Raw genomic sequence first — 57,671 nt, 5'->3', positions numbered from 1 at the left:
GTCATCTGCCTGCCCGTCCCCGCGTACGCCGTGGACCGTGTGGAGCGGGACGCCATCTCCTTCGCGCTGTCGAGGGGCGTGGTGGTCGTGGCGGCCGTGGGGGACGCCGGCCGGTCGCCGTACGCCAGGGAGAACGGCACGTCCTATTGGGCGTTCCCCGCGGGCTACCCCGGGGTGGTGGGCGTCGCCGCCGCCGACCGCAAGGGCGCCAAGACCGCGGGCAGCAGCGACAACCTCTCGGTCCTGGTCGCCGCGCCCGGAGACCGCGTGCCCGTCACGCTCGCGGGGGGCCGCCGGGGAGCCGTGTCGGGGACCGGTGTGGCCAGCGCGCTCGTCGCGGGCGCTATCGCACTAATAAAGGCGAAATATCCGAATTTGCCGCCGGAGTTGGTGTCGCGTGCTTTGACGGCGACCTCGCGGCCTCGTCCGTCCGCGGGTTATGACGACAAAGTCGGATTCGGCGTCATCGACGCGGCGGCGGCCCTGCGGAAAGCCGCGGAACTGACCGAATATGGCCGCACGTCCTCGATGCGGGACGACTCTGTGCAGGACGACGCGCATTTCGGCAGGGGACCGGTCGCGGAAGGGCCGGCACGTCCGGGGCCCGATCCGGTTAGGCTCTGGATCTACGGCATCGCCGTCGCTCTCGGAATCGGTGGTTTCTGCACCGCGGCCGTCGCGTTGCGCCGCCGCTGACCCGGAAGCCGCCGTCCGCCGAATGCCGCCGGTGATCACATGTTGGCCGCCGTTCTGCAGCATTTCGGACGCGGTCTTCCCGATGTTCGTGTTTCCGGTGACAGAGCCCGGTCAAATTTCGCTAAGGTCGCGGCTCATGGGGTACGAGCTGCGCGTAGAGCGGGATGCACCGCTCGCCTACGCCGAACTCGCGAGCGTCTCGGCACGGGCCGGATTCGAGCTGCGCGGGTCGCAGGAGGCGGGCGAGGTCGTCGCGCGCCACGGCGACTCGGTGCATCAGATCGCGACCTGGTCGGGGCGGCTCTCCGGCCAGCCCGGGTCCGACTGGCAGGTCGCCCAGCTGGCACTTCTCACCGATCTCATGGGGGCCCGGCTCGTGGGTGAGGACGGCGAGGCGTACGGCATCAGGAACGGCGTCGTCGAGCAGATCAACGGATCGTCCACGTACGAGTTCGGCAAGCTCGAAGAGATCCTCGCGGCCGGGCCGACCGAGTGGAGCGCTTGAGGGACGGCCGCGGCCAGCCGCCGCCGTACGCGGAGCGGGTGCTCGACGTGGTCGAGCGGATCCCGCGCGGCAAGGTGATGTCGTACGGGGACGTCGCCGAGTATCTCGGCGAGGGCGGTCCCCGGCAGGTCGGCCGCGTGATGTCGCTGTGGGGCGGAGCCGTGCCCTGGTGGCGCGTGATCCACGCCGACGGCACCCCGGCGGCCGGCCTCGAAGCCGAATGCCTCGCCCGGTGGCGGGAGGAGGGCACGCCGCACCGCGGCACGCGCGCGGACATGCGTGCGGCCCGCTGGGACGGTCGGGAGCGACCGTGACGGTGATCATCGTAACGCCCCTCCGGCGCCGGCTCCAGAGCTGACTTCGGGCCTGACGATCCGCGCCCCGGGCGGTCGGATCGGTGTCACTCCCCTCCCCGTAGTGCCACTCGTCACCCGGTGCCACAGGGGTGTCACCCGCTGATTCACAGGAAATCCACAGGCTTTCGCGAGTCAGGTCTGGCAGTGTTCTGAGGGCATTACCATTTTCTGAAACCAGGTCTGGCGAAGGGTGGTGCCTCCCGAATGACACCCGCACCCACGAGCGACGCCGTCGCTGAACGACTGCGGGCTGTCCAGGAGCTATACGACCGGGGCGAGCCGATAGACGCGCTGGTCGCGCTCGTGCGCGCGGAGGGGCTCAGCCCCGCGCAGCGCCGGGAGGTCGACCGCGAGGCGATCGTCGGTCCCCTGGGTCTGCGCCTCGACGCCGCCGCCAAACGCGGGCCCGCCCGCCGCCGTCAGACCATCGACGCGCTGCGCCCCTACCTCGCGGAGGTCGACCCGAAGGTCAAGCGGGACCTGCCGGTCGGGCGCCGGGTCGCCTGCCACCTGATCGAGACGCAGGACCCGGGCGAGCTCGCCGAGGGCGACGCGCTGGCCAAGCTCGCCGCCGCCGCGGCCGAGCCCTCCCGCCGGGTGCGGCGGGGCCTGCGGTGGTACGCCGACCTGCCGGTGGAGGTCGCCGACCCCTCGCTGCTGCGCCTGCGGGCGGCCGACCTCGTGCCGGTCACCCAGATCGACGACATCACCTGGGTGGGCAACCGCCTGAGGGTGACCGGGCACGCCTACATCGCGGGCCTGTCGGTCCGCAGCGGGCGGTTCAACCGCGCCACCGTCGTGCTGCGCGGCCCCCGCTGGCTGCCCCGGATCACGATGAAGACCCGCAGGACCTACCGCCCCGAGGCGACCCACGCGGCCCGCGAGCCCGGATGCAACTACGACTGGGCGGGCTTCACCGCCGAGGTGCATCCGTTCGCGCTGCGCTGGCGTGCCGGGGTGCGGGCCCTGGTGCGCGGCGCCAAGCGGGTGCTGCGCCGCCGCCACATCGTGCAGGACACCACCACCTGGCGGGCCGAGATCGTGATCTGGAGCCGCGCCGCCCGTGCCAAGGGCGTGCTGCGCGGCCCGGTGATCGGCCGCACCGAGCGCCCGGCCGGGCTCCAGGTGCGCCCGCGCTGGTGGGTGCGGCCCGTGTGGACCTCCGACAAGGCGCTGCAGGTGGTCTACCAGCCGACCCGCGCCCAGCTCACCGGCGTGCGGCTGAACGGCGACAACATCGAGCTCACCGGCTTCCTGCCGGGCCGGCCCGTCACCAAGGGCAAGGCCCGCGTCGGCGGTCACCGCATGTCTGCCGACTTCACCCCGGTCGAGGGCGGCAGCCGGTTCTCGCTGTCGCTCGCGGTCGGCACCCTGCTCAACGCCGAGTCCCGTCGGCTGTGGGTCGAGCCCAAGGGAGACCCGGCCGCCGCCGTCATGCTGGAGGGCGCGGAGGAGACCCGCCTGCTGCTCGGCGAGCGCGAGATCACGGTGCAGGGCGACCGGCGCGACCGGGTCGTCATCTCGGGTCACAAGATCCTGCCCGTGATCACCTCGGCCGAGTGGCACGACGAGTCGATCACGCTCACCGGCCGCTACCCCGACCCCGACCAGGGCCCGCGCGACCTCGTGCTGCGACACCGGGGCGGGCTCACGATCCGCGTGCCTCTGGAGCGCGACGGCGAGCGCTTCACCGTACGGCTGTCGCCCGGCGCGATGCCGCGCTTCGGGTCGGCCGTGCCGCTGGCCGAGGGCACCTGGAACATCTCGGTGGCCCCGCCCGGCCGGTACGGCCCCGCGATGGTGCCCGTCCGGTTCGACCACGCCGGTCTCGACGCGCTGGACGAGAGCCCCCGGCTCATCGGCGGCCGGGTCTACCGGTTCGTCGCCACCCGTTATGACGTGCCGGTGCTGGTGGCGGCCGAGGACCGGCCCGGCGACGAGCGGAGCGCGGCGGGTGTGTGGGCGCTGAGCCGCACGTTCTACCCCGCCGAGCGCGCCCGGCCGCTGCGTGAGGCCACCGTCTACGTCTCCTTCGATGGCCGTGCCTACTCCGACAATCCGCGCGCCATCTACGAGGAGCGGGTGCGGCGCGGCGACGAGGGCGAGCACATCTGGGTCGTCAGGGACGGCGCGTTCGTGCCGCCGGGCTCGCGCGAGCTGGGGCTCGGCGACGGCGTGACGCCCACGGTCGTCCGCGAGGGCAGCCGGGAGCACTACGAGGCGCTGGCCCGCGCCCGCTACATCGTGTCCAACGGCTTCATGCCGCAGTGGTTCCGCACCCGCGACGACCAGGTGTGCGTGCAGACCTGGCACGGCACGCCGGTCAAGCACATCGGCCGCGACCAGGCCCACATGAAGCGCGAGCCCCGGCCCCCGGTCTGGCACCGCCAGGCGGTGGAGGTCCGCGGCTGGGACCTGCTGCTGTCGCAGAGCCCGTGGGCGTCGTCCGTCCTGCGCAAGGCGTTCGGCTACGAGGGCGAGATCCTCGAGTCGGGCTACCCGCGCAACGACGTGCTCGTCTCCGGCGACCGCGACGCGATGGCGGCCGAGATCCGGCGGCGGATCGGCATCCCCGAGGGCAAGCGGGTCGTCCTGTACGCGCCGACCTACCGCGACTACGACCGCAGGAACGCCACGGTCAAGCTCGACCTGGCGGACGCGAAGCGGGCGCTCGGCGCCGATCACGTCGTGCTGGTCCGCGGCCACATGATGCAGGCCTTCCCGCACGTGAACGCGCACGACGGCTTCGCGATCGACGTGACGACCTATCCCGACACCGCCGATCTGCTGCTGATCGCCGACGTGCTCGTCACCGACTACTCCTCGGTGATGTTCGACTTCGTGGCGACCGGGCGGCCGGTCGTGCTGTTCACGCCGGACCTGGCCAAGTATCGCTCGTCCCGCGGGCTGTACCTCGACCTGGAGTCCCAGCGTCCGGGGCTGCGGCTGGAGACCTCGCCCGAGGTCGTGGAGGCCCTGCGCAACATCGACGCGGTGACCGCCAAGCTGGCCGACCGCTACGCGGCCTTCGCGCGGACCTACGCGCCGCACGACAACGGCAAGGCCACCGCCCGGGTCATCGACCACGTGTTCTCCTCCTGACCGGCACCGGGAACGCCGAGGATCGCGAGGCACCGGTGCCGGACGGAGGAGATCCCCAGGGGACAGGCGTGGCCGGCGAGGGACGGCCGTCCGCGTAGGCGGCCTGGCGGGATCCCGTCGGCATGTGACGCCAATGCCCCTGGGCGGGCATGCGGCCGGCTGGTTGGCTGTCCGGCGCGGGCACGCCGCTCGCGCTCACGACAGCCATCCGAGAGAGCCGCACGACCATGAATCTCGTCCTGCCGATCCTGATCGGCCTCGCCTACGCCGTGCTGATGTCGCTGATCCCCGAACCGGCCCGCCGCCGCTTCAACGCGATCATGGTGGGTGGGGCGGGGGCCGCCTACCTCAGCGGCGGGGGCCTCGGCGGCTGGGAGTTCCCCTTCACCGCCCTCGTCGCCTACTGCGCCTACCGCGGCCTGGAGTCGTGGACGTTCATCGGGATCGCCTGGCTGCTGCACACCGCCTGGGACGTCCTCCACCACCTCAAGGGCAGCCCGATCATCCCCTTCGCCCACGACTCGTCCTTCGGCTGCGCCGTCTGCGACCCCGTCATCGCCCTGTGGTGTTTCTGGGGCGGTCCCTCGCTCATCGGCCTCGTACGGGCCCGGATCACCCGGCCGCGCATGCCGGTTTCTCCGTGATGAGTGGTGCCTCCTCCGCTCCACCCCGGTAGCGTCCTGAACGTTCATGAAAGGACGCCATGTCGACTTCGTCATCATTCATCGGGGGGACCCGCGCACCGGCCTGGCGCCGCATCACCGCCTGGCTGATCGACTGGTTGTTCATCCTCATCCTTCCGCTGCTCCTGGTCCCCGTCGGCGTGGTCGTCTACTCGGCGGGACTGCGGCTGCCCGTCGGCCTGTGGAACCTCGTCTCGTTCCTCCTCCTGATCGCGCCGGTGACCCTGTGGTGCGCCTGGCGCGAGTCCGGCCGCTTCCAGGCCACGCCGGGGAAGCGGGTCAGGGGCCTGATCGTCGTGGACGCCCGCTCGGGGGGACCGATCGGTTTCGGGCGCGCGCTGCTGCGCAACACCGCCAAGATCGCTCTGCCGTGGGAACTGGGGCACACCGTCGCGTACGGCTTCGCCACCGCGGCCCCGAACCCGCCCGGGTCTCTGCTGGTGCTGACGATCATCGTCTACGTCATCATGTTCGCCTGGCTGGGCGCCCTTTTCCTGCCCTCGGGCAGGACGCCCTATGACCTGCTCTCCGGCACCCGGGTCGTCCGGCCGCAGGCGCCGTGATCGGTCTGCCCGCTCAGACCTGGTTCGCCGGAAGCGCGACGACCTGACGGAGGTCGACGTGCCGTGCCCGGCTGACCGTGTAGGCGATCCGGGAGCTCGGGGCGCAGCTCGCCGGGATGTACGAAGTCATCACCTCCCTGACCGCCGAGGACGTCGCCGACCGCGGCGGCGACTTCCTCCAGCCGGTCGGCGCGGCGGGCGAGCAACGCGACCTTCGCGCCGGAGGCGGCCAGCAGCCGTGCCGTCGCCTCTCCGATGCCGCTGGCGGCCCCCGTGACGACGGCGACGCGTCCGGCCAGGTTCTCGTAGCTCACGGTGACTCCTTCGTTCGAGGTTGACGAGAGCCACCCTGCCGGGGCGGGCCGGGCATACCCAGCACACGCTTTTTCCTGGTAAAGCCGGTACTAGGCTTGGACGTCATGGATGGCGATCTGGGACGGTTCCTGCGCTCTCGCCGGGCCCGGATCCGGCCCGAGGACGTCGGCCTCCCGGCGCACGGGCGGCGGCGGGTCAGCGGGCTGCGGCGCGAGGAGGTCGCGCTGCTCGCGGGCATGAGCGCGGAGTACTACATCCGCCTGGAGCAGCAGCGCGTCCGCAACGTCTCCGACGAGGTGCTCGACGCGGTCGCGCGGGTGCTGCGCCTGGACGGCACCGAACGTGCGCATCTGCGCCGCCTCCTCCGCCCGCCGGACGACCGGCGCGCTCCTCTCGGCCACGTCCGGCCCGGGGTACGGATGCTCCTCGACGCGGCAGACTCCGTGCCGGCGTTCGTCCTCGGGCCCCGGATGGACGTGCTCGCCTGGAACGCACTCGCCGACGCGGTCACCGGTTTCTCGGACATGCCCGAGGGCGAGCGCAACATGGCCCGCCAGACGTTCCTGACGCCGCGTGCGCGCACCCCCTATCGCGACTGGCCGGCCGTGGCCGCCGAGGCCATCTCCTATCTGCGGCTGTACGCCGGGAGGCACCCCGACGACCCGCTGCTGGGCCCGCTTGTCGCCGATCTGTCCGCCGACCCGGACTTCGCCCGCCTGTGGGAGGAGCACCGGGTCGCCGAGAAGACCTTCGGCGTCAAGCTGCTGCGCCACCCGGAGCTGGGCGATCTCGACTTCGCGTACGAGACCCTGGCCCTGCCGGGGGACCCCGACCTGCTGGTCGTCATGTACACCGCCGATCCGGCCTCTCCGATCGGTCGCGTGCTGGCCCGGCTCTGGCGGGCCCAGCGCGGCGATCTGGATAAACCGGACGCACGGGTGCCGACGGCCGGCTGATCCGCCCTACTGGGACACCGAGTGGGCATTCGGGCACGATCTGTCTCAGTGATCTGGTGGAATGCTGTGTTGTGAGTGGTCAGAACTACCGGCTGGTGCGTCGCGGGGGAGTGGGACGCCGCGCCGCTCCCGTGCTGGACGAACATCAGCGCGCCGTCGTCGAGCACGAGAGCGGTCCCCTGCTCGTGCTCGCCGGGCCGGGCACCGGCAAGACCACCACGATCGTGGAGACCGTCGTCGACCGGGTCGAGCGCCGCGGCGTGGACCCCGAGCGGGTGCTCGTCCTCACCTTCAGCCGCAAGGCGGCCGGCGAGCTGCGCGAGCGGATCACCGCCCGGATGCGCAGGACTACCAGGACCCCGCTGGCCCTCACCTTCCACAGCTACGCGTACGCGCTGCTGCGCCGCGAGGCGGTGCTGGCCGGTGAGCCGCCACCGCGCCTGCTCACCGGCCCCGAGCAGCTGCTGGAGATCCGCCGGCTGCTGCACGGCGAGCTGGAGGACGGCGCGCGGCACTGGCCCCCGGACATGCGGGAGCTGCTCAAGACCCGGGGGTTCGCCGAGGAGCTGCGCGACTTCCTGTCCCGCGCGGCCGAGCGCGGTCTGTACGGCGACGCGCTGGTGCGGTTAGGCCGCGAGCACGGCAGGCCCGACTGGGAGGCCGCCGGGCTGTTCTCCTACCGCTATCAGGACCGGTTCGACCTCGATCCGGTGCCCGCGCTGGACTACTCCGAGCTGATCCGCGAGGCGGCCGGTCTGCTGGCCGACGGCGAGGTGCGGCGGCGCGAGCGGGACGCGTACGACCTGGTGCTCGTCGACGAATACCAGGACACCGACCCGGCGCAGGAGTTCCTGCTCAGGCAGCTCGCGGGAGACGGCCGCGACCTGATCGCCGTGGGCGACCCCGACCAGTCGATCTACGGCTTCCGCGGCGCCGACGTGCAGGGCATCCTCCGGTTCCCCGAGCGGTTCCCGACGCGCGACGGGCGGGACGCCCCGGTGGTCGCGCTGCGGGTGTGCCGCCGCAGCGGCCCCGCCCTGCTGGAGGCCTCCCGCCGCGTCGCCGGCCGCCTCCCGGCCGTGCCGGGCCATGAGAACAGGACCGGCGGCCACCGCGACCTGATCCCGCTGGAGGACGCCGAGCCGGGCGAGGTGAAGGTCCTGCTGGCCGACAGCGCCAGCCAGGAGGCCGCGGTGGTGGCCGACACGCTGCGCCGGGCGCACCTGCTCGACGGGGTGCCGTGGTCGCGCATGGCGGTGCTGGTGCGCAGCGCCGTGCGCCACGTGCCGCTGCTGCGGCGGGCGCTGGTCACCGCGGGGGTGCCCGTCGTGGTCGCGGGCGACGAGCTCCCGCTGGTGCAGGAGCCCGGCGTCCGGCCGCTGATCACACTGCTGCGGATCGCCGCCGCGCCGTCCACGCTGGACGTGGCGACCGCCGAGGAACTGCTGACCGGTCCGCTCGGCGGCACCGACATGATCGGCGTGCGCCGGCTGCGCCGCGCCCTGCGGATCGCCGAGCACGAGGCGGTCGCCGCGGAGGCCGCCGCCGCGGAGGAGGCGGGTCAGCCGCCGCTGCCCTTCACCCCGCGCTCGTCGGACGAGCTGCTGGTCGCGGCGCTGCGCGACGCCCGGGAGCTGGGCGGCGTCGAGCCCCACGTCGCGGCGCCGGCGGAACGGCTCGCGCGGCTCATCGCGACCGCCCGCGAGGCCGTACGGCACGGCCAGGGCGCCGAGGAGACGCTGTGGGAGATCTGGCAGGCCAGCGGGCTCGCGGAGCGCTGGACCGAGGCCAGCCTCGCGGGCGGGGCCCGGGGCGCCCAGGCCGACCGCGATCTCGACGCCGTCGTGGCCCTGTTCGACCACGTGGCCCGCTTCACCGACCGGCTGCCCAAGGCCGGGGTCGCGGTGTTCCTCGACGACCTGACGTCCCAGGAGATCGCCGGCGACTCGCTGGCCGAGTCGGCCCCCGAGGGCGACGCCGTACGGATTCTGACCGCGCACCGGTCGAAGGGCCTCGAATGGGACGTGGTGGTGGTCGCCGGCGTCCAGGAGGGCCTGTGGCCCGACCTGCGCCTGCGCGGCTCGCTCCTCGGCACCGAGGCCCTGGTGGATCTGGCGGGCGGGGTGGAGTTCGCGGGCGGCTCGGCGCTGGACACCACGCAGGCGGCGACGGCCGCGCTGGCGTCCAAGCTCCTCGCCGAGGAACGGCGGCTGTTCTACGTCGCGGCCACCCGCGCCCGCAGGAAGCTCGTCGTCACGGCCGTCGGCGGCGAGGACACCGACGAACGGCCCTCCCGGTTCCTCACCGAGCTGCTGCCCGGCGGCGTGGAGGCGGCGACCGTGGACGACCGGGCGCGGTGGCTCAGCATGCCGGCGCTGGTCGCGGACCTGCGCGCGGCAGTGTGCGACACGAGCAAGTCCGAGGCGATGCGCCGCGAGGCCGCCGCGCACCTCGCCAGGCTGGCCCAGGCGGGGGTGCCCGGGGCCAATCCCGGCGAGTGGTACGCGCTGACCCCGATCTCCGACGACCGGCCGCTCGGCTGGCCCGACGACGTCGTGCAGATCTCACCGTCGTCGGTGGAGAGCTTCACCAAGTGCGGCCTGCGCTGGATGCTGGAGACCGCGGTCGGGGCCGGGTCGTCGAACGTCACCCAGAACCTCGGCACTGTCGTCCACGCGATCGCCGCCATGGCCACCGAGGACGGCACCGACTACGTCAAGCGGCTCGACGACATCTGGGACCAGTTCGACTTCGGCGGGCTGTGGTTCAACCGCAAGCAGCGCCGCGTCGCCGAGCAGATGGTCGACAGGTTCGTCAGGTGGCAGAAGGACAAACAGCGCGATCTGGTCGCCGTCGAGGAGGCGTTCACCGTACGGGTGCCGGGCCACGACATCCAGATCACCGGCCGGGTGGACCGGGTCGAGCGGGACGAGGCCGGCCGAGCCTTGATCATCGACATCAAGACCGGCAGCGGCAAGCCCAAGGACACCGAGATCGACCGGCACCCGCAGCTCGGGGTGTATCAGCTCGCCACGACGCTCGGCGCGTTCGAACGGCACGGCCTCACCCAGCCGGGCGGCGCGTCGCTGCTGCATCTGGGCAAGGCGGCGGGCCAGTCGGCCGACGCCAAGGAGCAGGCCCAGCGGGCGCTCGCCGACGACCCCGAGCCCGACTGGGCGAAGGAGCTGGTCAAGACGGTGGCGACCGGCATGTCCGCCAACGTGTTCGTCGCCACGGTCAACGACGGCTGCCGCACCTGTGCCGCTAAAATCGCCTGCCCTGTGAACGACAACGGAGGACAGGTGTGCTGACGCCCGGTGAGCTGGCCGGCCGGCTCGGGATCCTCCCGCCCACCCCCGAGCAGGCGGCCGTCATCGAGGCGCCGCCGGAGCCGATGGTGGTCGTGGCGGGGGCGGGGTCCGGCAAGAGCGAGACCATGGCCGGGCGGGTGGTCTGGCTGGTCGCCAACGGCCTGGCCAGGCCCGAGCAGATCCTCGGCCTCACCTTCACCCGCAAGGCCGCCGCCGAGCTGGCCGAGCGGGTGCGCCAGCGGCTGGCGGGGCTGGCGGCGGCCGGGCTGGTCGAGCCCGAGCTGCTCGACTCCGAGCCGACGGTCTCCACCTATCACGCGTACGCCGCCCGGCTGGTGACCGACCACGCGCTGCGCGAGGGGCTGGAGCCCACGATGCGGCTCGTCACGCCCGCCGTGGCCTGGCAGATGGCGGCCCGGGTGGTGGGCCAGTATGACGGGCCGATGGACCGGGTGGACCTGTCCCCGTCCAGCGTCACCGCCGCCGTGCTGGAGCTGGCCGGAGAGCTCGCCGAGCACCTGCGCGAACCGTCGGACGTACGCGAGGTCGGCGACTGGCTGCGCGAGCGCCTGGCCTCGCTCACCGGGCGCATCGTCAAGGACCAGCGCAAGCCCGTCGAGACCCAGGCCGTCCGCGAGCAACTGCTGCCGATGGTCGAGGCGTACGAACGGCTCAAGCGGTCCAGGGAGGTCATCGACTACGGCGACCAGATGGCGCTGGCCGCGCGGATCGCCTCGCGGCATCCCGAGGTCGGCGCGTCGGAGCGGTCCCGGTTCTCCGTCGTGCTGCTCGACGAGTATCAGGACACCAGCCACGCCCAGCTCGTGCTGCTGCGTTCGCTGTACGGCGGGGGCCACCCGGTCACGGCGGTCGGCGACCCCTGCCAGTCGATCTACGGCTGGCGCGGCGCGTCGGCGGGCAACCTGTCCCGGTTCCCCCGGGACTTCCCGGCGGCGTCCGGAGAGCCCGCACAGGTGCGGCGGCTGTCGGTCAGCTTCCGCAACGGCGAGCACGTGCTCGGCGTCGCGGCCCGGATCCAGGCGCCCCTGCGCGAGGAGGCCCGTGAGGTGCCGGTGCTGGTGCCCGGCGGCAACCGGGTGGGCCGGGGGCGGGTGCTGTGCGCCTTCCACGAGACGGCCGAGGACGAGGCGGAGTGGATCGCCGAGGGCCTGGCCGGCATGCTGCACGGCGAGGGCGCCCCGGACGGCCTGCCCTGGGGCGAGGGCGAGCGGGCCAAGCGCGGCCCCGCCCTGCAGCCGCAGGACGTCGCGATCCTCGCCCGCAAGCGGTCGCAGTTCCCGGCCCTGCGCCGGGCGCTGGAGGCCCGGAGAATCCCCGTGGAGGTCGTGGGCCTCGGCGGGCTGCTCACCGTGCCCGAGGTGGCCGACATCGTCGCGACCCTGCGGGCCCTGTACGACCCGACAGCCGGGGACGCGCTGGTGCGGCTGCTCGCAGGCCCGCGCTGGCGGATCGGCCCGGCCGACCTCAAGGTGCTCGGCGACCTGGCCCGCGAGCTCAACAAGGAGATCAGGCAGGCCAGGGGAGGACCACGGCCGGAGGACCCGCTCGACCAGGTCGTCGCCGACCTCGCCGAGGAGCGCGGCAGCCTGATCGACGCGCTCGACGAGCTGCCCGACCGGCCCGACTGGCTGGAGCGGTTCTCCCCGCCGGCGCGGATGCGGCTGCCTGCCGTCGCCCGTGAGCTGCGCTGGTTGCGGGGCCACGCGGGGCAGCCGCTGCCCGACCTGATCAGCGAGATCGAGCGCAGGCTCGGTCTCGACGTGGAGGTCGCCGCCAGGGGCGGTAGCCCGCTCGCCGCCCGCGCCGACCTCGACGCCTTCCTCGACGCCGCCTCCCGGTTCGCCGGCGACTCGGAGGACCCGACGCTCGGCGCGTTCCTGGCGTACCTCAAGGCGGCGGAGAGCGAGGAGTTCGGGCTGGAGGCCGGGCGGGTCGGCGACAGCAACACGGTCAAGCTGATGACCGTCCACGCGTCCAAGGGACTGGAGTGGCCGGTCGTGGTGGTGCCGGGCCTGTCGCAGCTCACCTCGCAGAAGGGCGGGCTGATCAGGGGCAGCATGTTCCCCGCGACCCCGGTCACCAACTCGCGGTGGACGGAGAACCCGCGCAAGCTGCCGTACCCGCTGCGGGGGGACAGCGCGGACCTGCCCGAGCTGGCCGGGCTGGACCGGGAGGCGCTGGGTGCCTTCGACGAGCGCTGCCGCGACCGCGACCTGATGGAGGAGCGGCGGCTGGCGTACGTCGCCGTCACCCGGGCGCACTACCTGCTGATCGCCTCCGGCTACCGCTGGGGCTCCTCGTCGCGGCCGCTGGAGCCGTCGGACTTCCTGCGGGAGATCCGCGAGGCGGGCGCCCGGGTCGTCCGGTGGGCCGAGGACGCGGAGAGCACGGACAATCCGCTGCTCGCCGAGCCGCCGGTGGCCGAGTGGCCGTCCGTCACGGGGCACGACGCGATCCTTGACGGCGCCCGCCTCGTGGAGGAGGCGATGATGGGCGACGCCCCGCCCCCGGCGGCGGATGGTCACGCCCTGCTCAGGGACCGGGATCGGGAGCGGCTGCGGGCCTGGGCGCGCGACACCGACCTGCTGCTGCGCGAGCGGGAGACGAACCGGCAGCGGGCCGGGGCGGTCGTGGAGCTGCCGTCGCGACTGTCGGTGTCGTCGCTGGTCACGCTGGCCCAGGACCCGGCGGCGTTCGCCCGGCAGGTGCGCCGGCCTGTGCCGCGTAAACCCGCTCCGCTGGCGCGCCGGGGCACCACGTTCCACCGGTGGCTGGAGTCGCGCTGGGGCCAGCAGCGCCTGATCGACGACCTGGAGCTGCCCGGCGCCGCCGACGAGCTGTCGGAGACCGAGATCCAGCTCGCCGAGCTGCAGGAGCGGTTCGAGGAGAGCGAGTGGGCCGCGCGTGAGCCGGTCGACCTGGAGGTCCCGTTCGAGACCATGATCGGCGACCGTCTGGTGCGCGGGCGGATGGACGCGGTCTTCCGCGAGGGCGACGGCTACGTGGTGGTCGACTGGAAGACCGGCGAACGGCCGCAGGGCAGGGCCGCCGAGACCGCGTCGGTGCAGCTCGCGGCCTACCGGGTGGCCTGGGCGGCGCTGGCGGGGGTGCCGCTGGAGAAGGTCGGGGCGGCCTTCCACTACGTGCGCTCGAACGAGACCGTCCGGCCCGTGGATCTCCTCGACGCGGACGGTCTCACCACGCTCATTCAGCGGGTTCCGGAGGACTGACCACCTCATCGAAGAGCGCGCTCGTCTCGATCTTCATCCCGAACGGTTCGGGCAGCTCCAGCACCTCGCCCTCCTCGGCGGTGACGATCCGTTGGTACGGCTGCCGGTCGTCGCGGGGGCCGAGGTCGGGGAGCGGGTCGCTCATCAGGGTCACCGTGCGTGGAGTCGCCAGGGGGTCCACGATCAGGTAGAGCGGCACGCCCGCCCGCGCGTAGTCGAGTGGCTTCTCCTGCCAGTCGACCTTGCGCGTGCTGAACGAGCACACCTCCACGGCCAGCAGGAGGCTGCGCCCGTGAGCGCGCATCTCGTCGAACGCTTCGGCCCTTTCCGGCACGACCATGAGGTCCGGCAGTCGCAGGTCGGGCTGCGGTGGGATGTGAACCCCCCAGCTCTGGTGGAAGCGCCAGCGGTTGGCCAGCTTCAACGGGTACAGAAGATCGGAGAGCCTGTCGATGATGTCGACGTGCTCCCTGTTCGCTGCAGGGCTCACGACGACCTGCCAGTTGTGGATCTCCGCCCGATAATCGGCTTCCTGGAACGCCAGGCACATCTGCAGCAGTTGGTCCTCGAGACGTTCGGGCAGCCTGTCCTCCGAGGGCTTGGGCTCGTCCGCGACGAGATCGTCGGGGACGGGGCTGACCTGCTTCTGCGGGACGCGGTGGTCGCGCCTGCCGCGCTTGGTCGGCTTGGTGAGGGCCATAGCGCCATCCTCTCCTGCTCCTCCATTGATGGTACGGAAGGTTTCCAGAGCGCCACGGAAAGTAACAGGAGAGTGATGGGCGGGAGATCGCTCGGAAGGGGCGACGCGGTGAAGGAATGCCCTACCGGGGGAAGGAAAACCGGCTCCACAAATCAGTCATAGGCGACGTACCCGCCACAAAGGTCCCGTGCCGGGATGGGGATTATCCGCGAGAGCGATTCTCTATTCCGGTGACGCCAACCGATCATTATCGGCTATCAATGACCTATGTCGGTTGTGCGGACAGCGATGGCGGTGGTCTGTGTCGCGGTGGTGACCGGGTGTTCGGCGTCGGCGGCGGCTCCGGATCTCACGCTTCCCCTGGACGCCTACAGTCTCGGCGCGAAGGATCGCGCCCAGGTGACTCGGGCCCGGTTCATGCTGATGGAGGAATGCCTGCGTCATGTGGGGATCGATTTCCGCTTTCCCGCCGTCCAGCCGGTGACCGACCTGCGCAATGTCGATCTCCTTGGGTGGCTCGATCCCCGCCGGGCCGCCGAATCGGGATATCTGGAGCCTGGGCGGAGTTCGGATGAGATGACCGGCGTGCCGTCGTACTCCATCACCGACGAGGCGTCCTATGTGCTTTACGGCAAAATCCGGCGATACCACGGAAAGGCGGTGCCGCCCGGAGGCTGCATGGCCAAGGCCGACGCCCTGCTGAACCGTGGAGCGCACGGCGTGAGCCCGGCCGACGCGGGAAAGAGGTTCGACGACGACGAGGTCCCGCGTTTCGTCGACGCCGCGGCCGACATCGCATTGAAAGACCAGCGGATCGCGGCAGCCGAACGCGAGTGGAGCGACTGCATGCGTTCGGAGGGCTTCGACTATCGGAGCACCGTCGAGGCCGGTGGCGACCGGCGCTGGGCGGCGACCGTCAACGACGACTCGGCCGGCCACACCCCCAAGTCACGCGGCACGAAGGCCGAGATCGACACAGCGGTCGCGGACGCGCGATGCCGGGCCGAGACCGGCTACACCGACGTTCGCCGCGAGGTCTTCGTCGAGGCCGAGCGCCGTGTCATCGGCCAGAACCGGGCCCGGCTCGACGTCATCGGATCGCTCGACCAGGCCCGCCTCGCCAACTCCGCCAAGGTCCTCGACGGCACGCTCACTCTGTCCTGGTGATCAGCGTCGGCCTGCGGCCGCCTCGATCAGCCGCAGGACGTCGTCCAGGTCGGCCTCGAACTCGGTGGCGAGGTCGTCGGGCAGGCGGAGCCAGGGCTTGAGCCTGGCGTGCGCGGGAAAGTCGCCCTCGGGGAGACTGCCGCGGTGCCCGCGCGGATCGGGGTCGCCGCTCGTGAAGCGGCCCGAGACCTCGGACGCGGCGAAGCCGATCACGAAGGTGCTGAGCAGGCGCTCCAGCCGGGGAACTTCCCGATCCGGCACCCCGGCCTCGATGAGCGCGTCGTAGATCACGTCCACCGTACGGACGGCGTCCGGCGTGACGGCGGGCCGGGAGAACAGCAGGGGCGCCGCCCAGGGATGCCGCCGGACCATCGTCCGGACGGCGCGTGCGAGGGCGGCGAGCCGCTCGTCCCACCGCTGAGTCTCCTGCCGATCCCGGTCCGGCGGCAGGAGCGCCGCGAGCAGGTGCCCGACCATGGCGTCGAGCAGTTCGGCCTTGCCGCCGACATGCCGATAGAGCGCCATCGGCGTCACCCCGACGCGCTCGGCCACCGCGCGCATCGAGACCCCGTCGAGCCCGCGCTCGTCGGCGATGGCCAGTGCCACTTCGAGGATCTCTTCCCGCCTGCCGCCCACAGGTATACAGTGTAGACGTATACGCCGTATACCTCGTATGCCCCGGAGGGATGGATGCTCGCCGCGGAGAAGCTGGTGAAGCGCTACGGCGCGCGCAACGTGCTCGACGGCTTCGACCTCACGGTCGCGCCCGGCGAGATCACCGGCCTGATCGGCCACAACGGCGCGGGCAAGACCACCTTCGTCGAGGTCGTCACCGGCCTGGTGCGCCCCGACGCCGGCCGCCTGTGGGTGGCCGGACATGACGCGCTCCGCTCCGGCAGTGCCGTACGGCGTCTGCTCGGCGTGGCTCCGCAGGAGCTCGCCCTGTACAACCGGGTGAGCGTCCGGGAGCACCTGCGGTTGTTCGCGGGGCTCGCCGGGCTGCGCGGGCGGCGCAGGGACGCGGAGACCACCCGCGTCCTGGACGAGCTCCACCTCGCCCCGGTCGCGGACCGGCCCGCCGGGGTCCTGTCCGGTGGTCAGCGCCGCCGCGTCCAGGCGGCCACGGCCATGGTGGGGTCGCCGCCGCTGCTCCTGCTGGACGAGCCGACCGCGGGCGCCGACCCGGAGACGCGGGCGGCACTGCTGGCCGCGGTCCGGGCCCGCGCCGAGGCGGGGGCCGCCGTCCTCTACACGACCCACTATCTGCCGGAGCTCGTCGATCTGGACGCCACGGTGGCGCTCGCCCGTGCCGGACGCGTCATCGCGCGTGGCTCCCAGCAGGAGCTCACCCGAGACCTGCCGGGCGAGCTGCGGGTCGCCTTCGACGACCCGGCCGAGCCCGAGCTGCGCCTGCCGACCACGGACCCCGGCGCCGACCTCGCCGCGCTGCTCGCGTCGGGACGTACGCCCGTCTCCGTCGATGTGCGGCGGCCCGGCCTGGACGACCTCTACCGCTCGCTGGAAGCCACGTTCTCGGAGCAGGACGGCGGGGAGGTGCGCGATGTGGTCCGGTGAGTCCGTACGCCGCGTCGGCGGCTGATACGCCACAACCTGCTGCTGATGCGGGGCGAGCCCGGCCCCCTGGTGAGCCGGATGATCCTGCCGCTCGCCTTCCTCGCGCTGCTGCGCCCGCTTTACGCGGCGGCGCAGGGCGAGGCGGCGGGCACGGAGCAGGCGGTCGTGGGCACGCTGGTGACCTTCTCGCTGCTCGCGCTCGGCATCTCCGGCAGCGCGATCCTCACCGAACGGCTCGGCCGCACCTGGGACCGCCTGCGCGGCACGGCGCTGCGTCCCGCGGAGATCCTGGTGGGCAAGGCCGTGCCGGTCTTCGCCGCCATGCTCGCCCAGCAACTGCTCGTCATCGGCTTCGGCGTGTGGGTGCTGGGCCTGCGGGTGCCGCATCCGCCGCTCCTGCTGGGCGTCCTGCTCTGCTGGAGCTGCACCCTGCTCGCCCTCGGCGCGCTGCTCGGCGTGCTCGTACGCGGAATGGGCGAGCTGTCGGCCGCGTACGACATCGGCGGCATGCTGCTCAGCAGCCTCGGCGGCGCGCTCGTTCCGCTCGGAGCGCTGCCGCACTGGGTCGCGGCCGTGGCCCCGGTCTCTCCCGGTTACTGGGCCGTGCACGGGCTGCGTGCCGCGCTCGCCGGCGACGCGGCGACCGTGGCGGAGGTGTGCGGGGTGCTCCTCGTCGTCGCGCTGGCCTGCGGCGCCCTGGCCGTTGGCCGCCTGAAGGGGCGCAGCGGACGGCTGGTGGCGCTCTGACCGCCCGGCGGCAGGCCGCTTGTCTCCTCGTCACCGCAGGCGACAACCCTGAGCGGCACCGCAGGCGACAACTCTGATCGGCTGAACAGGGGGGCCGCCTTTGCCGCGCTGTGCGGCGTCAGCCCCATAGGACGTCTTTCGGCTCGGCGTGGCCCTTCTTCCATGCGGCCTCTGGCGTCTCATGAGTCGTGAAGGGTGCCGGTGTGCGTCTCGCCGTGCGTCCCGTCGGCCGCAATGGAGTAATCGGTTGACTCTGCCCGTTCGGCCACGTAACGCGGCTTGTTCGTCGCGTCCGCCGTCGGCCGTTTGTATTTGTCCATCAGCCGCCTGAGGGGCGCAAATCCGGCTTTGGTCAATTCGATCTGATCTTGATACTGAACCGACCTGATTCACAGGCGCCGCCGCGCCATGTTGAGGAGTTCGTAACCGTGTTGCGCGTGATCATCCGTTTACGGAGAGTTAACTGCGCCGATCTGCGCGTGAAACATCATCACGCTCGCCTTCCGGCTCGGCGTGGTCATTCTTTTACACGGCCTTTCGCGTCTCATGAGTCGTTAAGAATGCCGGTATGTATCTCGCCGTGCCCCCCCGTCGCCAGCGATGGGGTAATCGGTGGACTCTGGACGTTTGGCCATGTTATGCGGCTTGTTCCGGGGTGGTAGCGTCCGCCGTCGGCCGTTTGTATTTGTCCATCGGCCGCCTGGGGGCCGCAAATCCGCGCCGGTCGGCTCGACCTGATTTTGGTCCTGAAACCAGCCCGATTCACAGGCCCCGCCGCACCGTGTTGAGGAGTTCGTAACCGTGTTGCGCGTGAGCGCCGGTTCACTGCGAGTTAACTGCGCCTAGTCGCGCGTGAAACATCCGGCTGGCGTCATCGATCTCACCCCACTTCAGGAGGAGTGCATGAATTCTCCCCCACGCGGCATTCTCGCCGCCCGACGCCGGGCCATCAGACGACGATTGGCTTGGCTGCTGACCCCCATCCTGGTTCTGGTAACAATCGGGGTCAGCCCTTCCCCATCCCAGGCGCTTCCGATCGGTGTAGGAACGCCGGTGCAATTCACGCTCACCGATAACCAGGGTGCGTGGTTCGACACCGGTGCGACGCTGTTCGGCACGCGGTCGCTCGGCCTCGCCGTGACGCCGCGGACCAAGCTCGCGTCGCTGCCGCTGAGCGTCGACACGCTGCTCAACGGCGATCTCGGCGGCGGCCTGCTCAACCTGCCGTTGCTCAACGGCGACGCACCGCTGATCGGCAGCCTCGGTGTGAACGTTAACAGCCTGCTCAACCTCGACCAGCTCAACTCGGCGGTCGACGCGGCGGGCGGCCTGCTCGGATTCCTGAACCCAACGATCCAGCGCGCCAAGACGCAGATCAACCAGCTCGGCCAGCAGCTGTTGACGGCGTCGGACAGCAGCGCCGTCCCGCTCAGCAGCCTGCCCGTGGGGCTCGACCTGATGCGCACGCTCAACGAGGTCGCCGCGCTGGCGCCCGCGGACCTGAGCCTCGCGCCGAAGGCGAAGTTCACGGTGGCGGCACCGGCGGCCGCCTCGGCCCACTCGGTGACCAGCCTGATCTGGCCGGTCGGCGCGCAGCCGATCGACCAGAACAGCGCGTTCATCGGCAACGCCGAGGCCGGCCTGACCGAACCGGGCCTGTACGCGTGGGTCTGCAAGATCCACCCGTACATGCTCGGCGCTGTGGTCGTGGACGACCCGCTCACGCCCGGCCTGGACTTCGGCAAGAAGCTCAACGTCAACGTCAAGGGCGGAATCGTCGTGCCCAGCTCGGCCGACGTGGTGCAGGAGCTCGTGCAGAAGTTCTTCCGGATCACCACACCCGACAACTGGCAGGTCTACAGCAACACGCAGACCAAGAACTGGAACCCCTACTACCCGCCCGCGCCGATCCTGCAGTATGACGCGAACGAGCAGCCGGTGCTCATTCCGAGCCTCGACGCGTACTACAACAGCAAGTTCAACGAGGGCGTAACGCTGCCCGCGCTGACCCAGCGGCCGAGCGTGCCCGGCGTCGGCGAGCTCTGGGTCGACACCCAGATGGAGAAATACGCCGGCAAGGCCAAGTCCGGCGCGGCGACCAGGGTCGACGTGCAGAACTGGACCGTGACCCGGAAGGTGGCGCTACCACAGATCAACCTCAACAATCCGCACAACATGTGGTCGGACCGCGACGGAAAGTACATCTATCAGACGGAATGGTTCTCCGACCGTCTGACCGTGTTCGACCGGACCACGGGTAAGCTCGTGCGAACTATCCAGGTCGGCCCGGACCCATCCCATGTGATGACCCGGCCCGACACCGACCAGCTCCACGTCGCCATCAACGCCGGCAACGCGGTGGTCGAACTGAGTCCGGGTGCCACGCAGATCGACAGGCGCATCCTGGTGCAGGGTCCCGGCCAGACACCGGCTCACCCGCACGCGCACTGGATGAGCGCCGACGGGCACACCATGGTCACGCCGAACGTCAACCACAACAACTCGACGATCGTCGACGTGCCGTCGGGCTCGATCCAGGAGGCGCAGACCGAGCAGCTGCCCATCGCGACCGGCATGATGCCGGACGCCTCGAAGTACTACGTGGCCAACTTCCTCGGCCAGAGCGTCTCCTGCGTCTCGTTGGACGGGCCGGCGTGCCACAGCGACAGCGGCACGAACGTCGGCTACAAGGCCATCGACCTGTGGGCGAACTACGACATGGTGACCGGGGCGACGAACGGGAGCTTCGGCGGCCTGCCGATCCAGATCCCGGTCAGCCCTGACGGCAACGTGGTGCTCGTGGCGAACACGCTCACGAGCAACGTCGCCGTCATCGACACCAAGACCGACAAGGTGGTCAAGTACCTGCCGTGCGACTCCGGCTGTCACGGCATCAACTTCGGCGCCAAGCGCGGCGGCGGCTACTACGCCTACGCGTCGAGCAAGTTCGCCAACAGTCTCGCCGTGATCGACACCGACCCCAACGGCGACGGCGACCCCGCCGACGCCACGATCGTCGGCAGGATGGTTCTCGACTCGGCCGCGGGCACCGCCACGGATGACGTCGTGACCGCCTACAACGGCATGGGCGGGCAGGGCGTCCTCCCCTACCCGATCGTCTACAACGGCTGGGTGCAGAACGCCACGCCGGAGATGGCGAACCAGCTCACGTGTAACCAGCTCAACCCCATCAACCCGGGGGTCTGCGAGTAACCGCGGGCCCGCACTGCGGGGGAGGGACCGTGAAGCGGACGGTCCCTCCCCCTGACCAGGGCCCCCCATCGCGCACCACCCACGCCGGTCCATTCGGCCCTCGACGCGTGCGCGCGTGCATTCCACAGTAGACGAGGAAGTACACCCATGTCTGATACGACCGCACCGGAGCCCTTCGCGGCCCTCCGGCGCGCACTCTCCAACGCCTCGCCACCGTTACGCCGGCTGATGCTGATCGGCGTGATCGCGCTCTCGATCCTGGTCTCCGGCACGACACTGTTCGCGCCGAAGGCCGCGCAAGCGGCGAACCACACGATCGCGATCAAGAACTTCGCGTTCACGCCGGACGTGCTCACGCTGGCACCCGGCGACACGGTCACGTTCGTCAACCAGGAGACGGACGGTACCGTCCACGCCATCCGCGGCGACTTCACGTCCCCGGACCTGCCGCCCGGGGCGACCTTCACGGTCACCATCGTCGCCGCAGGCTCGTACAACTACTACTGCAGTTTCCACCCGTACATGACCGGCATCATCAACGCCGGAACGGCATCGCCGTCGCCGTCCCGCTCGCCGAGCGCGAGCCCGTCGCCGAGCCCGAGCCGTTCGCCCAGCGGCAGCCCGTCGCCGGGTGTCAGCCCGGGCGTGAGCCCGAGCCCGAGCGTCACCCCGACGACGCCGACGCCCGGCTCCGCGCCCTGCGACGACCCGGTCCTCGGCGCCGACCAGGGTGACGGCACCCGGCTGGCCGCCTACGAGGTGGTCGGCTCCGTCAAGGTGTTCAAGCTGTGCATGTCGCAGACCGACTGGGAGGTCTCGCCCGGGGTGGTGAAGCTGGCGTACACGTTCAACGGCATGGTGCCCGGCCCCACCATCAAGGTCAACGAGGGCGACAAGGTGCGGGTCATCGTGCAGAACGACCTGCTGGAGCACACGGCGGTGCACTGGCACGGCATGGTGCTGCCGAACGCGCAGGACGGCGTGCCGGACATCACCCAGCCGCACATCCTGCCCGGCGAGACCTACACGTACGAGTGGACCGCCAAGTCGACCGGCACGCACTGGTACCACTCGCACATGGGCGGCGGCCAGGTCGGCCGGGGCCTCTACGGCGCGCTCCTGGTGACCCCGACGCTGGGCGACATCGCCGCCGACAAGCACTACACCATCCAGATCGGCGACGGTTCCAACGGGTTCACCTTCAACGGCAAGTCGTACCCGGCGACCGCGCCGCTGGCGGCGGCGGTCAACCAGAAGGTCCACATCCGGCTGATCGGCGCGGGCCCCGAGATGATCCACCCGATCCACCTGCACGGCGCGGCGTTCCAGGTCGTGGCCCAAGACGGCAACAAGCTCGCGTCACCGTACACCGTGGACACGCTCAACGTCGGCGTCGGACAGACGTACGACATCGTGTTCCAGCCCAAAGAGCCCGGTAAGTGGTTGCTGCACTGCCACATCTTCTCCCACTCCGAGGGACCCAACGGCATGATCGGCCTCGTGACGATCGTCAATGTAACGGCGTAGTCACCGGCTGAACCTGCCTCCGAACCCGTGCCGGTCAGTCGTGACAGCACCTGGCCGGCACGGGCTCCACATACCGATACGCGCAAGGAGCCCGCGCATGAAGCCCATCCGCGCCGTCGCCGCGACGCTCGTCGCCGGCGTCGCCGTCCTGCTCGCCCCCACCTTGCCGGCGTTCGCCCACGTCACCGTTTCCCCCTCGGTCGCCACCACCGGCGGCCGCGGCACGTTCGCGTTCAAGGTGCCCGACGAGCGCGCGGACGCGAACACGACCCGCGTCGAGGTCGTCTTCCCGGAGAACGCCCAGCTCTCCAGCGTCTCCGTGCGCCCCGTCCCCGGCTGGAAGGCCACTGTCGCCACCCGGCAACTGCCGAACGCCGCGTCCGCCGGGTCCGAGGACGAGGCCGCCGACAAGGCCGTCACGGGCATCGTGTGGGAGGGCGGCGCCATCAAGCCCGGCGAGTACCAGGTCTTCGAGGTGTCCCTCGGCCCGCTGCCCACCACGCCCGGCGAGCTCGTGTTCAAGGCGCTGCAGACCTACAGCAACGGTGAGGTCGTCCGCTGGATCGACATCCCGGAGGCCGGCGCTCCACAGCCCGAACACCCGGCGCCGGTGATCTACGTCAAGCCGCCGGACGCGCCGCAGGCCACCGCGCCCGCCGCGGCCACCCCCACCGACGACGGCGTCGCTCGCCTGCTCGGCTGGGCCGGCCTCGCGCTCGGCGCGCTCGCGCTGCTGACGGCGGCCGCGACCGGGCTGCGCCGGCGCGCCCCGGCGCCGGCCTCCGCGCCGCTCGCGGAGGCGGACACCGCCGCGCGGCTCTCGCCATGACCCGCACCAGGACGCGCGGCGCGGTGCTCGCCGTCCTCCTCGCAGGGTTAGCCACCGCCGTGTCCCTCATGGTGGCGAGCCCTGCCTGGGCGCACGCGGAACTGATCGACGCCGCGCCGGCCAACGGCCAGATCTACCAGGACTCCCCTCGGACGCTGCTGCTGCAGTTCACCGACCCGGTGACCGTGCCGCCGGACGGCGTGCGGCTGTTCGGCCCGGACGGCGCCCGCATCGGCATCGGCGCACCGGCCCACCGCGCGGGCGACGCCACGTCGGTGGAGGCCCCGCTGAACGGGAAACTCGCCGACGGCGTCTACACCGTCTCGTGGCGGGTGGTGTCCTCCGACAGCCACCCGGTGCAGGGCGCCTACACGTTCACCGTCGGTACGCCGGGCAGCCGGCCGGCCGGCGTCACGCCCCCGGACGATCGTCACGGCGATGTCGCGACCGCGTACGGCGCCGCCCGGTGGGCCGCGTTCGCAGGGTTCGCCGTGCTGGTCGGCACCGCCTTCTACCTGGCGTGGTGCTGGCCGGCCGGTGCGCGGCGACGGCCGGCCCGGCGGGCGTTGTGGGCCGGCTGGGGCGCCGGCCTGGCCGCCGCGATCGCCTCCGGCCTGTTGTACGGGCCGTACGTGGCCGACGGCGACCTGGCGGGCGTCTTCGACCCGCGGCTGCTGTCCACGACGTGGGCCACCGGCCTGGGCCGTGCCCTCGGGATTCGCGTCGCTCTGCTGCTCGCCGCGGCGCCCGCGCTCGTCTGGCTGCTGAACCGCTCCCCGGACGCGCCGGACCGCCGCACGCGGTGGACGGCCGCGGCGGCGGTGCTCGCGGCCGCCGCGGCGCTCGCCACGACCTGGAGCCTCGCGAACCACAGCGTGACGGGCCAGGCCCGCGGGTTCGCCGTGCCGGTCGACGTCGTGCACCTCGTCGCCGGCTCGGTCTGGCTCGGGGGTCTCGTCGCGCTCGCCATGACGCACGTGCCGGCCCGCGACGCCGTGACCCTGCGCGTGGCGGTGCCCCGGTTCTCGCACACGGCGCTGGTGTGCGTGGCGGTCATGGCCGCCACCGGTCTGTTCCAGGCATGGCGGCAGGTCGGGTCGCTGCCGACGCTGTTCGCCACCGCGTACGGCCGGGTTCTGCTGGCGAAGGTCGCCCTCGTGGTCGTGCTGGTCGCGTTCGGCGCCGCCGCCCGCGGATGGGTCGCCCGCCACTACGGCACGGGCGGCAACCGGCGTCGTGGCGGCCCCGACCCCTACCAGCTCTACGCGTTCTACCGGCGGTTGCTGGCCGAGACGGCGGTGGGCGCCGTCGTGCTCGGCCTGTCCGCCGCGCTGGTCGCCATGGAGCCGGCCCGCTCGGCGTACGCCGGGCGCCGCTCGACGGCGGCGCCCGCGAATACGGCGGCGCCGGTGCCGGTCGTGCCCGAACCCGTGCCGTTCTCGGCCGGCTCCGGCCCCGCCGCGCGTGGTGCGGTGCTGCTCGAGGTGTTTCCACCGAAGGTGGGGCCGGCGCAGCTACACCTGTCGGTGCTCGGCCCGAACGGCGCGCCGCTCAACGTGCCGGAGGTGCACGCGGCCATGACCCTCACAGGCCGGGACCTCGGGCCGATCCCGGTGGAGCTCCAGGGCGCCGGCGGGCACTACATCGGCCAGATGAACCTGCCGTTCCCGGGTCGCTGGCAGGCCGTTCTCACGGTCCGCACCACGGAGACGGACCAGGCCACGGTTCGCGTCGTGGTCGACGTGAGCGCGTGAAGTCAGCTCAGGTAGTGGAACGCCGGCTTCGGGTGCATGAGGAAGTCGTGGTGGGAGATGTTCCAGGCGTACGCGCCGGCCATGGCGAAGGCGACGACGTCGCCGGCGGCGAGCGAGGCGGTGACGCGGCGGGCGAAGACGTCCTTGGGGGTGCAGAGCCGCCCCACCAGGGTCACCGGGCCGTCCTCGCCGTCCTCACCCCTCGGCAGCACCACGAAAGGCTGGTCGTGGCCCTTCGTGACCGGCGTCCGCAGGTGGTGGGTGCCGCCGGACAGGACGGCGAAGCGCTCCCCGTGCACGCGCTTCACGTCGAGCACGGTCGTGAGATACCAACCGCAGTAGGCCGTCAGGGCGCGTCCCGGCTCCACGCGCAGCGTCTCGCCCGGCCGGGCCAGCGCCCGCAGGCCCGCGCCGTACGCCGCCCAGTCGAACAGCTCCTCCGGGCGGGTGTAGGAGACGGCCATGCCGCCGCCCAGGTTGAACTCGCGCAGCCCGAGGCTCCTGCCGTACGCCAGGACGGCCTCGGCGAGCGCGAGCAGGTCAGGGGCGGCCAGGCCGCTCGCGAGGTGGGCGTGGATGCCGCGCAGCCGCACCGGTGAGGACCCGAGCAGGGTCAGGCACTCGGCGATCCCGCCGGGGTCCATGCCGAACGGCGTGGCGCCGCCGCCCATGGCGAGCGCCGCGCCGGTGACGGGCACGTCGAGGTTGACCCGCAGCAGCACGTCGGCCGGTTCGCGTAGCCGCCGCAGCTCGGCCGGGCTCTCGACGTGCCAGCGGGGGGCCGAGGGGGCGAGGGCCAGCTCCGCGCCGGTCTTGCCCGGCCCGCCGAAGCTCAGCGGCACCTCCGGCAGCACCGCTCTGACGTGCGCGAACTCGCCCCCGGATGAGACCTCGAAGCCGTCCATGTGCGGCGCGAGCACCCGCAGCACCTCGGGGTCGGGATTGGCCTTGACGGCGTAGCAGATCTCCGTGTCCGCCAGTGCGGCCCGTACGGCGGCCGCGTGACGGTCGAGCCCGGCCAGGTCGTAGACGTAGGCGGGGACGTCGTCCAGCGACTCGGCGACCTTCCGCACGCCCGCCGGCACCTCGATGCTCATCGGCGCTCTCCTTCCGCGTCCACGCGGAGCGGGTTCGGGACGGGGACATATCCGGCGGCCCGGTCGGCCGCCCTCGCCCAGCGCACGCCCAGGTTGGCCTTGGCCGGCAGCGGCGCCCCGGCCAGCACCCGGGTCAGCGGCGCGAGCGCGTCGAGACCCGCCGCGTGGTCCGCGACGTAGCGCTCCAGGGACTCCCGGGCGACCGCCCACAACGCGCGCAGGACGCCGTCGGCCGTGCCCGCCGTCGTCGCGGCGACTTCCGCCAGGTGGTTGACGAACAGGCAGTAGGCGACCCGGTTCCAGCCCCGCGCGGCGTCGTACGACAAAGGGGCGGCCACACCGCCCGGCACGCCGGTCAGGTCGTGCCGTCCGGTGACCAGCTTGGTGCCCTCCAGGTCGCGGAAGACCGCCTCGATGGGCCATCCAGCGGCGTCGAACCCGACGAGCACGTTCTGCACGTGCGCTTCGAGCACGACCCCGTGCCGGAAGAAGGCGTCGAGCACCGGGAACGCCACGCGCTCGACGTACGCCCCCCACCACGCCACAGGATCGGCCGTACGGCGGGCCAGGACGGCCTCGGGCACCCCGTCCGCACCGGCGGCCAGGGCGCCCGCGAGCACCGGCGTGGTGCCCGGCCCGCAGACCGCCCACGGACCGGTGCGGACGATCACCCCGAGCCCTTCCAGCAGCCGGGTGCCGAGCGTGGCCGATCGATAGCCGGGCTCGGGCAGCCACCGCGTGCCGGGGAAGCGCCGGGCCAGCCGCTCGAAGACGGGAGCGAGCCGCCGGGTCAGCTCGACCGCGCCGCGCAGCTCATACCAGGCGTTCTTCCGCACGCAGTTGGTGATCCGCACGTCGAGGCTGAACTTCAGGCACATGCCCGTGCCGGGGTCGTACACGGTCCGGACCGACGACGTGGGCACGACCGCGCGGGGGCCGGGCCCGAGGTCGACCAGCCGCCCGTCCGCGAACGGCCCGCGCAGCTCGGCGGCCAGCAGGCCGAGCTGCCAGGGATGGGCGGGCAGCGGGACATATCCGTCCGGCGCGTTCCCGAATGTGTCGAGCGCCGCCGTGTCGCCCTCCTGGGCCACCAGGTCGGCGCGCACCCCGAGCAGCCGCGGCGCGAACCGCGCGTGCGTCTCGGGCGCGTAGTCCGGCCAGTCGTCGCCCGAGCGCGCCTTGGGCGCGGGATGGAACGGGTGCCCGGCCACGAGGGCCTGCTCGGAGGCGAGCCACGGGTCGGCGGGCGGTACGGCCCGCGCGCGGGCGGCCAGGATCGCGGCGACCGCCTCCCGCCCGGCCCGCACCTGGGCGGCGAACTCCTCGTTGCCCCCGTCCAGGCCCCCGTCCAGTTCCTGCTCCACCAGCGCGACGAGCGGCGACAGGCCGAGGGGCCGCCAGCGCCCCTCCGCGAGGTGCTCGGGCGGGCCGTCGAAGCGCAGCGCGATGCCGCCGTGGACGCGGACGCGCACCGGCGTCCCCGCCACGCGGAGCGTGAGGTGGGGCCCCGCGGCGCGCACGTGCCCACCGGGGATGGCGACCTCGCGTAGCCAGCAGCGCAGCAGCGCCCCGAGCGCCGCCTCCTCGGCCAGGGCGGCGTGCGGATCGCGGGTGTGATTGTCGAGGAGCAGGCCGTCCACGGGTCAGGCACCCCTCAGGTAGTTGGGACCGGTCGTGCCGTAGAACTTGTTGACGTCCCTGGCCCCGGTGCGGTCCTTGGCCACGAGCGTCCCGGCGACGACCATCGACTTGCCGGTGAGGCGGGCGGCCTCCAGCGTGCGCGCCCGCAGCAGCCGGGCCATCGGGTCGTCCCCGTACGGCTCCAGCGCCGCCGTCAGCGCCCGTGCGACGAGCGGGGCGGCGGCCCCCGGCAGCGCGCCGTGGGCCACGGCCATGGCGGCCAGGTGCAGGGTGATCGTCACGAAGACGTCGGCGAGCGCGTACGGGTCGTCGGCCAGCATGCGCTCGTCGCCGAAGCCGGGCGGCTCGATCCCCGCCGCGTGCAGCCGCCGGGGCGAGGCGAGCAGCCCGTCGTTGTCCTTGACCAGCAGCCGCATGGGCCCGTCGCCGAACACCAGCGCGAGGTTCTGCTGGTGGGCCTCCAGCGCGACGCCATATCGGACGAACAGCGTGACGTTCCACTCCAGCAGTGCCGTGAGGTAGTCGCGCAGCAACGCCTCCGCGTCGCCGCCGTAGTGACGCCCGGCCACCTCGTGCAGGACGAGCCGCCCGTCGTCAGGCAGGGGCGCGAGCAGGGCGGCGACCGGCACGATCTCCCCTTCGGGCAGGTAGCGGACGAGCCAGCCCAGGTATTCGTGCCCGGCGTGCCCGTAGGTCTGCTCGTCCGCGAGCGTGACGCGCAGACCGGGTTCGCGGGCGAGGATCGCGCGCAGCAGCGTCTCGGCCAGCGCGCCGTCGCGCAGGGTGCCGGGTTTGATCGACCGGCGGTTGCGCAGGCCCAGCGTGCTGGCCGGGAGCGGCACCTTGAGATGCACGCGCTCGGCCACCTCGACCGTACGGGTCGACAGGGTCGGCCGTACGACCAGGTGAGCCTCGCGCGCGGTCACGAGCCCGGCAAGCCCGGCCACCAGCGGCTCTGTCAGCGGATGGACGGGGAGGAGCACGTGCGTGCGGGCCAGATCGGGCGCCAGCCCCACGTCACGTGGCGCGGGCCACCAGCGGGGGAGATCGGGCCGCGAGAGGGTCACCCCCTCGCGCGGCACGGCCGCCCACCGCATCGCGAACTCCGGGGCGAACTCGGGCGCGTACGCCGCCAGGCCGGCGGGGGAGATCCCGAGGCGGGCGCGGGCCGTCGGATAGAGCGGGTGGTCCACGGTCGCGGCCAGCGACTCGTAGCGGATGAGGCCGCGACGCCCGCGCAGCCGCCGGGCCACCTCGCCGCGCGTCCGGTGGTGGGCCTCCAGGGCCGCGAGCGCGTCGTGGCACTCCCGCTCGAAGGCGGCGACCCCCTCGGCGTCGGCGGGGTGGGCGACGGCCTCCAGCGTCTCCAGCACCTCCGCCAGGCGCAGGCGCTCGTGCGGGGCCGTGGCGAAGTCCTGGAACGGACTGCCCGGGGCGAGCCCCACCCGCCGTCCCGAGGCGAGGACGATCGCGACCCCGTCCTTGTCGTGGGTGACCCTGGCGGAGATCCCGGCGTAGTCCTCCCGCAGCAGGGCGTTCAGCACCCGCGCGGCCAGGTAGCGCTCGCGCTCGGTGGCCTGGTCGCGTGCCGCCGGGATCATGCGAGCACCCAAGGGTGCTCCTTCCTGAACGCGCCGATCGCGGCGTCGACGCTCGCGTGGTCCGGGCCGACGGCGCGGAGCAGGCCGAGGTAGTCGCGGTTCGTCCCCGTCACCTCGACGTGATCGCCGATCTCGCGCAGCGCCCGGTGCCGGAGCCGCACACCGTCCTTCTCCATGGACAGGTCCGGCGGCGCGCCGGTGACCGTGCCGGAGTGCTCGGCCACGAGGCTCACCACGGACCCGTACGCCGCTCCGTACGCCGCGCGCAGGCAGTCGAGGTCGAAGGAGGACACCGGTTCGCCCGCGTGGACGCGCAGGATCCACTCGTGCAGCGGCACGCCGAGCAGGTCCGCGAGCAGGAAGTCGCAGTTGTCGCCGATCAGCCGATAGTTGATCTCGATGACGCGGGGGCCGTCGCGGGTGACGGCATATTCGGTGTGGCACACGCCGAAGCCGATCCCGGCCGCGTCGAGCGCCGCGCCGAGATGGGCGAGGTGGCCGGTGTCGGGGGGCCGCCAGTCGAGGCGCTCCTCCACGAAGTGCGGCAGCGGGCCCAGCGTGGTGGCGAACCCGCCCAGCACGCGCCGGGTCTCGTCGTCGCCGAGCGTCTCCAGTGTGCGCACCGGCCCGTCGAGGAACTCCTCCGCGACCACGACCTCCCCCGGCCGCCGCTCCCGCGCCGCCGCGACGGCCGCGGCCAGCGCGTCGGGCCCGTCCACCAGCACGACGTCCTCGCTGGCCACGCCCTGCGCGGGCTTGACCACCACCGGGTACGGCAGGCCGTCCGGCAGGCCCTCCGCCGGGTCCGCGCTGGGAGGGATCCGTACGGACCTGACCGGTTCGACGGCGGCGAGGGCGCGGCGGGGGAGCGCCTTGTTCTTGGCGGGGACGCAGGCCCGCCAGTCCTTGCCGGGCAGGCCGAAATACTCGGCGGCGAGCGCGGTCGCGGCCTGGAGATGGTCGGAGTTGGAGAAGATCACGTCGGGCCGGTGGTGGGCGGCCACCGCGTCGATCACGGCCCGGAAGTCGCGGACGTCCGCCGCCACGACGTCGTGGCCCGGATACCGATCAGGCTGGTCGGTGAGTATCGTCACGTCCCAGCCCAGCGCGGCCGCGGCGGGGAGGAACCCGCCGGTCACCGAATCGGTCGGGTTGAGCGTGGTGAGGTACAGCCGCACCGGCCCTCCATAGGTAAGGCTAACCTAAGTGACCGCATCCTAGCCGGGAGCACGATCATTTGACCGGCGAACGGGAAAGGGCGGGGAGATTGCCGGAGCGGCGGCAGTGGAAGGATGACGGCGTGGAAATCGCGGACGGACTGCTCGGACCCCTGCTCCTGGCGCGCAGCGCCATCGACCGATCGGCGGCCCTGCGGGGCGACGAGGAATGGCTGCGGCGGGCGTGGGAGGCCGAGAAGACGCGGGTTCTCCTCGTCCACGACGGCCGCACCCTGCTCCGCCGCTTCACCGACGGCGCGGCCCTGGTGCTCACCTCGCCGGCCGAGGCGCCGGAGGGCACCCGCTATCTGCTGGGCGTGGACGAGGACGGCGTGCCCTACTTCGCCGTCAACGCGCCGCTGCCGGAGGGCGACGCGGCGGGCCTGCGAGAGGCCGCGGTGCTGCTGGACGACCGCGACGCCGGGCTGCTCGTCTACGCGGTGGCGCTGGAGGCGTGGCACGCGAGCCACGAATACTGCCCGCGGTGCGGCAGCCGTACGGACGTCACCGCGTCGGGCCACATGCGGGTGTGCCCGCGGGACGGCAGCCAGCACTTCCCGCGCGTCGACCCCGCGGTGATCATGCTGGTGCACGACGACGAGGACCGCATCCTGCTCGCGCGCGGCCCGCAGTGGCCGCAGGGCCGGATGTCGGTGCTCGCCGGGTTCGTGGAGCCGGGGGAGTCGCTGGAGCACGCGGTGGTCCGCGAGGTCCTGGAGGAGGTGGGCGTCGCCGTCACCGCGCCGCGTTATCTCGGCAGCCAGCCCTGGCCGTTCCCGCGCAGCCTGATGCTGGGCTTCTTCGCCCGCGCCGTCACCACCGAGCTGCGTCCCGATCTGGAGGAGATCGCCGAGGCGCGCTGGCTGTCCCGGGAGGAGCTGGAGGCACAGGTGCGCTCGGGCGACCTGGTGCTGCCCGGCCAGGTCTCGATCGCCCGGCGGCTGATCGAGACCTGGTATGGGGAGCCGATCCCCGACACCGAGTGGTGAGTCAGCAGGCGCCTTCGAGGTGCCGCTTCACCTCGGCGACCGAGGGGTTGGTCATGGTGTGGCAGTCCGCGACCACGGTGGGGACGACCTGGTTGCCGTTGTTCACGCTCGCGACGAAGTCCGCGGCGTCCGGGTGCTGCTCGATGTCCACCTCGCTGAAGACGATGCCCTCCCGGGTGAGCTGGCTCTTCAGCCGCTTGCAGGGGCCGCACCAGCTCGTGGTGTAAACCGTCAGCGCCATCTGTCGTCCCTTCCGTGCGCATCACTGTTGCCGAGAGCAGTCATGGCAACATCGCGAGTGCGCCGCATGTTCCCGCCGCGTCCACCCCCTTTTGATCTCGGCTCCGCGCGGCCTCTGAGGGCCGGATGGCAGAGGCGCCCGGCGGTCGGGGCGCAGGCGGCATAGGTGAGCGAGCCGCACTGGAAGCGTCCGCGGACGGCCGGGATCGTCCATCGGTGCCGGATTGTGATGTGGATCACTGCCGTGATTGTCACGCGGGGGCAGGCCGGCTCGTCTGGTTGCCGTGAACGGCGGATCCCGGCCAGAACGCCGGGGCGGACCAAGGAGAGATCATGCGAGTTCTCGTCGCGGGGGCCACTGGGGTGATCGGTGAGCGGATGGTTCCGCTGTTGACCGCGGTGGGGCACGAAGTGCTGGGGCTGGCCCGGCCGGGGAGCGGCACGGCCAAGCTGGAGGCGGCGGGTGCCCGGGTGGTGGTCGCCGACGCGCTGGACCGGGACGGGGTGCGCCGCGCGGTCGGGAAGGCGGCGCCCGACGCGGTGGTGAACATGCTCACCGCGATTCCGGCCGAGATCGATCCCCGGCATCTGGCGCGCGATTTCGCGGTGACCAACCGGCTGCGCACCGAGGGCACCCGGAACCTCATCGAGGCCGCCCGCGGAGCGCGGATCATCAGTCAGGGCCTGGCCTACGCCTATCAGCCGGGCGAGGGCATGGCCGAAGAGGACGCCCCGCTGTGGCGGACCGGCACGCCCGGACAGTTCGTGCCCGTGCTGGACGCGCTGGCCGAGCTGGAGCGCCTGACCACGCAGGCGGGCGGGCTGGTGCTGCGGCTGGGCCACCTGTACGGGCCCGGCTCGATCTACGCCCCCGGCGGATCCTTCGTCCGGCAGGCACGGGCGGGGAAGGTGCCGCTGGTCGGTGGCGGGAACGCGGTCTTCTCCTTCACGCACGCCGACGACGTCGCGACCGCCGTCGCGGCCGCGCTGGACAAGCCCGACGTCAACGGCGTGCTGAACATCGTCGACGACCGGCCGGAGCCGCTGCGCCGATGGCTGCCGGAGCTGGCCGCCCTCCTTCGCGCCCCGGCGCCGAAGAGGGCGCCTGCCGCGCTGGCCCGGCTGGCGGTCGGGAGCTGGGGGGTGGCGTTCATGAACCTGCTGCGCGGCGCCGCCAACACCCGGGCCCGGCTGCACCTGGACTGGCGTCCCCGTTACTCCTCGGTGTCCGAGGGATTCGCGGCCGAGCTGCGCGACGCGCCGGCTCAGGCCGCATGAGCCGCGAACCGGTTCTCGCGTAGCCATCGATTCTGAGGACAGATCTGATGAAGGCTCTGCTGAAAGCGATGCTCGTCGTCGTGACCGCCGGTGCGTCGTTGACCCCGGCCACGGCCCCCGTACGGGCCGATGTGATCTGCGACGACTGGTGCGAGGCCGCCTGGGCGCAGCAGCGCGCCGACGCCCTGCCCCGCACCGCCTTCTACGACCCGCCGAACCCGCTGCCCTGCTGCAGGGCCAGGCTGACACCGTCATCCTCGCGTGGATGACGGACGAGGTCGCCCGGGCGCTTCGCCGAACCGGGTGCGCGGTGGACTACCGCACCTACCCCGGCCTGGAGCACGATACCTACCCCGGACAGACCGTCGGCATCGACGACGGCGCCATGCCGGACATCCTCGACTGGGTCGCCGGCCGGTTCGCCGCCGGAAGGGACACGGCGAAGTGAACGTCGATCGGCGGGCCGCCGCCGGCGGGCAGGGAGCGCACAGTGGACGAGACCTTTGAGGAGCACCGGCAGCTCCTCCTCGGCCTGGGGTACCGGTTGCTGGGCAGCATGTGGGACGCCGAGGACGTGGTGCAGGAGACCTACCTGCGCTGGACGAACACCGATCGGTCGCAGGTCCGTGAGCCGCGCTCGTTCCTGGTGACGGTGGTGACCCGTCTGGCGCTCGACCAGTTGCGCTCGGCGCGAGTGGCGCGCGAGGCATACATCGGGCCGTGGCTGCCCGAGCCGGTCGACGGCCGGGCGTTCGGCCCGCTGGAGACCGCCGAGCTGCGCGACACCCTCTCGTACGCGACGCTCCACATGATGGAGCGGCTGTCACCGCCGGAACGGGCGGTCTTCGTGCTGCGCGAGGCATTCGACGTGCCCTATGACCGGATCGCCGAGATTCTCGACGCCTCCGTGCCGACCTGCCGGCAGTGGCACCACCGGGCGGTGCGGTATCTGAGCCGGGATTCCGGGCGGTTCGCCGCCCCCGCCCGGTCCGAGCACGCCGAACTGCTCACGCGGTTCCTGGCCGCGGCGCAGGACGGCGACCTGGCCGCCCTGGCCGAGCTGCTGGCCAAGGACGCGGTCGCCTACAACGACGGCGGGGGCAAGGTCCGTGCCGCCCTGCGCCCGGTCCTCGGACGGGACAACGTCGTGGCGTTCGTGGCCGGCCTGATGTCCCGGTACCCGATCGAGGAGGCCCGCCTGACGCAGGCCAACGGCGAACCGGCCGTCTGGACCGTGATCGGCGGGCAGCGGCAGCTCGTCGCCTTCGACGTCCGCGACGGACGCATCCACGCCATCTACGGCGTCCTCAACCCCGACAAGCTCATCCACATCTGACAGGACGAGCATCCAGGGGGCTCTGCGGCCGCTCGCGAGGACCCGCCACTCAGGGCGGGTCCTCCGCGCGGTACGTGGGGAGGGCGAGGTCGTGCCGACCGGCGGTGATCAACCAGCCGCACCCAGACCTCAACCACCCCCATGCGCGGATAACGGGGCTAGTGCCCCAGCCGGGCGACGATCCAGTTCTGGACGGTCTCGGCGACCCCCGGCTCCCGGTAGAGCGGGGAGCTGTGCTGGGTGCCGGCCATGGTCTTGACGGTCATCCGCACACCCACACTGGCCAGCGCCTCCTTGAGCATCTCGCTCTGGTAGGGCGGGACGAACTCCTCGGCGGAGTGGAAGGCGAGCATCGGCGGGTCGCCGGGCGAGGCGTGGAACGGCACCTCCATGCTCGACCACACGCTCGGGCACTTGGCGGGCGTGCAGCCGCCGGCCAGCTTGATCGCCGCCTTGCGCAGCTTCTGCTGCTCCTTGGTGCCGAACGCGCTGCCGTCCGCGAACGCCGACAGCGGCGAGACGGGCGGGGAGATCCCGACGACGCCGCGCAGGCCCGGCCGGCCGTCGCCGTACGCGCCGACGGCGGCGGCCAGATGGCCGCCCGCGGAGAACCCGACCAGGACATAGCGGCCGGGGTCGGTGTTGAACATCGCCGCGTGCCTGCGCACGGCGTTGACGGCGGTCAGCACGTCGGTGCGCTGCGCCGGCCAGGCCGCGTCGCCCGACAGCCGATAGTCGAGGTTCACGACCGTGTAGCCGAGCTGGGAGTAGCTGCGGCTGATCGATTTCATGTACTTCTTGTCGCCACCGGACCACCAGCCGCCGTGGATGACGAAAACCGCCGGGCGCCGCGGCCCGGCGGTGTGCCACCACACGTCCATGGTCTGGCGCGCGTGCGAGCCGTACGCGTAGGTGCGGATCCGCACGTCCGGCGGCGTGGGCGCCGACGAGGGCGAGGCCGACGGGGACGGCGAGGGCGACGGGCTCGCGGAGGGCGAGGCGGAAGGCCCGGCGGTGGGCCGGGTGGTGGACCCGGCGGAATGCGTCGCGGAGGGGTTGGGGGAAGCGGAGGGGCGATGGGCGGGGGAGCCCGCCGGGGTGGCCGCCTGGGCGTCCGGCGAGGCCAGGGCGAGGGTGGCGAGGGCTGCGGCGCCCACGCCTAAAGCAGTTCGGACCGCGGTGGCCACGGTGTGTTCCTCCCCGATGTAGCGGCGTGCGCCGACCGGTCCCCGGGACATGCTCGGCCGGCTGCTGGAAGGATGATGCCAGTAACAACGTCCGCAACGCATGTTGGGAGCTCCTCCTTGGACGTCCTCGACGGTCTGGATCCCGAGCAGCGCGAGGTCGCCCAGGCGGTGCGCGGACCGGTGTGCGTGCTCGCCGGCGCGGGGACCGGCAAGACCCGCGCCATCACGCACCGCATCGCGTACGCCGTGCACACCGGGGTCGTCGAGCCGCAGGGCGTGCTCGCCGTCACCTTCACGACCCGCGCGGCGGCCGAGCTCAAGCAGCGGCTGCGCGGCCTCGGGGCGGCCGGCGTGCAGGCCCGCACGTTCCACGCGGCGGCCCTGCGCCAGCTCAGCTACTTCTGGCCGCGCGTGATCGGCGGCGACCCGCCGCAGGTGGTCGAGTCGAAGCTGCCGCTGCTCGTGGAGGCGGCCAGGCGCCTGCGCAGGAACCCCGACCGCGGCGAGCTGCGCGACGTGGCGAGCGAGATCGAGTGGGCGAAGGTCACCCAGGTCGGCCCGGAGGACTACCCCGCCGCCGCGGCCAAGGCCCGGCGCACGCCGCCGATCGCGCCCGAGGAGGTGGCCCGGCTGTACGAGGGGTACGAGAGCCTGCGCCGCCAGCGCAACCTGATCGACTTCGAGACGATCCTGGAGCTCACGGCGGCCGTGATGACCGAGCACCGCGAGGTCGCCGCGCAGATCCGCCAGCAGTACCGCTATTTCGTGGTCGACGAGTTCCAGGACGTCAACCCGCTGCAGAAGCTGCTGCTCGACACCTGGCTCGGTGGGCGCGACGACGTGTGCGTGGTGGGCGACCCCAACCAGACGATCTACTCGTTCACCGGCGCGACGCCCCACTATCTGACCAACTTCGCCGTCGAGCACCCCTCGGCGGCCGTGATCAGGCTGGTGCGCGACTACCGCTCGACCCCGCAGGTGGTGACGCTGGCCAACCGCGTCATGGCGCGCTCGCCCCACCGGCTGGAACTGGTCGCCCAGCGGCCCGACGGTCCCGAGCCGGTCTTCACCGAATATGACGACGAGCAGGCCGAGGCGCTCGGCGTCGCGCTCACGGTCAAGAAGCTGATGGCCGACGGCGTGCCCACCCGCGAGATCGCGGTGCTGTTCCGGGTCAACGCCCAGTCGGAGGCGTACGAGCAGGCGTTCACCGACGCAGGGGTGCCCTACCTGCTGCGCGGGGCGGAGCGGTTCTTCGAGCGCCCCGAGGTGCGCCAGGCCGTGGTGCTGCTGCGCGGCGCGGCCCGGTCGTCGGCCGACGAGCCGCTCGCGCCCGCCGTGCACGCGATCCTGTCGGGCATCGGGCTGACCGCCGAGCCGCCCGGCGGCGGCAAGGCCAGGGAGAAGTGGGAGTCGCTCAAGGCGCTCGCCGACCTCGCCGAGGACATGGCGGCCGAGGGCGCCGACCTGCCCAGGTTCGTCGGCGAGCTGGAGCGCAGGGCCATGGAGCAGCACGCGCCGCCGGTCGAGGGCGTGACGCTCGCCTCCCTGCACGCCGCCAAGGGCCTGGAGTGGGACGCGGTCTTCCTCGTCGGCCTCACCGACGGCATGGTCCCGATCGTCTACGCGGAGACGCCGGACCAGATCGAGGAGGAGCGGCGGCTGCTGTACGTCGGGATCACCCGGGCCCGCGAGCACCTGCACATGTCGTGGGCGCTCGCCCGCTCGCCGGGAGGCCGCCGCTCCCGCAGGCCGTCGCGCTTCCTCGACGGGCTGTCCCCGCGTACGGCGAGCGTGGCCAGGGCCGAGCGGCCGGGAGGCTCCGGCGGCCGGGCGAAGCGCTCGGCGGCGCCGCTGCACTGCCGGATCTGCGGCAAGACGCTCTCGGCGGCGGCCGAGCAGAAGCTGGGCCGCTGCGCGACCTGCCCCGCGGACTACGACGAGGCCCTGCTCGAACGGCTGAAGGCGTGGCGCTCGGCCGAGGCGAAGGAGCAGAAGGTCCCCGCGTACGTCGTCTTCACGGACGTCACCCTCCAGGCCATCGCCGAGCGGGCGCCCGCCTCCGAGCAGGACCTGCTCGCGATCGCCGGAATCGGACGCGTCAAACTTGAGCGGTACGGCGACGCGGTCCTGGAGCTCTGCCGCGGCGCCGGTACTGTTACCGACGAGTAATACCCGCGTGTGCTGGAGGCTGCCGTGAACTCGGCCCTGAAGGAGCTGCTGGACCTGCTCGACCTCGAACCGATCGAGCTCGACATCTTCCGGGGACGCAGCCCGGAGGAGCGCATCCAGCGGGTCTTCGGCGGCCAGGTGGCGGCGCAGGCGCTCGTCGCGGCCGGCCGTACGGTGCCGTCCGACCGGATGGTCCACTCGCTGCACGCCTACTTCATCCGGCCGGGGGACCCGGCCGTCCCGATCGTCTACAACGTCGAGCGGGTCCGCGACGGGCGGTCGTTCACCACCCGGCGCATCACGGCGATCCAGCACGGCAAGGCGATCTTCTCGATGTCGGCGTCGTTCCACATCGAGGAGCCGGGCGTGAGCCACCAGGCCGTGCGCATGCCGCAGGTTCCGGACCCCGAGACGCTGCCGACCTTCCAGGAGCGGATGCTGAAGGTCGTGGGCGACGAGCCGGGCTGGCGCGAGCTGCTGGCCAAGCCGCGCCCGGTGGACGCGCGCTATGTGAACGCGCTGACGTGGGAGGCCGCCCACGACCCCACCCTGGTCACCCCGGAGAACAACGTCTGGTTCCGGTATGACGCCGACCTGCCCGACGACCCGCTGCTGCACGTCGTGCTCGCGGCGTACGCCAGCGACTTCACGCTCGTCGACACCGTGCTGCTGGCCCACGGCCTGGCCTGGGGGTCCTCGGCGGTGTCCGGCGCGTCGCTGGACCACGCGATGTGGTTCCACCGGCCCTTCCGGGCCGACGAATGGCTGCTGTACGCCCAGGAGTCGCCGTGGTCGGGAGCGGCGCGCGGGCTCGCCCGCGGGCAGATGTTCACCGCGGCCGGGGAACTGGCCGTGTCCGTGGTCCAGGAGTGCCTCATCCGGGTGTCGCCGGCGTTGCACTCCGATGTCACGAAGTCGTGAAAATCGCAGGTAGAAAATAGGTTGCCCACCCTGCCGCGGCGGTTTAGGGTCTTGGACAAGTCAGCCGGACGCTTCGGTCCGGTGAGATCGCACTGAAATGGAGGTGAGTCCAGTGAGGAACATCACGACGTCCCGCACGCTGTGGCTCGCCTCCGCATGCCCGGCCGCCATTGTCATGCCGAAACTGCGGCGTGGCGAGGCCGCCGCTGCCCTGGCTCCGGTGACCGGAGCCGCGGGCTCGGCCGCCTTCGGCGCGTTCGCCGGCCTGGCCAGCCACCACCGCAACCCCGTCCAGCGACCGGTCTATGTGAACCGGCCGATGGGCGATGAGCAGATCCGCACCGCCGCTCGCGGAGGTGCGCAGGGTCCGCACGATGCCTGGAGAGGACCAGTCATACCCTGACTAGGTCTCCATCTCCGGGCCGCGGATCCCACCCAGGATCCGCGGCCTTCTTGTTTTGTCGGCCACGAATCCACACCCCCAACGAGGACAAACCAGACCAAACCATTCAAAGAGGTGACGCAGATGGCGGCCCCGGTCATGGACCTGATCGAAGCCGAAATCCCCTGTCGTACCGACCCCGACCTGTGGTTCGCCGAGTCTCCCGAGGACGTGGAGTTCGCCAAGGCGCTCTGCGGCGGCTGCCCGATCCAGAAGGCCTGCCTGGCCCGCGCGCTGGAGCGCGAGGAGCCGTGGGGCGTCTGGGGCGGGGAGCTCATCCTGCGGGGGGTCGTCGTGCCCCGCAAGCGTCCCCGTGGGCGCCCGCGTAAGTCCCCTGTCGCCGCCTGACCAGCAACCACAGCAATTTCCGGAAGGAACCGATCCAGATGAGCATCTCCCCGATCACCTCCCTGTATCTGCACCAAGAACTGGCGCACGAGCGAATACGAACCCTCCACCGCGAAGCTGCGGAGGAGCGGCTGGCCGGCCGGATCAGGAGCGTGCAGAGGGCACGCCGGCAGGCCGAGCGCGCGTCCCGGCGGCTGAGCTCCGCGCTGGCGCGCATGTGACGCGAGCCTGACGCGACCGAACAAGTGAATCGATGACGAAGGCCCGGGCCCGGCGAACGGCCCGGGCCTTCGTCGCTCGTAAAGATGCGATCACCGAACGCACAGAAGATCGTCTGCCGTGGGAGCGGGCGAGGACCACGGGGTATGAGGCGGATCGCCGCCCCAGGCCGGATGGTCACGGGCGGCGGGCGAAGTGGTGCATGAGCGGTGGGTGGGACTCGGATGGGCGACCGTACGTCAGGCGCGCTTGATCTCGTGGCGGTTGCGCGACGGCTCGCCGTCACCGCGCTCGTCGCCGGACTGTGGGGTTCGGTCATGCCGGAGGCCGAGGCCGCGCCGGTCGCGGCGACGGCGCGGGTGGCGCGCCACGGCCACGGTCACGGCAACGGCCACGGCGACGGAGCGACCCAGGCCACCACGGGCACCAACACCGCGAACGCGCCCGCCATCAACAGCCCGCCCAAGCAGATATCCGGTGGCCGCCGCAACGTGAACGCCCCCGCGGCCAACAGCGCCGTCACGTTCGCGGGCGTCCAGCAGGTGTCGAGCGTCAGCGTGTTCACCAACACCCTCAACGGCAACTGCAGGAGAGGGATCAAGCGCTGCGTCATCAACCAGAACCTGCAGACGAGCGAGAGCCGCGGCGGCCGATGACGCCGCCCGCTCAGGTCAGGGCGAGCGCGCTGTCCTCGGACTCGCCCGTCTCGTCGGCGAAGCCGGGCACCCAGCGCACCACCTCGTCGCGGAAGCGGGCGGTGGCGCCGAGCTGGCACAGCACGCCGACGCCGGCCGCGTGCACGCGGTGGATCAGCACGTACGACGGGGGCAGGTTGAGCTGGCGGACCACGTTGTTCGGCCGCAGGTCGGCCACGGTCGCCGCCTGCTCCCGCAGCCACTCCCTGCTGAAGGCGAACTCCTCGACCCGGGTCGGCTCGACGTACGGCGCGAGGAAGGCCCGCAGGGCGTCGACGTCGACCTCGATGTGCGGGCGGATGAACCCCTCCGCGCGCAGCCCGCGCACGACCGTCTCCATGTCGCCCTGGTTGAAGATGCGGGTGAGCCTGCCGAAGGCGACGGGGTAGCCGTCGGGCATGCGGTTGACCGCCCCGAAGTCCAGCACGCCGAGCCGCCCGTCCTCCAGCAGCCAGAAGTTGCCGGGGTGCGGGTCGGCGTGCAGCATCCCGACCCGGGCCGGGGAGCAGAACAGGAAGCGGACGAACAGCAGGCCGGCGTGGTTGCGCTCCTCCTGAGTGCCGTCGGCGATGATCCGGGAGAGCGGGGTGCCCGTCATCCATTCGGAGACGAGGATCTGCTCGTTGGCCGCGATCACGGCGGGCACGTGGGAGTCGGGGGCGTCGCGGAACTCCTCGGCGAACGCCTGCTGGGCCTCGGCCTCCTTCAGGTAGTCGAGCTCCTCGGCCACCCGCTCCTTCAGCTCGGCCAGCACGGGCTTGATGTCGAGACCGGGCAGCAGCGCGCCGAAGAGCTTGCCGAGCCGCGCGAGCTGGTTGAAGTCGGAGATCAGGGCCTTGCCCGCCCCCGGATACTGGATCTTCACGGCCACCGGGCGGCCGTCGTGCCACACGGCGCGGTGCACCTGCCCGATCGACGCCGCGGCGCTCGGCCGGTCGTCGAACTCCAGGAAGTTCTCCCGCCAGTCGTCGCCGAGCTGCTCGGTCAGCACCCGGTGGACGGTGGCGGCAGGAAGCGGCGGCGCCGCGTCCTGCAGCCGGGTGAGCGTCGCCCGGTACGGCCCGGCGATCTCGGGCGGCAGCGCCGCCTCGAAGATCGAAAGTGCCTGGCCGAGCTTCATCGCCCCGCCCTTGAGCTCGCCGAGCACCTTGAAGACCTGGTCGGCCGTACGCTTCTGGATCTCCTGGGCGACGATCTCCGCGGAGGCGCCACCGAGCCGCCTGCCCAGTCCGAGCGCGGTGCGGCCGGCGAACCCGAGAGGGAGTGTCGCGAGCTTTGCCGAGCGTGTCACGGCGCGGTGGGGAAGGTCACTCACACGACCATTGTCGGCGATGAAGAGTGCTTTCGACCACGATTTCCGATCGAGCGGGCACCGGGGCTCCGGCCGGCGCGAGCCTCCCGGAGGAATACGCCGTCTATGAGATTGGTCACACCGCGACTGCCGTGACGGGAGTATCCGCCGGTGAGAGGCGTGGCCTGTGGCCGTTCACGCGGCGGGAGCGCGGGGCACGGCCGCCGCGCCGGTCGCGTCGCCCGGGACGCAGCCGCAGTCGGGGTGCGGCTCGCAGGCGCGGTGCCGCCAGCGCCACCCGGGCGACACCTCCAGCAGGCCGCCGGGCACGCGTCCCTCGTCGAGATAGGCCAGAGCCTGACCGGCCGCCTGCGCGGCGACCAGGCACGACAGCACCACGTCGCAGGCGATCTCGCCCGCCGGATAGCCCCCGAGCCGGGCGCCCACGAGCGGCCAGGACGGATCCCGGTCGCGGCGGCCGAGATCGAGGCAGCGCAGGCAGGCGGTGAGTCCGGGGACGACGAAGGGCCCCACCGAGCCGTGTCCCTCGAAGGCGCAGACCAGCAGGTGAGGCACCCCCTCGGCGACGATCTCGTGGACCAGCGTGGCGTCGAGCGGGTCGGCGGGTGCGAGGATCACCAGGTCGGGGCGCACCCCGCCGTCGGACAGCCGGGAGGCGGCCCGTCCGGGCCAGGCGTTGACGGCGGGGGAGATCCGCCGGGCCGCGAGCACGGCGGCCTCCTCGCGGGTCGTCCCCGTCTCCGCGCGGCCGAGCCCGCCGGGAACCACGTCGCCCCAGGTCGCGGTGCCCGGATCGACCACGCAGATGTGGCCCACTCCCGCCGCGGCGAGCAGCGTGACGACCCGCGCGCCGACCCGGCCCGCGCCGTACACGCGGATCCGCGCCGCCCTGCGCGCCGACATCGCGCTCATGCCGCCGTCGGTGGAGGTCAGCGCCAGCCTGTCCAGATCGGGGCGGAGGCGGTCGCGCTCGGCGAGCGGCAGGTCGGCGAGGGGCTCCGGCCGGGCCGCGGCGTCCTCGATCAGGCCGTGCGCGGCGAGCCGGGCGACCACCTCCAGGGCGGACGCCTCGTCGAGACCGCTGCTCGCCACCGCCTGCCGCAGGGTGCGGGCGCCGTCGAGGCCGTCGATCAGGCGGCGCACGGGCGGCTCGACGCCGGTCAGCACGACGGCCCGGAGCGGATGGACGCCGAACTGCAGCGTGCGGCCGTCCCGTTCGACCCGGCGCAAAACCGGCTTGAGTCGAGGTCTCATAGTCGTCAGACCTTGCCATATGCAGGGTGGGCGCGGGCGCCGGTACCAGCGTGGCTGTGGATAATTACCGGGGTGATCGTGGTCGGTGAATATCCGCAACCCCGTAGTTTTCACGCCCGCAAGGTCACGTTCGCCCGATTGACCAGGGAGAACGTGTACCACCCCCTGTGGAATTCGGCGCGTGTCGGCTACCTTTCATATGTGCCCCCCGAGACAGTCGAGGTTCGTCGGAGCGCACGACGGCGGCGAACCGTTTCCGCGTACCGCGATGGCGACAAGACCATCGTGCTGCTTCCGGCTGGTCTGAGCACGACCGACGAGGAGCAGTGGGTACGCCGCATGCTCGACCGCCTTGCGGCCAAGGAGCAGCGAAGACGCCCGAGCGACGACGACCTGCTCGAGCGGGCGACGGAGCTTTCGGCGCGCTATCTGGACGGCAAGGCCGTGCCGGCGAGTGTCCGCTGGGTGGAGAACCAGCTGCACAGGTGGGGGTCGTGCACCCCCGACCACGGCACGATCAGGTTGTCGGCCCGGCTGCGGGGCATGCCTGCCTGGGTGGTCGACTACGTCATCATGCACGAGCTGGTCCACCTGCTCGTGCCCAGCCACGGCCCGCGCTTCTGGGCCCTCGTGGAGCGCTATCCGCGGGCGGAACGTGCCAGGGGTTTCCTCGAAGGATTCTCCATGGCCGCCAACGGCGCGCCGGAGGAGTGTTGACCCGGGTCGTCGCGGTGCTGGTCACTCCGGGCATGGCGGACGCGGCTCCACCCGGCGTGGACCCGGCCGAGTTCCTGACGGCGATGGCCGAGGACACCTACGAGATGGTCGCCGGGCTCGAACTCGTGCGGCCGGTGATCCTGTCGGCCGGCGTGCCGGGGCTTGAGGACATCGCCTGGCCGGGCACGCCCGTCCTGCGGATCGCCTCGCCCGCCGACGCCTTCGCCGCGCTGTCCGCCGGCGACGAGACCGCGGAGGAGGGCGTCGTCGTCAGCGCCGACGCCCCCGACCTGCCGCCGCTGCTGATCGGAAAGCTCTTCCGGGAGCTCGGGCGGGCCCACCTCGCGGTCTGCCCGGCCGAGGGCGGCGGCGCCGTCGCCGTGGCGGCGCGCCTGCCGGTCGCCGAGTGGGCCGCGCCCGACCTCGACGAACCCGACGCCGTCGCGGCGATGCGCCGCCGGGCGCCCGGTCCCCGCATGGTCGCCACCGGTCCCGGCTGGCACCGGCTCAGGAAGCCGCAGGACGTGGCCCGCCTCGACCCCGGGCTCGAAGGCTGGGACAACACCCGCGCTCTGCTGACCTGAGACTCATATCCGTCCGGGCAGGCGAAGCTCGGCGTAGAACGCCAGGTGGTCGCTGCCCGCGACCCTGTGGACGCCGGTGCGCACGGCCGACGCCCGCTGGTCGTACAGCACGTGGTCGATCGTGATCAACGGCGGGAACCACCGGTTCGCGGGCCAGGTGGCGGTCAGGCCGTCGCCGGTCGCGTCGGCCGCGTCCGCGTAGCCCCGCCCGAGCACCGCGCGCAGCGCGGCGTGATCGAGGCTCGCGTTGAAGTCGCCCGCCAGGACCCGTACGACGCCGGGGGACGCGGCCGGGAGCGCCGCGAGATCGGCCTCCCACTGAGCCGTGTAGGGAGCGTTCAAGGGCGCGAGCGTGTGCACGTCGACGATCTCCACGGGCGGGCCGGACGGCAGGGCGAGCCGGGCCCTCGGCATGTGGTGGCCGCCCTCGCGCACGAAGTCGGGCGCCGCGCTGAGGGGATGACGCGCGTAGATCCCGCTGCCCGAGGGCCCGGGCCCGTCCTCCAGGTGCCGGTAGGGCAGCAGGCGCGCCACGCCCGCCGCGTCCAGCGCCTCGACGGCCTCGTGAGTGAGCTCCTGGGTGGTGAGCACGTCCGGCCGGAGCCGGCGTACGAGATCCACCACGGTCGCGGCATCGCCCGCGCCGAAAAAGAGGTTGACCGTGAGGATCCGCAGCGGCGGTCCCGTGACGGGGGGGGCCGAGCCGGCCGCGCGGGGCAGGACCACGGCCGCCAGCAGGACCGATGCCGCCACCGCCACCACGATCACGGCCGTACGGCGGGCGGCCCGCGCGATCGCCACCGCCAGGAGCGATGTGGCCGCGACGTAGGGCGTGCCCGTCATCAGCGCCACGCCCACTCCGCCAAGGGGGACGGCGCCGTCGGCCCCGGCGAGCCGGGCCGCCGCCCAGACCGCGAACGGCGCCACCACGATCCACGCCGTCCGGGGGGAGACCCGGAGCCTCCGGCGCGGGGGAGAGACGATCTCGCCGCCCACGTCCAGCTTGGTCATGAGCCCGACCGTAGCCGAGCCGTCCCCGGGACCGAACGCGCCGCGCGTTCAGGCCGGAAGAGCCGGAGACCCGGGGTGCGGCGGCGACGAACCCAATCCGGCGTCGCGCGCCCGCGCCACGGCCGCCGCTCGGTCGGCGACGTGCAGGCGGTCGGGGAAGAGCAGGATGCCGAAGGTCGCCATCAGGGGCACGCCGAGAAGGCTGAACGGAGTCTGCGCCAGGTAGATCCACGACGCGATGTCGATCCTGCCGATGTGCGCCGCGGCGTCGGCGGCGGCATTGAGCCCGGAGCCGATCGGCGCCGCCGTGCCGGAGATGAGGAAGATCCAGCCGGTCCGGCTGCGCGGCTGCGTTCGCGGTATCGCCGCGCCGACAAAGCGACCGCCAGATAGACCACCGCGGTCGCCGAAATCAGGATGGACAGCCGGCTCAGGTGGCCGGTGGCGATCAATGCCATGCCCAGGGCGGCGAAGAGCACGGCCAGCGTCACCGTGGCCGACACGACGATTCCGGGCTTCGACGCCATCACCGTCGATTGTGCGCCGAAGACGGGTCGCCCGACAGTGTTCCTGAGTGTAGCCACACTGTTCCTGGGCGTCGCCGCACCGTTCCTGGGCGTCGCCGCACTGTTCCTGGGCGTCGCCGCACCGCTGAGCGACGCGGTGACACGACCCGCGATCAGGCCGAGGCCGGCCTGATCGCGAGTGTGCTGCGCCTCGGTGAAGGCGGCTTCATCGGAGATCATCACGCCACCGCGGGGACTCAGAGCGTGACCGTGTCGTTGTCGCTCTCACAGCCGGTCGCCCCGGATCCCGGGCGGCAGAGTCAGAGGTCCTGGTGCATGCGGGATTCGTCTCGTCGGATTCCCGGCTGTGCCGGGCCGTACGGGGCCGGGCCGTACGGCGAGGGTTCAGGCGGTACGGGGGTTCAGGCGGTACGGCACAGCGACCGGGCGCGGCGGGCCAGCCGCCGCGTCGCCTCGTCGCTCAGCTCCGGGATCTCCTCCACGGGGAACCAGCGCAGGTCGAGGGACTCGTCGCTGATCACCGCCTCGGCGCCGGGAGGCGCGACCGCGCCGTACTCGACGTCGAGATGCCAGCTGTGCGGCGGGTGGCACCACACCTTGTGCCGGTCGAGCGCGAGCGGCCCGCCCAGCAGGGTCAGCCCGGAGATGCCCGACTCCTCGGTGGCCTCGCGCAGGGCGACCTGCGCGAGCGTGGTGTCGGACGTCTCGCAGTGCCCGCCCATCGGCAGCCACATCCCGGCCTTGGGGTGCAGGGTCAGCAGCACGCGTTCGCCGTCGTGCGACAGGACGGCGGTCGTTGCCGTGAGGTGGCCGGGAGCGCACTCGCGCCACATCGCGTCCTCGTGGGCGCGCAGGTGCGTCAGGAACTCCTCGCGGAGCCGCTCCTCCTCGGGGGTGGGCGCGACCCATCCGGCCAGTACGGCTTGCGCGTCACGATGCAGGCTCACCGGCGCAGCCTACCGACAGCCGGTGACCCTTACTTGCCGGACTCCTCGCCTGTCTCGTCACCCGAGCCGGGCTCCTTGTGCTCCCCAGGCTCCTTGGGCTCCTCCAGCGCGGACAGGTCCCACTCGGCCTCGCCCTTCACGAACGACTCGGGGTTGTCCAGGTCGTCCGCGGTGGGCATGAGGTCGGGGTGACCCCAGACGGCGTCCCTGCCCTCGATCCCGCGCGCGGCCTCCAGTGCCCTCCACAGGGCGGCCGCCTCACGCAGCCGTCGCGGGCGCAGCTCCAGGCCCACCAGGGTGGCGAAGGTGCGCTCGGCCGGGCCGCCCGTGGCGCGGCGGCGCCGTACGGTCTCGGCCAGCGCCGCGGCGGACGGGAGCTTGCCCTCGGCGGCGGTGTCGACCACCGTGGCCACCCAGCCCTCGACCAGCGCGAGCGCGGTCTCCAGCCGGGTGAGCGCGGCCTTCTGCCGCTCGGTCTCCTCGGGCTTGAGCAGCTCGCCGCCGCCCAGGACCTCCTGGATCCGCTCGGGGTCGCTGAGGTCGAGCCCTTCGAGCTTCTCCTGGAGGGCGGACACGTCCACCGTGATGCCCTGGGCGTACTCCTCGACCGCGCCGAGCAGGTGCGCCCGCAGCCACGGCACGTGCTGGAAGAGCCGGTGGTGCGCCGCCTCGCGCAGCGCCAGGTAGAGGCGGATCTCGTCGGAGGGCGTCTCAAGGCCGCTGCTGAAGGCGGCCACGCCTCCGGGCAGCAGGGCGGCGGTGTCCGACAGCGGCAGGCCGATGTCGGAGGAGCCGACCACCTCGCGGGCGAGCGAGCCGAGGGCCTGGCCGATCTGCTGGCCGACCATCATGCTGCCCATCTGCCGGAGCATGCCCATGAGCGGCCCGGCCACGGCCTGCGCCTCGGGCGGCAGGCCCGCCCCGCCGAGCGTGCCGCCCATCGTCTCGACCATCTGGGCGGCGACGGGATCGCACAGCTGCTTCCAGACCGGGATCGTCTTCTCGATCCACTCCGACCGGCTCCAGGCCTGCGGGGTGGTCACGCCGCTCGGCAGCGTGGTCACCTCGTTGAGCCACAGGTCGGCCAGGTTGAGGGCCTCGACGATCTGCCGTCGCTCGCCCTCCATGACGCTCGGATCGCCCTCGGCGACCACGGCGTGCCGTGCGATGTTCTTCGCCATGTCCCAGTTGACGGGACCGGCCTCCGGTGAGGCCGACAGCATGTCGGCGAACTGCCGCATGGCCGCGGCGATCTGCTCCGGGCTGCCGAACATGGCGAACGGGTTGTCGTTGGGGTCGTTTTCGCGACCTGGCAGGTCAGTCACCGCGCCACCTCGTGCAGGATGGAGGAGTCCACATCCGCCACGTTATCCGCCGTGGGGCGGATCAGTGCAAAGTGAGGACCTCGTGCCTACCTCGAAACGCCTGCGTCCCCCCGTCGTCGCCGTCACCGGCGCCGCCTCCGGTCTCGGCCGGGCGTTCCTCGCGAAAGTGGCCTCGTCTGCGGATTTCCGCCGCGTGGTGGCCATCGACGAGCAGCGCGGCGACACCCCGGACGTCACCTGGCGGGTCCTCGACATTCGCGATCCGCTCTTGGCGAACCGGATCTCCGATGTGGACGTCCTGGTGCATCTCGGCACGGACGAGTCGCTCGACACCGACCCCGCCGAGCGCCGCCGCTACAACCTGCGGGCCGCCCAGACCGTGCTCACGGCCTGCGCCGCGGCCCGGGTGCGGCGGGTCGTGCTGGTGACGAGCGCGATGGTGTACGGCGCCGCCGCCGACAACCCGGTGCCCCTGCCCGAGGACGCCCCGGTCGCGGCCGAGCCCGACACCGGCCTGGTGGGCGACCACCTGGAGATCGAGGCCCTGGTGCGGCGGTCGCTGCGGGCGCATCCCGGCCTGGAGGTGACCGTGCTGCGGCCCGCCGCCCTGGTCGGGCCGGGCGTCGACACGGTCATCACCCGCCACTTCGAGGCGCCGCGGCTGCTCGTGGTGAAGGGCTGCCTGCCGCGCTGGCAGTTCTGCCACGTCGACGACCTGGTGTCCGCGCTGGAGGCCGCCGCCCTGGGCCGGGTCGGCGGGGTCGTGGCGGTCGGCTCCGAGGGGTGGCTGGAGATGGAGCAGGTGGAGGAGATCTCCGGCCTGAAGCGGTTCGAGCTGCCGGCGGGGCTGACGTTCGGCACCGCGCAGCGGCTGCACCGGCTCGGCATCACGCCGACGGCCGCGACCGACCTGCACTACGTGGTCTATCCCTGGGTGGTCGACGGCGTGGCGCTGCGGGAGGCGGGCTGGAAGCCGGCCTGGACCAACGAGGCCGCGCTGCGGGAGCTGCTCGAACTGTGCGAGGGCAGGCACGCGGTCGTCGGCCGCCGCCTGTCGGGCAAGGAGGCCACGATCACCGCGGCGGGTGCGACCGTCGCGGTCATCGGCACGGCCGCGATCGTCCGGGCCGCACGCCGCAAGCGCCGCACCTGACGGGCCGCAGGCACTACCCTCGGTGACGTGGACGTCATCCGATTGCTGGGCATTCGCGACACCCCGTTGTCCGTGGACGAGGTGCTGGGCGCGGTGGAGGACAACGCCGCCGGGGGCACCGCGGTCTTCGTCGGCACCGTGCGCGAGCAGGACGGCGGCAGGCCGGTGACGCTCCTGTCCTACTCGGCGCACCCGTCCGCGGAGGAGCATCTGCGCAGGGTCGCGGAGAAGGTCGCGGCGGACTTCCCGGTGACCGCCCTGGCGGCCGTCCACCGGGTGGGCGACCTGCGCCTGGGGGAGATCGCCGTCGTCGTGGCGGCCGCCTGTCCCCACCGGGGCGAGGCGTTCGAGGCCTGCCGCAGGCTGATCGACGACCTCAAGCACGAGGTGCCCATCTGGAAGCACCAGGTGTTCGCCGACGGGGACGCCGAGTGGGTCGGCGCCTGCGACTGATGCACCCGGAATGCCCGGAGCCCGGAACGCATAGAGTTCGTTCATGTCCCGACGCGCTCTGACCCTGCTGGTCGCGGGATTCCTCGCGCTCGCGCTGGCCGTGATCGGCGCCATGCTGCCGGTGCCGTACGTCGTGCTGAGCCCCGGCCCCACCGAGAACACGATCGGGGACGTCAAGGGGAAACCGGTCATCACGATCTCAGGCCATGAGACCTATCCGACGCAGGGCAGGCTGAGCCTGGTCACCGTCGCCTACCAGGGCGGGCCCGACAACCGTCTCGACCTGCTCACCGCGCTGCGCGGCTGGCTCGACCCGACGGTCGCCGTGGTGCCGGAGGAGACGCTGTTCCCGAAGTCCACCTCGGCCGAGCAGGTCCAGGAGCAGAACACACAGGAGATGACCGACTCGCAGCAGTCGGCCACCGCCGCCGCGCTGAACGCCCTCAAGATCCCCATCGAGAAGGTGATCACGGTCGCCGGGACCGACAAGGGCACGCCGGCCGACGGCAAGCTCAAGCCGGGCGACGAGATCACGGCGGTGGACGGCAAGACGGTGGGCGAGCTCTCGTCCGTCGCCTCGTCCGTGCAGAGCCGCAAGCCCGGCGAGCAGGTGACGTTCACGGTCAAGCGCGCCGGAGCCTCGACGCAGGTGCAGGTCGGCACCGTGGCGGGCACGGACGGCAAGGCCAAGGTCGGCGTGCAGATGCGTTCGGGCTACCGGTTCCCGTTCAAGGTCGACATCAGCGTCGGCGAGGTCGGCGGGCCGAGCGCGGGCCTGATGTTCTCGCTGGGCATCTACGACAAGCTGACGCCGGGGGCGCTCACCGGAGGCATGTCGATCGCGGGCACCGGGACGATCGACCCGGCAGGCCAGGTCGGCCCGATCGGCGGGATCGAGCAGAAGATGGTCGGCGCGCGCCGGGCCGGGGCGACCGTCTTCCTCACGCCCGCGGGCAACTGCGCCGACGCCGTCAAGGCCGTGCCCGCGGGGCTGCGCCTGGTGCGGGTCGAGACGCTGGACGGCGCGATCAAGGCGATCGACGCCCTGCGCGATCACAAGGGCGAGGTCCCCGCCTGCCCGGCAGGCTGACCGTACGACCCGGGCGCGGGGCGGTGACCTGCTCGTCCTGTCCGCACGCGGCGTCGCGATAACGATCAGATCTGTTACCACGACCACGCCAATCGCGGTGTAGGTTTCCAAGCACGGACCGTTGCCCTCTGACAATCATGGCCCTGCCAATCTGAGACAAGGGGTTGAGCGTTGAGCTTCCGGAGCCCCGGAGCCGGACGGGCGGTGCGCTTGCCCCGACGGCCGCGCCTTCTGATACCCGTGCTGCTCGCCGTCGTGGCGATCGTCGTGTTACTGCTGGTCTTCTCGGGGATCTACACCGACTACCTCTGGTATGACTCGGTGAGTTTCTCCTCGGTGTTCTCCACGATGCTGGTCACCCAGGTGGTGCTGTTCATCGTGGGCGCCGCCCTGATGATCGCCATCGTGGGCGGCAACATGGTGCTCGCGCACCGCACCCGCCCGATGTTCGGGCCGGGGATGTTCGGGGCGCCGCAGGGCGCCGACCGCTACCGGGTCGCGCTCGACCCGCACCGGCGGCTGGTCTTCCTGGTCGGCATGGGCGTCCTCGCCCTGTTCACGGGCTCGTCCACGGCGGGGCTGTGGAAGACCTGGCTGCAGTTCGTGAACCGCACGCCCTTCAACGAGAAGGACGCGCAGTTCGGCCTCGACCTGTCGTTCTTCGTGTTCACGATGCCGTTCCTGCGGATGCTGCTGAACTTCCTGTTCACGGCCGTGATCCTGTCGATCATCGCGGCGACGATCGTGCACTACCTGTACGGCGGGTTCCGGATCTCCTCGCCCGGCGGGGTGCACGCCACCCGGGCCGCCAGGGCTCACCTGTCGGTGCTGCTCGGCGTGTTCGTCCTGCTCAAGGCCGCGGCCTACTGGCTCGACAGGTACAGCCTGGTCTTCTCCGACCGCGGCAAGACCTTCGGCGCGTCGTACACCGACGTGCACGCGGTGCTCCCGGCCAAGGGGATCCTCGCGGTCATCTCGCTCATCTGCGCGCTGATCTTCTTCGCCGGCGTCATCAGGCCGGGCGGGATGTTCCCCGGCGTGGCGTTCGGGCTGCTCGTGCTGTCGGCCGTCCTGATCGGCACGGTCTATCCCTCGCTGGTCGAGCAGTTCCAGGTCAGGCCGAACCAGCAGAGCAAGGAGCAGGCGTACATCCAGCGCAACATCGACGCGACACGAAAAGCCTACGGAGTCGATACGGCGAAGGTCACGGAGTACAGCGCCAAGACCGACACCGACGCCTCCGTGCTGCAGACCGAGGCGTCGGCCATCCCCGGCATGCGCCTGCTCGACCCGAGCCTGCTGTCGCCGACGTTCCAGCAGAAGCAGCAGATCCGCGGCTACTACCAGTTCCCCGAGCAGCTCGACATCGACAGGTATCCCGTCGACGGCAAGCCGCGCGACACGGTGGTGGCGGTCCGCGAGATCGGCCGCCCGCCGGAGGGGCAGCGCAACTGGATCAACGACCACCTCGTCTACACGCACGGCTTCGGCTTCGTCGCCGCGCCCGGCAACAAGGTGGACAGCAGCGGCCTGCCGGTGTTCAGCGAGCGCGACATCCCGCCGGTGGGCGACCTCGGCGACTACGAGCCCCGTATCTACTTCGGTGAGAACTCGCCCGACTACTCGATCGTCGGCGGGCCCAAGTCGGCAAGGCCGATCGAGCTGGACTACCCGCAGCAGGGACAGGCGGGCGCCGACCAGAACAACACCGGCCAGGTGAACAACACCTACGAGGGCAAGGGCGGCGTCTCGATCGGCAACTTCTTCCGCCGCCTGCTCTACGCGGTGAAGTACGGCGAGACCAACCTGCTGCTCAACTCGAACATCAACGACGAGTCCCGCATCCTCTACAACCGCGAGCCGGTGCAGCGCATCCAGCAGGTCGCGCCGTTCCTCACGCTCGACCGCGACCCGTACCCGGCCGTGGTGGACGGGCGCATCGTGTGGATCGTGGACGCGTACACGACGTCCGACTCCTACCCCTACTCCGAGCGCAAGAGCCTGGAGTCGCTCACCACCGACGTGCAGTCGAGCCGCCTCGGCGTGCCGCAGGTGCCCAGGGACGAGATCAACTACATCCGCAACTCGGTGAAGGCGACCGTGGACGCCTACGACGGCACGGTCACCCTGTACGCCTGGGACGAGTCCGACCCGGTGCTCAAGACGTGGGAGAAGGCCTTCGGCGGGGTCGTCAAGCCGGCCTCGCAGATCACCCCGGGGCTGCGCGCGCACCTGCGCTACCCGGCCGACCTGTTCAAGGCGCAGCGGGAGATCCTCACCTCCTACCACGTCACCGACGCCAACGCGTTCTTCAGCGGCCAGGACTTCTGGAAGGTCCCCGAGGACCCGGCGACCGGCAAGAGCAAGCAGCCGCCCTACTACGTGACGATGAAGATGCCCGGCAGCGAGACCGAGCGCTTCTCGCTGACGACCACGTTCGTGCCCAACCAGCGGCAGAACATGGCGGCGTTCATGGCGGTCGACGCGACGGCCTCCGGACCGAACCCGCCGCTGGAGATCCTCCAGTTGCCGAGCACGACCGCGATCCAGGGTCCGCCACAGGCGCAGAACCTGTTCGAGTCGAACACCACGGTGTCGACCGAGCTCAACCTGCTGCGCGGCGGCGGCACCGACGTGCTGTACGGCAACCTGCTCACGCTGCCCTTCGGCGGCGGCCTCCTGTACGTCGAACCGGTCTACATCCAGCCGCGTGCGGAGACCTCGGGCAAGTATCCGACCCTCCGCCGGGTGCTGGTGCTGTACGGCGAGAAGGTCGGCTTCGGGCCGACGCTCAGCAACGCGCTCGAGCAGGTGTTCGGCGGCACGGTGGCGACGCCGCCGGACCAGACGCCCGACCAGACGGCGAACCAGCCTCCCGGTCAGGTGACCCCGCCGGAGAGCACGTCCGCGCTGACGTCGGCGCTCGACCGGGCCCAGCAGGCGTACGACGACTCGCAGAAGGCGCTGTCGGCGAACCCGCCCGACTGGAAGGCGTACGGCGACGCCCAGGCGTCGCTGAAGAAGGCGCTGGACGACCTGGCCAAGCTCAAGACCGGGACCTCCCAGACCCCGGCCCCGAGCGCCAGTCCGAGCGCGAGCGGGAGTCCGCCGGCCGGTGCGACTCCCAGCCCGGCACCGAGCGGCTGAACTATCCCGGAGCCCCGCGTCCCCACGGGCGCGGGGCTCCGGTTTGCCTCCCGCGCGATGCCGGGATAGTGTTCGTAGAGCCGACGCGGGGTGGAGCAGCTCGGTAGCTCGCTGGGCTCATAACCCAGAGGTCGCAGGTTCAAATCCTGTCCCCGCTACCAAGTGAGACCCCCGGACCCTCAGGTCCGGGGGTTTTCCTTTTCGCCCGACCACCGTTAGCCGGTTGAGGGGCGGAACGGAAGGGAGCACCTAGGTGTCGATCTGGACAGGCACCTGGATCTTGCTGGCGATCGGGGTGTGAATATCCGCCTGAACCTCGGTGAACAAGGAGACCCGCAGGGCATACCGCACGGGAACGCTCACACGATCACGGCGATTGTTCTGCTTCCACCAGCCGCCGACGGGATAGACGGCGATCACCCCGCAGCGGGCGAGGTCGACCGCGTGGCCGCTCCAGATGTCGGCATGCAGGGAACCGGAGTTGCGCGCCTGCCCCAGAAACCAGCGGTCGTCCGTGGCCGATGTGGTGCGGACGCCGCGCTCCTCGCCCTCGGCCGCATTGCTGAGCCGCTTGTGGAAGTCAGCAAGGCTCTCGGTCGGCCGGATGACGTCGAAGCGCAGGCCGTGCGAGGCGTACGCGTAACGACCCTGCCAACCGCGGTTGGAGGGGTTGGGCTCGATGGAGTACGACAGCGTTACCCGCATCCGCACCGGGGCGTTTTCGAGGTCCTGTAGCAGATCGGACGGCCACGGCAGGGTGTGCAGGCGCATGGCCCGCATCGAGATCGAGGACTTCGACCGCGCGAAGGGACGGAACTCGTCCTCGACGATCATCGTCACGTCGCCGGCGGCGCTCGCCAGCACACGTGCCTCGGTGGGGGCGCCCCAGCCGTAACGCTTCAACAGGGCGTACCGCTTGCTCTTCAGAGAGCCCTCCCGAGGCGTCGGGAAGTGGGCGGCCATGGCGGGAGTCCACTCGGCTGCGTGTACGAGCAGGCCGCGGACCGCCTCGGGCGTGAGACTCGGATACCGGCTGAGCACTAGGGCGCCTAACCTGGCCGCCTGGGAGGTGGCCGCGCTCGTCGCGTTCGCCGTGGTGAGCAGACTGTACGCGCCGCCCGTGGTGAGGACTTCCACGCCCTGGTGGCTGTCGAGCTCACCCCAGGAAGAGGCCAGCAGGTTGCCGCAGTTCGTGGAGCAGGGAAAGGCGCAGCTCGGAGATGTTGGCCACCAGCGCCGCGTTTTTCGGGCTGCCGCTCGGAGTGACCTCGGTGGCGAACTGGTCGAACAGGCTGATGAACTTCGATACGGCCGAGAACGGCAGCCAGATGAGTGCGCGCTCGGGCAGGTCCTCGCCCGCTGGGACGACCGAGAGGAGTTTGGCGCCGTGGGCATCGAGGCGTTCCAGAGCCAGGCTGTACTCGGCGGACCAGCCGACGACGGTCAGCACGAAACCGTCGCCGCGTACGCTCTCGTCCACAGCGACATGAGCCGAACGAGCCGAGGCCTCCGCCAGGCGGAGCTCGCCCTTGAGTTTGGTGGCATGTGCTCGGCGATCGCTGATATCCCTACGTCCACCGCTGATCGGTGCGCTTCGTCCCCTGTACGCGGCGTCGGTCCCGGTGCCCGGGACGATCAGGTGGGGAAGGCGGCGGAACGTGGGCCTATTGGGCTCACCCATGCCGGGCAGCGCGGCGCGCGTCGAGCGCCGACCTCAGTGCGAGGGTGGAGAGTGAATCATCACCAGCGAGGATCGCGTCCTTGGCGGCGATCTCCCCCGCTCGCACGAGTTCGGCGTGACTGAGGTCGCCGACATGACCCATCAGATCGTCCCAGTCCACTTCTGCCGTGTTCATCGACGTCAGCCTCCGGCGCAGCACCTCGATAGCTTGTTCTGCACTCGGCACATCATAGGTAATGACCGCGTCGAATCTACGGAATAGTGCGCCATCCAAGATCGCCGCATGATTTGTGGCCGCCACCACTAGGCTTTCCGGTCGCGCTTCGTCCAGAAATAGCAGGAAACTGTTGAGTATGCGCCGGGCTTCGCCGACATCTCCTTCAATGCGGCGTTCCGCGCCGATTGCGTCGAATTCGTCAAACAGGTAGACGGCTCGATTGCGGGCTGCGGCATCGAAGACCAGCCGCAGTTTGGAGGCGGTCTGTCCCATGAACCTGCTGATCAGTCCGTCCAAGCGGACGGTGAACAGCGGAAGGCTCAGCTCACGGGCGAGCATCGCGGCGCTCATGCTCTTGCCGGTCCCGGGCGGCCCGACGAGCAGCAGCCTGGAGATGGGGGCGAAACCATGGCTCTCCAGGCGTTCGCGCTGCCGTTGCTCATGTAGAACACGTTCTAGCTGTGTTCGCACGGCCTCGGCGAGCGTCATGTCGGCGAGGTGGACGTCCGGATAGCCGGCCGTGACGAAAAGAATGCCCAGCCTATTTATGCCCTGTGGGCCGATCCACTTCCGTCAGGGTGCCTGTCTCGTTCGGGCCGCCTACGATCGGCGGTGGCAGCGTGAGGGAGTCGCCTGGGGAGCGGACATCAGGCCGGGAAGTCGAACTCGCGGGCCTTGACACCGGCGATGAAGGCTTGCCACTCAGTGGGAGTAAAGAGCAGTTTCGGGCCGCCGGGGTCCTTGCTGTCGCGTACGGCCACCGTGCCGGGCAGGTTGGTCGCCACCTCGACACACTGACCACCGTTGTCACCGGAGATCGATGACTTTCGCCAGAGCGCAGCGCCCAGGTCCATGCCTGTCTCGCTTCCTCGATCATCCTGACGGATACGGGCTCAGGATAGGCCCAATCCGGGATCGAGGGACGGCACAACCTCCATCGAATTCTCTCCTGACTTGGATGAAAATTCCACCTTTTTTCCGCCTCGTTATTCCATGCTCAGCCCGGAACAGACCGCGTTATGTCATGACCCTTGATTTTTCGGGCTGTTCAACCGATCGTCCGCCCGATATTGCAGAGGCAGTCTAGGGCGCGTATCGGGTTGTGATCAATTTGTGGGATTCGCCTGTCCATCGTGGCTTGATCCGGTAGATCGGCGTGTGTGACGCGTGCGCAGCTGACGGATGAGGAATGGGAGTTCATCAAGCCCTATCTCCCGATCGGCAGGTTCGGCCCGTACCCTGAGCGGCTGCGGCAGCAGTTCGAGGGGGTGATCTGGCGGTTCAGGACGGGTGGGCAGTGGCGGGAGATCCCGCAGGAGTTCGGCGCCTGGCAGACCGTTCACAACCGCTTCCGGCAGTGGAGGGATGCCGGCGTCTTCGAAGTCCTGCTTGAAGGGGCGATCGCGGAAGCCGCCAAACGCGGCGAGGTGGACTTATCCCTGGTCAGTGTGGACTCCACCACCGCTCGGGCGCACCACGACGCCGCCGGGATGCACCTTGACCCGGACGTGCTGGCCGCCTTGGAGAAGGCTGCCGAACAGGAGCGGGCCCGGCAAAAGGGGGCGACCGGGAAGGACAACAGGAGCAGGACGCCCGAAACGACGCCGAAGCAGAACAACG

53 protein-coding genes, 1 tRNA gene and 1 pseudogene (1 of these 55 running past the window's edge) are annotated in these 57,671 nt (G+C 71.7%); 36 read left to right on the top strand and 19 right to left on the bottom strand.

The features are described from left to right. The 6 genes from FLV34_RS16305 to FLV34_RS16280 all read left to right on the top strand — a co-directional run. Positions 1-696, top strand: the 3' portion of a protein-coding gene (locus FLV34_RS16305; RefSeq protein WP_187280650.1) for a S8 family serine peptidase. Its footprint begins 468 nt before the window's first position; only the last 696 of its 1,164 coding nucleotides appear in the window; its start codon lies beyond the left edge, outside the window; the stop codon is at positions 694-696. Positions 697-832: 136 nt separating this feature from the next. Further along, a complete protein-coding gene (locus FLV34_RS16300; protein ID WP_142650717.1) occupies positions 833-1,201 on the top strand; it encodes a hypothetical protein in 369 nt (122 codons plus the stop codon). Then, a complete protein-coding gene (locus FLV34_RS16295; RefSeq protein ID WP_185949057.1) occupies positions 1,189-1,515 on the top strand; it encodes an MGMT family protein in 327 nt (108 codons plus the stop codon). Before FLV34_RS16300 ends, FLV34_RS16295 begins: the two co-directional genes overlap by 13 nt. A gap of 246 nt (positions 1,516-1,761) precedes the next feature. After that, a complete protein-coding gene (locus FLV34_RS16290; protein ID WP_142650715.1) occupies positions 1,762-4,659 on the top strand; it encodes a CDP-glycerol glycerophosphotransferase family protein in 2,898 nt (965 codons plus the stop codon). Between the two features lie 149 nt (positions 4,660-4,808). Beyond that, the gene (locus tag FLV34_RS16285) at positions 4,809-5,303 is read left to right on the top strand and encodes a DUF6010 family protein (protein ID WP_205830872.1); all 495 of its coding nucleotides are present in this window, start codon (positions 4,809-4,811) and stop codon (positions 5,301-5,303) included. Positions 5,304-5,362: 59 nt separating this feature from the next. Beyond that, positions 5,363-5,905, top strand: a complete 543-nt coding sequence (locus FLV34_RS16280; protein WP_147943483.1) for an RDD family protein — start codon at positions 5,363-5,365, stop codon at positions 5,903-5,905. Between the two features lie 158 nt (positions 5,906-6,063). Here FLV34_RS16280 and FLV34_RS42480 read toward each other — a convergent pair. Next, positions 6,064-6,219 (bottom strand): annotated as a pseudogene (locus tag FLV34_RS42480) (SDR family NAD(P)-dependent oxidoreductase); the annotation flags it as partial. A 105-nt stretch (positions 6,220-6,324) separates the two neighbouring features. Between FLV34_RS42480 and FLV34_RS16270 the strand changes: the two are divergent. The 3 genes from FLV34_RS16270 to FLV34_RS16260 all read left to right on the top strand — a co-directional run bounded on the left by FLV34_RS16270 (position 6,325) and on the right by FLV34_RS16260 (position 13,738). Beyond that, positions 6,325-7,176 carry a helix-turn-helix transcriptional regulator gene (locus tag FLV34_RS16270; RefSeq protein WP_142650732.1) on the top strand — a complete coding sequence of 284 codons (852 nt, stop codon included), beginning with the start codon at positions 6,325-6,327 and terminating at the stop codon, positions 7,174-7,176. A 71-nt stretch (positions 7,177-7,247) separates the two neighbouring features. Then, positions 7,248-10,487 (top strand): ATP-dependent DNA helicase, encoded by a 3,240-nt coding sequence (locus tag FLV34_RS16265; protein ID WP_142650713.1) that lies wholly within the window; start codon positions 7,248-7,250, stop codon positions 10,485-10,487. Beyond that, the gene (locus FLV34_RS16260) at positions 10,481-13,738 is read left to right on the top strand and encodes an ATP-dependent DNA helicase (RefSeq protein WP_147943482.1); all 3,258 of its coding nucleotides are present in this window, start codon (positions 10,481-10,483) and stop codon (positions 13,736-13,738) included. Before FLV34_RS16265 ends, FLV34_RS16260 begins: the two co-directional genes overlap by 7 nt. Here the strand turns inward: FLV34_RS16260 and FLV34_RS16255 are convergent. Then, a complete protein-coding gene (locus FLV34_RS16255) occupies positions 13,713-14,438 on the bottom strand; it encodes a Uma2 family endonuclease (protein WP_142650711.1) in 726 nt (241 codons plus the stop codon). The genes FLV34_RS16260 and FLV34_RS16255 overlap by 26 nt on opposite strands. 267 nt (positions 14,439-14,705) lie before the next feature. On the opposite strand from FLV34_RS16255, the gene FLV34_RS16250 reads away from it, so the two are divergent. Beyond that, entirely contained in the window at positions 14,706-15,605 is a 900-nt protein-coding gene (locus FLV34_RS16250) for a hypothetical protein (RefSeq protein ID WP_142650710.1), read from the top strand. On the opposite strand, the gene FLV34_RS16245 is transcribed toward FLV34_RS16250, so the two are convergent. After that, positions 15,606-16,241 (bottom strand): TetR/AcrR family transcriptional regulator, encoded by a 636-nt coding sequence (locus FLV34_RS16245; protein WP_142650709.1) that lies wholly within the window; start codon positions 16,239-16,241, stop codon positions 15,606-15,608. 54 nt (positions 16,242-16,295) lie between these two features. On the opposite strand from FLV34_RS16245, the gene FLV34_RS16240 reads away from it, so the two are divergent. From FLV34_RS16240 to FLV34_RS16215, 6 genes are all read left to right on the top strand, one after another. After that, complete coding sequence (locus FLV34_RS16240; RefSeq protein WP_142650708.1) at positions 16,296-17,180, top strand: ABC transporter ATP-binding protein; 885 nt, start codon at positions 16,296-16,298, stop codon at positions 17,178-17,180. 21 nt (positions 17,181-17,201) lie between these two features. Continuing rightward, entirely contained in the window at positions 17,202-17,927 is a 726-nt protein-coding gene (locus FLV34_RS16235) for an ABC transporter permease (protein WP_315985196.1), read from the top strand. A gap of 1,053 nt (positions 17,928-18,980) precedes the next feature. Further along, on the top strand, positions 18,981-21,140 hold the full coding sequence (locus tag FLV34_RS16230; protein ID WP_222709530.1) for a hypothetical protein: 2,160 nt from the start codon (positions 18,981-18,983) through the stop codon (positions 21,138-21,140). Between the two features lie 147 nt (positions 21,141-21,287). Continuing rightward, positions 21,288-22,667 (top strand): multicopper oxidase domain-containing protein, encoded by a 1,380-nt coding sequence (locus FLV34_RS16225; protein WP_147943480.1) that lies wholly within the window; start codon positions 21,288-21,290, stop codon positions 22,665-22,667. 97 nt (positions 22,668-22,764) lie between these two features. Continuing rightward, complete coding sequence (locus FLV34_RS16220; protein ID WP_142650705.1) at positions 22,765-23,496, top strand: YcnI family protein; 732 nt, start codon at positions 22,765-22,767, stop codon at positions 23,494-23,496. Continuing rightward, on the top strand, positions 23,493-25,250 hold the full coding sequence (locus FLV34_RS16215) for a copper resistance protein CopC (RefSeq protein WP_147943479.1): 1,758 nt from the start codon (positions 23,493-23,495) through the stop codon (positions 25,248-25,250). Before FLV34_RS16220 ends, FLV34_RS16215 begins: the two co-directional genes overlap by 4 nt. 2 nt (positions 25,251-25,252) lie before the next feature. On the opposite strand, the gene FLV34_RS16210 is transcribed toward FLV34_RS16215, so the two are convergent. From FLV34_RS16210 to FLV34_RS16195, 4 genes are read right to left on the bottom strand one after another with little or no spacing between them, the layout of a single operon-like run. Beyond that, a complete protein-coding gene (locus FLV34_RS16210) occupies positions 25,253-26,347 on the bottom strand; it encodes a type III PLP-dependent enzyme (RefSeq protein WP_147943478.1) in 1,095 nt (364 codons plus the stop codon). Next, the gene (locus FLV34_RS16205; RefSeq protein ID WP_147943477.1) at positions 26,344-27,987 is read right to left on the bottom strand and encodes an IucA/IucC family siderophore biosynthesis protein; all 1,644 of its coding nucleotides are present in this window, start codon (positions 27,985-27,987) and stop codon (positions 26,344-26,346) included. The genes FLV34_RS16210 and FLV34_RS16205 overlap by 4 nt, the downstream gene beginning before the upstream one ends. Before the next feature lie 3 nt (positions 27,988-27,990). After that, entirely contained in the window at positions 27,991-29,601 is a 1,611-nt protein-coding gene (locus FLV34_RS16200) for an IucA/IucC family protein (RefSeq protein ID WP_261985798.1), read from the bottom strand. After that, the gene (locus FLV34_RS16195) at positions 29,586-30,767 is read right to left on the bottom strand and encodes an acetyl-CoA carboxylase biotin carboxylase subunit family protein (protein ID WP_147943476.1); all 1,182 of its coding nucleotides are present in this window, start codon (positions 30,765-30,767) and stop codon (positions 29,586-29,588) included. Before FLV34_RS16195 ends, FLV34_RS16200 begins: the two co-directional genes overlap by 16 nt. A gap of 122 nt (positions 30,768-30,889) precedes the next feature. Here FLV34_RS16195 and nudC point away from each other — a divergent pair, with 122 nt between their 5' ends. Then, positions 30,890-31,795, top strand: coding sequence for an NAD(+) diphosphatase (gene nudC, locus FLV34_RS16190; RefSeq protein WP_142650700.1), 906 nt, complete (start codon positions 30,890-30,892; stop codon positions 31,793-31,795). Between the two features lies 1 nt (position 31,796). Here the strand turns inward: nudC and FLV34_RS16185 are convergent, their stop codons facing one another. Further along, positions 31,797-32,036, bottom strand: coding sequence for a mycoredoxin (locus FLV34_RS16185; protein WP_142620262.1), 240 nt, complete (start codon positions 32,034-32,036; stop codon positions 31,797-31,799). Positions 32,037-32,368: 332 nt separating this feature from the next. Between FLV34_RS16185 and FLV34_RS16180 the strand changes: the two genes are divergently transcribed. From FLV34_RS16180 to FLV34_RS16165, 4 genes are read left to right on the top strand one after another with little or no spacing between them, the layout of a single operon-like run. Further along, entirely contained in the window at positions 32,369-33,313 is a 945-nt protein-coding gene (locus FLV34_RS16180; RefSeq protein WP_147943475.1) for an NAD(P)-dependent oxidoreductase, read from the top strand. Positions 33,314-33,360: 47 nt separating this feature from the next. Continuing rightward, positions 33,361-33,582, top strand: coding sequence for a hypothetical protein (locus FLV34_RS16175; protein WP_147943474.1), 222 nt, complete (start codon positions 33,361-33,363; stop codon positions 33,580-33,582). Then, on the top strand, positions 33,579-33,761 hold the full coding sequence (locus tag FLV34_RS16170) for a hypothetical protein (protein WP_142650697.1): 183 nt from the start codon (positions 33,579-33,581) through the stop codon (positions 33,759-33,761). The genes FLV34_RS16175 and FLV34_RS16170 overlap by 4 nt, the downstream gene beginning before the upstream one ends. A gap of 42 nt (positions 33,762-33,803) precedes the next feature. Continuing rightward, the gene (locus FLV34_RS16165; RefSeq protein WP_142650696.1) at positions 33,804-34,649 is read left to right on the top strand and encodes an RNA polymerase sigma-70 factor; all 846 of its coding nucleotides are present in this window, start codon (positions 33,804-33,806) and stop codon (positions 34,647-34,649) included. Between the two features lie 158 nt (positions 34,650-34,807). Here FLV34_RS16165 and FLV34_RS16160 read toward each other — a convergent pair whose 3' ends face one another. Then, a complete protein-coding gene (locus FLV34_RS16160) occupies positions 34,808-35,806 on the bottom strand; it encodes an alpha/beta hydrolase (RefSeq protein WP_261985797.1) in 999 nt (332 codons plus the stop codon). 147 nt (positions 35,807-35,953) lie between these two features. Here FLV34_RS16160 and FLV34_RS16155 point away from each other — a divergent pair, with 147 nt between their 5' ends. The 6 genes from FLV34_RS16155 to FLV34_RS16130 all read left to right on the top strand — a co-directional run bounded on the left by FLV34_RS16155 (position 35,954) and on the right by FLV34_RS16130 (position 40,594). Then, positions 35,954-38,008 (top strand): ATP-dependent DNA helicase UvrD2, encoded by a 2,055-nt coding sequence (locus tag FLV34_RS16155; RefSeq protein WP_315985195.1) that lies wholly within the window; start codon positions 35,954-35,956, stop codon positions 38,006-38,008. Positions 38,009-38,032: 24 nt separating this feature from the next. Further along, complete coding sequence (locus FLV34_RS16150; RefSeq protein ID WP_142650694.1) at positions 38,033-38,929, top strand: acyl-CoA thioesterase II; 897 nt, start codon at positions 38,033-38,035, stop codon at positions 38,927-38,929. 112 nt (positions 38,930-39,041) lie between these two features. Next, positions 39,042-39,332 (top strand): hypothetical protein, encoded by a 291-nt coding sequence (locus tag FLV34_RS16145; protein ID WP_142650693.1) that lies wholly within the window; start codon positions 39,042-39,044, stop codon positions 39,330-39,332. 123 nt (positions 39,333-39,455) lie between these two features. After that, positions 39,456-39,719: a WhiB family transcriptional regulator gene (locus tag FLV34_RS16140; protein ID WP_079315495.1), complete on the top strand. Its 264-nt coding sequence runs from the start codon at positions 39,456-39,458 to the stop codon at positions 39,717-39,719. A 38-nt stretch (positions 39,720-39,757) separates the two neighbouring features. After that, entirely contained in the window at positions 39,758-39,940 is a 183-nt protein-coding gene (locus tag FLV34_RS16135; RefSeq protein ID WP_142650692.1) for a hypothetical protein, read from the top strand. 255 nt (positions 39,941-40,195) lie between these two features. Then, positions 40,196-40,594, top strand: a complete 399-nt coding sequence (locus tag FLV34_RS16130; protein ID WP_142650691.1) for a hypothetical protein — start codon at positions 40,196-40,198, stop codon at positions 40,592-40,594. 10 nt (positions 40,595-40,604) lie between these two features. On the opposite strand, the gene FLV34_RS16125 is transcribed toward FLV34_RS16130, so the two are convergent. After that, on the bottom strand, positions 40,605-41,948 hold the full coding sequence (locus FLV34_RS16125; RefSeq protein ID WP_147943472.1) for an AarF/ABC1/UbiB kinase family protein: 1,344 nt from the start codon (positions 41,946-41,948) through the stop codon (positions 40,605-40,607). Positions 41,949-42,119: 171 nt separating this feature from the next. Next, on the bottom strand, positions 42,120-43,199 hold the full coding sequence (locus FLV34_RS16120; RefSeq protein ID WP_142650689.1) for a ThiF family adenylyltransferase: 1,080 nt from the start codon (positions 43,197-43,199) through the stop codon (positions 42,120-42,122). 201 nt (positions 43,200-43,400) lie between these two features. Here FLV34_RS16120 and FLV34_RS16115 point away from each other — a divergent pair, with 201 nt between their 5' ends. Both FLV34_RS16115 and FLV34_RS16110 read left to right on the top strand, forming a co-directional pair. Next, positions 43,401-43,916, top strand: a complete 516-nt coding sequence (locus tag FLV34_RS16115) for a M48 family metallopeptidase (RefSeq protein ID WP_142650688.1) — start codon at positions 43,401-43,403, stop codon at positions 43,914-43,916. Continuing rightward, positions 43,910-44,500: a hypothetical protein gene (locus tag FLV34_RS16110; protein WP_261985796.1), complete on the top strand. Its 591-nt coding sequence runs from the start codon at positions 43,910-43,912 to the stop codon at positions 44,498-44,500. The genes FLV34_RS16115 and FLV34_RS16110 overlap by 7 nt, the downstream gene beginning before the upstream one ends. 3 nt (positions 44,501-44,503) lie before the next feature. On the opposite strand, the gene FLV34_RS16105 is transcribed toward FLV34_RS16110, so the two are convergent. Together FLV34_RS16105 and FLV34_RS40475 are read right to left on the bottom strand one after the other, a co-directional pair. Further along, positions 44,504-45,511, bottom strand: a complete 1,008-nt coding sequence (locus FLV34_RS16105; RefSeq protein WP_147943471.1) for an endonuclease/exonuclease/phosphatase family protein — start codon at positions 45,509-45,511, stop codon at positions 44,504-44,506. Between the two features lie 48 nt (positions 45,512-45,559). Beyond that, positions 45,560-45,703 (bottom strand): hypothetical protein, encoded by a 144-nt coding sequence (locus tag FLV34_RS40475; protein ID WP_168066371.1) that lies wholly within the window; start codon positions 45,701-45,703, stop codon positions 45,560-45,562. A gap of 249 nt (positions 45,704-45,952) precedes the next feature. Between FLV34_RS40475 and FLV34_RS16100 the strand changes: the two genes are divergently transcribed. Next, the gene (locus FLV34_RS16100; RefSeq protein WP_147943470.1) at positions 45,953-46,210 is read left to right on the top strand and encodes a hypothetical protein; all 258 of its coding nucleotides are present in this window, start codon (positions 45,953-45,955) and stop codon (positions 46,208-46,210) included. A 229-nt stretch (positions 46,211-46,439) separates the two neighbouring features. On the opposite strand, the gene FLV34_RS16095 is transcribed toward FLV34_RS16100, so the two are convergent. Together FLV34_RS16095 and FLV34_RS16090 are read right to left on the bottom strand one after the other, a co-directional pair. Beyond that, on the bottom strand, positions 46,440-46,985 hold the full coding sequence (locus tag FLV34_RS16095; protein WP_147943469.1) for an NUDIX hydrolase: 546 nt from the start codon (positions 46,983-46,985) through the stop codon (positions 46,440-46,442). Positions 46,986-47,014: 29 nt separating this feature from the next. Next, positions 47,015-48,310 carry a zinc-dependent metalloprotease gene (locus FLV34_RS16090; RefSeq protein WP_260617453.1) on the bottom strand — a complete coding sequence of 432 codons (1,296 nt, stop codon included), beginning with the start codon at positions 48,308-48,310 and terminating at the stop codon, positions 47,015-47,017. 82 nt (positions 48,311-48,392) lie between these two features. On the opposite strand from FLV34_RS16090, the gene FLV34_RS16085 reads away from it, so the two are divergent. The 5 genes from FLV34_RS16085 (at position 48,393) to FLV34_RS16065 (ending at position 54,314) form a co-directional block, all read left to right on the top strand. Further along, the gene (locus tag FLV34_RS16085; protein WP_260617452.1) at positions 48,393-49,463 is read left to right on the top strand and encodes an NAD-dependent epimerase/dehydratase family protein; all 1,071 of its coding nucleotides are present in this window, start codon (positions 48,393-48,395) and stop codon (positions 49,461-49,463) included. Between the two features lie 27 nt (positions 49,464-49,490). Next, a complete protein-coding gene (locus FLV34_RS16080) occupies positions 49,491-49,916 on the top strand; it encodes a molybdenum cofactor biosynthesis protein MoaE (RefSeq protein ID WP_142650682.1) in 426 nt (141 codons plus the stop codon). A gap of 43 nt (positions 49,917-49,959) precedes the next feature. Further along, complete coding sequence (locus FLV34_RS16075; protein WP_142650681.1) at positions 49,960-51,006, top strand: PDZ domain-containing protein; 1,047 nt, start codon at positions 49,960-49,962, stop codon at positions 51,004-51,006. A gap of 204 nt (positions 51,007-51,210) precedes the next feature. Further along, on the top strand, positions 51,211-54,153 hold the full coding sequence (locus tag FLV34_RS16070; protein WP_315985194.1) for a UPF0182 family protein: 2,943 nt from the start codon (positions 51,211-51,213) through the stop codon (positions 54,151-54,153). An 84-nt stretch (positions 54,154-54,237) separates the two neighbouring features. Further along, a tRNA-Met gene (locus tag FLV34_RS16065) sits at positions 54,238-54,314 on the top strand. Between the two features lie 88 nt (positions 54,315-54,402). On the opposite strand, the gene FLV34_RS16060 is transcribed toward FLV34_RS16065, so the two are convergent. From FLV34_RS16060 to FLV34_RS16050, 4 genes are all read right to left on the bottom strand, one after another. Beyond that, positions 54,403-55,329: a S8 family serine peptidase gene (locus tag FLV34_RS16060; RefSeq protein WP_369074156.1), complete on the bottom strand. Its 927-nt coding sequence runs from the start codon at positions 55,327-55,329 to the stop codon at positions 54,403-54,405. After that, positions 55,310-55,633: a hypothetical protein gene (locus FLV34_RS41550; protein WP_221889992.1), complete on the bottom strand. Its 324-nt coding sequence runs from the start codon at positions 55,631-55,633 to the stop codon at positions 55,310-55,312. The genes FLV34_RS16060 and FLV34_RS41550 overlap by 20 nt, the downstream gene beginning before the upstream one ends. Positions 55,634-55,826: 193 nt before the next feature. After that, positions 55,827-56,540: an AAA family ATPase gene (locus FLV34_RS16055; RefSeq protein WP_147943466.1), complete on the bottom strand. Its 714-nt coding sequence runs from the start codon at positions 56,538-56,540 to the stop codon at positions 55,827-55,829. 158 nt (positions 56,541-56,698) lie between these two features. After that, positions 56,699-56,905, bottom strand: a complete 207-nt coding sequence (locus tag FLV34_RS16050) for a DUF397 domain-containing protein (RefSeq protein WP_142650677.1) — start codon at positions 56,903-56,905, stop codon at positions 56,699-56,701. A gap of 306 nt (positions 56,906-57,211) precedes the next feature. Between FLV34_RS16050 and FLV34_RS16045 the strand changes: the two genes are divergently transcribed. Further along, positions 57,212-57,671: transposase (locus tag FLV34_RS16045; RefSeq protein WP_261985795.1), on the top strand; the 460-nt coding region annotated here is incomplete at its 3' end.

This window comes from Microbispora sp. CSR-4 (assembly GCF_008033685.1).
Taxonomy (GTDB): domain Bacteria; phylum Actinomycetota; class Actinomycetes; order Streptosporangiales; family Streptosporangiaceae; genus Microbispora.
Note: the sequence above shows the minus strand (reverse complement) of the source record. Positions and strands in the feature narration are given on the sequence as shown.

Excerpts from the sequence above, each read along its gene's own strand:
- FLV34_RS16300 (WP_142650717.1), top strand. The coding sequence starts at position 833 with ATGGGGTACGAGCTGCGCGTAGAGCGGGATGCACCGCTCGCCTACGCC.
- FLV34_RS16290 (WP_142650715.1), top strand. The coding sequence starts at position 1,762 with ATGACACCCGCACCCACGAGCGACGCCGTCGCTGAACGACTGCGGGCT.
- FLV34_RS16285 (WP_205830872.1), top strand. The coding sequence starts at position 4,809 with ATGCGGCCGGCTGGTTGGCTGTCCGGCGCGGGCACGCCGCTCGCGCTC.
- FLV34_RS16280 (WP_147943483.1), top strand. The coding sequence starts at position 5,363 with ATGTCGACTTCGTCATCATTCATCGGGGGGACCCGCGCACCGGCCTGG.
- FLV34_RS16270 (WP_142650732.1), top strand. The coding sequence starts at position 6,325 with ATGGATGGCGATCTGGGACGGTTCCTGCGCTCTCGCCGGGCCCGGATC.
- FLV34_RS16255 (WP_142650711.1), bottom strand. The coding sequence starts at position 14,438 with ATGGCCCTCACCAAGCCGACCAAGCGCGGCAGGCGCGACCACCGCGTC.
- FLV34_RS16250 (WP_142650710.1), top strand. The coding sequence starts at position 14,706 with ATGTCGGTTGTGCGGACAGCGATGGCGGTGGTCTGTGTCGCGGTGGTG.
- FLV34_RS16240 (WP_142650708.1), top strand. The coding sequence starts at position 16,296 with ATGCTCGCCGCGGAGAAGCTGGTGAAGCGCTACGGCGCGCGCAACGTG.
- FLV34_RS16225 (WP_147943480.1), top strand. The coding sequence starts at position 21,288 with ATGTCTGATACGACCGCACCGGAGCCCTTCGCGGCCCTCCGGCGCGCA.
- FLV34_RS16220 (WP_142650705.1), top strand. The coding sequence starts at position 22,765 with ATGAAGCCCATCCGCGCCGTCGCCGCGACGCTCGTCGCCGGCGTCGCC.
- FLV34_RS16215 (WP_147943479.1), top strand. The coding sequence starts at position 23,493 with ATGACCCGCACCAGGACGCGCGGCGCGGTGCTCGCCGTCCTCCTCGCA.
- FLV34_RS16210 (WP_147943478.1), bottom strand. The coding sequence starts at position 26,347 with ATGAGCATCGAGGTGCCGGCGGGCGTGCGGAAGGTCGCCGAGTCGCTG.
- FLV34_RS16185 (WP_142620262.1), bottom strand. The coding sequence starts at position 32,036 with ATGGCGCTGACGGTTTACACCACGAGCTGGTGCGGCCCCTGCAAGCGG.
- FLV34_RS16180 (WP_147943475.1), top strand. The coding sequence starts at position 32,369 with ATGCGAGTTCTCGTCGCGGGGGCCACTGGGGTGATCGGTGAGCGGATG.
- FLV34_RS16175 (WP_147943474.1), top strand. The coding sequence starts at position 33,361 with ATGAAGGCTCTGCTGAAAGCGATGCTCGTCGTCGTGACCGCCGGTGCG.
- FLV34_RS16170 (WP_142650697.1), top strand. The coding sequence starts at position 33,579 with ATGACGGACGAGGTCGCCCGGGCGCTTCGCCGAACCGGGTGCGCGGTG.
- FLV34_RS16140 (WP_079315495.1), top strand. The coding sequence starts at position 39,456 with ATGGCGGCCCCGGTCATGGACCTGATCGAAGCCGAAATCCCCTGTCGT.
- FLV34_RS16135 (WP_142650692.1), top strand. The coding sequence starts at position 39,758 with ATGAGCATCTCCCCGATCACCTCCCTGTATCTGCACCAAGAACTGGCG.
- FLV34_RS16120 (WP_142650689.1), bottom strand. The coding sequence starts at position 43,199 with ATGAGACCTCGACTCAAGCCGGTTTTGCGCCGGGTCGAACGGGACGGC.
- FLV34_RS16105 (WP_147943471.1), bottom strand. The coding sequence starts at position 45,511 with ATGACCAAGCTGGACGTGGGCGGCGAGATCGTCTCTCCCCCGCGCCGG.
- FLV34_RS16075 (WP_142650681.1), top strand. The coding sequence starts at position 49,960 with ATGTCCCGACGCGCTCTGACCCTGCTGGTCGCGGGATTCCTCGCGCTC.
- FLV34_RS16055 (WP_147943466.1), bottom strand. The coding sequence starts at position 56,540 with ATGACGCTCGCCGAGGCCGTGCGAACACAGCTAGAACGTGTTCTACAT.
- FLV34_RS16050 (WP_142650677.1), bottom strand. The coding sequence starts at position 56,905 with ATGGACCTGGGCGCTGCGCTCTGGCGAAAGTCATCGATCTCCGGTGAC.